This window comes from Achromobacter deleyi, assembly GCF_016127315.1.
Classification (GTDB): domain Bacteria; phylum Pseudomonadota; class Gammaproteobacteria; order Burkholderiales; family Burkholderiaceae_B; genus Achromobacter; species Achromobacter insuavis_A.
In genome coordinates, this window is the sequence record NZ_CP065997.1 from 6769847 (window position 1) to 6826788 (window position 56942).

General features: G+C 67.1%; 49 protein-coding genes and 1 other RNA gene (2 of these 50 running past the window's edge). 14 read left to right on the top strand and 36 right to left on the bottom strand.

Annotated elements, in window-relative coordinates; all coding sequences use genetic code 11:
* From cysW to I6I07_RS30700, 11 genes are all read right to left on the bottom strand, one after another.
* A protein-coding gene (cysW, locus tag I6I07_RS30650) for a sulfate ABC transporter permease subunit CysW (protein ID WP_198484906.1) crosses the window boundary here: on the bottom strand, positions 1 to 64 show its start. 836 nt of this gene lie to the left of the window's left edge; only the first 64 of its 900 coding nucleotides appear in the window; the start codon lies at positions 62 to 64; the stop codon falls past the left edge of the window.
* Positions 61 to 951, bottom strand: a complete 891-nt coding sequence (gene cysT, locus I6I07_RS30655; RefSeq protein WP_198484907.1) for a sulfate ABC transporter permease subunit CysT — start codon at positions 949 to 951, stop codon at positions 61 to 63. The genes cysW and cysT overlap by 4 nt, the downstream gene beginning before the upstream one ends.
* A gap of 24 nt (positions 952 to 975) precedes the next feature.
* Entirely contained in the window at positions 976 to 2004 is a 1029-nt protein-coding gene (locus tag I6I07_RS30660; RefSeq protein ID WP_035360099.1) for a sulfate ABC transporter substrate-binding protein, read from the bottom strand.
* Between the two features lie 225 nt (positions 2005 to 2229).
* On the bottom strand, positions 2230 to 2871 hold the full coding sequence (locus I6I07_RS30665; RefSeq protein ID WP_054423700.1) for a peroxiredoxin: 642 nt from the start codon (positions 2869 to 2871) through the stop codon (positions 2230 to 2232).
* 153 nt (positions 2872 to 3024) lie between these two features.
* Positions 3025 to 4851: an acyl-CoA dehydrogenase gene (locus tag I6I07_RS30670; protein WP_198484909.1), complete on the bottom strand. Its 1827-nt coding sequence runs from the start codon at positions 4849 to 4851 to the stop codon at positions 3025 to 3027.
* Positions 4852 to 5012: 161 nt separating this feature from the next.
* Complete coding sequence (gene aspT, locus I6I07_RS30675; RefSeq protein WP_198484911.1) at positions 5013 to 6716, bottom strand: aspartate-alanine antiporter; 1704 nt, start codon at positions 6714 to 6716, stop codon at positions 5013 to 5015.
* 34 nt (positions 6717 to 6750) lie between these two features.
* On the bottom strand, positions 6751 to 8568 hold the full coding sequence (locus I6I07_RS30680; protein WP_198484912.1) for a bifunctional aspartate transaminase/aspartate 4-decarboxylase: 1818 nt from the start codon (positions 8566 to 8568) through the stop codon (positions 6751 to 6753).
* Positions 8569 to 8616: 48 nt separating this feature from the next.
* Positions 8617 to 10308: an aspartate-alanine antiporter gene (gene aspT / locus I6I07_RS30685; protein ID WP_198484914.1), complete on the bottom strand. Its 1692-nt coding sequence runs from the start codon at positions 10306 to 10308 to the stop codon at positions 8617 to 8619.
* A 222-nt stretch (positions 10309 to 10530) separates the two neighbouring features.
* Positions 10531 to 11460 carry an electron transfer flavoprotein subunit alpha/FixB family protein gene (locus I6I07_RS30690; protein WP_006393633.1) on the bottom strand — a complete coding sequence of 310 codons (930 nt, stop codon included), beginning with the start codon at positions 11458 to 11460 and terminating at the stop codon, positions 10531 to 10533.
* A 1-nt stretch (position 11461) separates the two neighbouring features.
* Positions 11462 to 12211, bottom strand: a complete 750-nt coding sequence (locus I6I07_RS30695) for an electron transfer flavoprotein subunit beta/FixA family protein (protein ID WP_006393632.1) — start codon at positions 12209 to 12211, stop codon at positions 11462 to 11464.
* A 70-nt stretch (positions 12212 to 12281) separates the two neighbouring features.
* Positions 12282 to 13205 (bottom strand): histone deacetylase family protein, encoded by a 924-nt coding sequence (locus tag I6I07_RS30700; RefSeq protein WP_198484915.1) that lies wholly within the window; start codon positions 13203 to 13205, stop codon positions 12282 to 12284.
* A 10-nt stretch (positions 13206 to 13215) separates the two neighbouring features.
* On the opposite strand from I6I07_RS30700, the gene mltB reads away from it, so the two are divergent.
* Positions 13216 to 14376, top strand: a complete 1161-nt coding sequence (gene mltB / locus I6I07_RS30705) for a lytic murein transglycosylase B (RefSeq protein ID WP_198484916.1) — start codon at positions 13216 to 13218, stop codon at positions 14374 to 14376.
* Positions 14377 to 14416: 40 nt separating this feature from the next.
* On the opposite strand, the gene I6I07_RS30710 is transcribed toward mltB, so the two are convergent.
* Positions 14417 to 15466 carry a cyclase family protein gene (locus tag I6I07_RS30710; RefSeq protein ID WP_035361307.1) on the bottom strand — a complete coding sequence of 350 codons (1050 nt, stop codon included), beginning with the start codon at positions 15464 to 15466 and terminating at the stop codon, positions 14417 to 14419.
* Positions 15467 to 15534: 68 nt separating this feature from the next.
* On the opposite strand from I6I07_RS30710, the gene I6I07_RS30715 reads away from it, so the two are divergent.
* Together I6I07_RS30715 and I6I07_RS30720 are read left to right on the top strand one after the other, a co-directional pair.
* Positions 15535 to 16311 (top strand): IclR family transcriptional regulator, encoded by a 777-nt coding sequence (locus tag I6I07_RS30715; protein WP_061072098.1) that lies wholly within the window; start codon positions 15535 to 15537, stop codon positions 16309 to 16311.
* The gene (locus I6I07_RS30720) at positions 16308 to 17288 is read left to right on the top strand and encodes a Bug family tripartite tricarboxylate transporter substrate binding protein (protein ID WP_198484918.1); all 981 of its coding nucleotides are present in this window, start codon (positions 16308 to 16310) and stop codon (positions 17286 to 17288) included. Before I6I07_RS30715 ends, I6I07_RS30720 begins: the two co-directional genes overlap by 4 nt.
* 122 nt (positions 17289 to 17410) lie before the next feature.
* On the opposite strand, the gene cysM is transcribed toward I6I07_RS30720, so the two are convergent.
* From cysM to gyrA, 15 genes are all read right to left on the bottom strand, one after another.
* Positions 17411 to 18322, bottom strand: a complete 912-nt coding sequence (cysM, locus tag I6I07_RS30725; protein WP_198484920.1) for a cysteine synthase CysM — start codon at positions 18320 to 18322, stop codon at positions 17411 to 17413.
* Between the two features lie 166 nt (positions 18323 to 18488).
* Positions 18489 to 19043 (bottom strand): ComEA family DNA-binding protein, encoded by a 555-nt coding sequence (locus tag I6I07_RS30730; protein ID WP_198484922.1) that lies wholly within the window; start codon positions 19041 to 19043, stop codon positions 18489 to 18491.
* Positions 19044 to 19241: 198 nt separating this feature from the next.
* Positions 19242 to 20231, bottom strand: coding sequence for an ADP-glyceromanno-heptose 6-epimerase (rfaD, locus tag I6I07_RS30735; RefSeq protein ID WP_198484924.1), 990 nt, complete (start codon positions 20229 to 20231; stop codon positions 19242 to 19244).
* A complete protein-coding gene (gene rfaE1 / locus I6I07_RS30740; RefSeq protein ID WP_198484925.1) occupies positions 20228 to 21169 on the bottom strand; it encodes a D-glycero-beta-D-manno-heptose-7-phosphate kinase in 942 nt (313 codons plus the stop codon). Before rfaE1 ends, rfaD begins: the two co-directional genes overlap by 4 nt.
* Positions 21166 to 22383: a lipopolysaccharide assembly protein LapB gene (gene lapB / locus I6I07_RS30745; RefSeq protein ID WP_198484927.1), complete on the bottom strand. Its 1218-nt coding sequence runs from the start codon at positions 22381 to 22383 to the stop codon at positions 21166 to 21168. The genes rfaE1 and lapB overlap by 4 nt, the downstream gene beginning before the upstream one ends.
* A gap of 60 nt (positions 22384 to 22443) precedes the next feature.
* The gene (locus I6I07_RS30750) at positions 22444 to 22758 is read right to left on the bottom strand and encodes a lipopolysaccharide assembly protein LapA domain-containing protein (protein WP_006388264.1); all 315 of its coding nucleotides are present in this window, start codon (positions 22756 to 22758) and stop codon (positions 22444 to 22446) included.
* 127 nt (positions 22759 to 22885) lie between these two features.
* The gene (locus I6I07_RS30755; RefSeq protein WP_006393620.1) at positions 22886 to 23245 is read right to left on the bottom strand and encodes an integration host factor subunit beta; all 360 of its coding nucleotides are present in this window, start codon (positions 23243 to 23245) and stop codon (positions 22886 to 22888) included.
* A 3-nt stretch (positions 23246 to 23248) separates the two neighbouring features.
* The gene (gene rpsA, locus I6I07_RS30760) at positions 23249 to 24961 is read right to left on the bottom strand and encodes a 30S ribosomal protein S1 (protein WP_006393619.1); all 1713 of its coding nucleotides are present in this window, start codon (positions 24959 to 24961) and stop codon (positions 23249 to 23251) included.
* Positions 24962 to 25193: 232 nt separating this feature from the next.
* Positions 25194 to 25883 carry a (d)CMP kinase gene (gene cmk / locus I6I07_RS30765; protein WP_198484929.1) on the bottom strand — a complete coding sequence of 230 codons (690 nt, stop codon included), beginning with the start codon at positions 25881 to 25883 and terminating at the stop codon, positions 25194 to 25196.
* Positions 25884 to 25913: 30 nt separating this feature from the next.
* Complete coding sequence (aroA, locus tag I6I07_RS30770) at positions 25914 to 27236, bottom strand: 3-phosphoshikimate 1-carboxyvinyltransferase (RefSeq protein ID WP_198484931.1); 1323 nt, start codon at positions 27234 to 27236, stop codon at positions 25914 to 25916.
* 5 nt (positions 27237 to 27241) lie between these two features.
* Positions 27242 to 28144, bottom strand: a complete 903-nt coding sequence (locus I6I07_RS30775) for a prephenate dehydrogenase (protein ID WP_198484932.1) — start codon at positions 28142 to 28144, stop codon at positions 27242 to 27244.
* A complete protein-coding gene (gene hisC, locus I6I07_RS30780; RefSeq protein ID WP_198484933.1) occupies positions 28141 to 29262 on the bottom strand; it encodes a histidinol-phosphate transaminase in 1122 nt (373 codons plus the stop codon). The genes I6I07_RS30775 and hisC overlap by 4 nt, the downstream gene beginning before the upstream one ends.
* 7 nt (positions 29263 to 29269) lie before the next feature.
* Entirely contained in the window at positions 29270 to 30355 is a 1086-nt protein-coding gene (pheA, locus tag I6I07_RS30785; RefSeq protein ID WP_006393614.1) for a prephenate dehydratase, read from the bottom strand.
* Positions 30348 to 31478, bottom strand: a complete 1131-nt coding sequence (gene serC / locus I6I07_RS30790) for a 3-phosphoserine/phosphohydroxythreonine transaminase (RefSeq protein ID WP_061072106.1) — start codon at positions 31476 to 31478, stop codon at positions 30348 to 30350. Before serC ends, pheA begins: the two co-directional genes overlap by 8 nt.
* Positions 31478 to 34135 (bottom strand): DNA gyrase subunit A, encoded by a 2658-nt coding sequence (gene gyrA, locus I6I07_RS30795; protein WP_198484935.1) that lies wholly within the window; start codon positions 34133 to 34135, stop codon positions 31478 to 31480. Before gyrA ends, serC begins: the two co-directional genes overlap by 1 nt.
* A gap of 413 nt (positions 34136 to 34548) precedes the next feature.
* Between gyrA and ompA the strand changes: the two genes are divergently transcribed.
* The 5 genes from ompA (at position 34549) to ssrA (ending at position 38636) form a co-directional block, all read left to right on the top strand.
* A complete protein-coding gene (ompA, locus tag I6I07_RS30800) occupies positions 34549 to 35142 on the top strand; it encodes an outer membrane protein OmpA (protein ID WP_006393611.1) in 594 nt (197 codons plus the stop codon).
* A gap of 142 nt (positions 35143 to 35284) precedes the next feature.
* Positions 35285 to 36013, top strand: coding sequence for a bifunctional 2-polyprenyl-6-hydroxyphenol methylase/3-demethylubiquinol 3-O-methyltransferase UbiG (ubiG, locus tag I6I07_RS30805; RefSeq protein ID WP_198484937.1), 729 nt, complete (start codon positions 35285 to 35287; stop codon positions 36011 to 36013).
* Complete coding sequence (locus I6I07_RS30810) at positions 36010 to 36684, top strand: HAD-IA family hydrolase (protein ID WP_198484939.1); 675 nt, start codon at positions 36010 to 36012, stop codon at positions 36682 to 36684. Before ubiG ends, I6I07_RS30810 begins: the two co-directional genes overlap by 4 nt.
* 298 nt (positions 36685 to 36982) lie before the next feature.
* A complete protein-coding gene (locus tag I6I07_RS30815) occupies positions 36983 to 38158 on the top strand; it encodes an MFS transporter (protein ID WP_198484940.1) in 1176 nt (391 codons plus the stop codon).
* Between the two features lie 89 nt (positions 38159 to 38247).
* Positions 38248 to 38636: a transfer-messenger RNA gene (ssrA, locus tag I6I07_RS30820) on the top strand.
* A gap of 181 nt (positions 38637 to 38817) precedes the next feature.
* Here the strand turns inward: ssrA and I6I07_RS30825 are convergent.
* The 4 genes from I6I07_RS30825 to I6I07_RS30840 all read right to left on the bottom strand — a co-directional run bounded on the left by I6I07_RS30825 (position 38818) and on the right by I6I07_RS30840 (position 42639).
* A complete protein-coding gene (locus tag I6I07_RS30825) occupies positions 38818 to 39711 on the bottom strand; it encodes a cation diffusion facilitator family transporter (protein ID WP_198484942.1) in 894 nt (297 codons plus the stop codon).
* Between the two features lie 258 nt (positions 39712 to 39969).
* Positions 39970 to 40383, bottom strand: a complete 414-nt coding sequence (locus I6I07_RS30830) for a YidB family protein (RefSeq protein ID WP_035360096.1) — start codon at positions 40381 to 40383, stop codon at positions 39970 to 39972.
* A gap of 109 nt (positions 40384 to 40492) precedes the next feature.
* On the bottom strand, positions 40493 to 41722 hold the full coding sequence (locus I6I07_RS30835; RefSeq protein WP_198484944.1) for a lytic murein transglycosylase: 1230 nt from the start codon (positions 41720 to 41722) through the stop codon (positions 40493 to 40495).
* Positions 41719 to 42639, bottom strand: coding sequence for a ferritin-like domain-containing protein (locus I6I07_RS30840; RefSeq protein WP_232625833.1), 921 nt, complete (start codon positions 42637 to 42639; stop codon positions 41719 to 41721). Before I6I07_RS30840 ends, I6I07_RS30835 begins: the two co-directional genes overlap by 4 nt.
* Before the next feature lie 106 nt (positions 42640 to 42745).
* Here I6I07_RS30840 and I6I07_RS30845 point away from each other — a divergent pair, with 106 nt between their 5' ends.
* Entirely contained in the window at positions 42746 to 43885 is a 1140-nt protein-coding gene (locus I6I07_RS30845) for a GNAT family N-acetyltransferase (RefSeq protein WP_198484946.1), read from the top strand.
* A gap of 4 nt (positions 43886 to 43889) precedes the next feature.
* Here I6I07_RS30845 and I6I07_RS30850 read toward each other — a convergent pair whose 3' ends face one another.
* Complete coding sequence (locus tag I6I07_RS30850; RefSeq protein WP_198484948.1) at positions 43890 to 44360, bottom strand: DUF1854 domain-containing protein; 471 nt, start codon at positions 44358 to 44360, stop codon at positions 43890 to 43892.
* Between the two features lie 14 nt (positions 44361 to 44374).
* The gene (locus tag I6I07_RS30855; protein WP_198484950.1) at positions 44375 to 46660 is read right to left on the bottom strand and encodes an ABC transporter ATP-binding protein; all 2286 of its coding nucleotides are present in this window, start codon (positions 46658 to 46660) and stop codon (positions 44375 to 44377) included.
* A gap of 260 nt (positions 46661 to 46920) precedes the next feature.
* Here I6I07_RS30855 and cphA (I6I07_RS30860) point away from each other — a divergent pair, with 260 nt between their 5' ends.
* The 5 genes from cphA (I6I07_RS30860) to I6I07_RS30880 all read left to right on the top strand — a co-directional run bounded on the left by cphA (I6I07_RS30860) (position 46921) and on the right by I6I07_RS30880 (position 53649).
* Positions 46921 to 49536, top strand: coding sequence for a cyanophycin synthetase (gene cphA / locus I6I07_RS30860; protein WP_198484951.1), 2616 nt, complete (start codon positions 46921 to 46923; stop codon positions 49534 to 49536).
* 63 nt (positions 49537 to 49599) lie between these two features.
* The gene (gene cphA / locus I6I07_RS30865) at positions 49600 to 52170 is read left to right on the top strand and encodes a cyanophycin synthetase (RefSeq protein ID WP_198484953.1); all 2571 of its coding nucleotides are present in this window, start codon (positions 49600 to 49602) and stop codon (positions 52168 to 52170) included.
* 669 nt (positions 52171 to 52839) lie between these two features.
* A complete protein-coding gene (locus I6I07_RS30870) occupies positions 52840 to 53040 on the top strand; it encodes a CsbD family protein (protein ID WP_006393596.1) in 201 nt (66 codons plus the stop codon).
* Between the two features lie 26 nt (positions 53041 to 53066).
* Positions 53067 to 53231 (top strand): DUF1328 domain-containing protein, encoded by a 165-nt coding sequence (locus tag I6I07_RS30875; RefSeq protein WP_006389411.1) that lies wholly within the window; start codon positions 53067 to 53069, stop codon positions 53229 to 53231.
* A 79-nt stretch (positions 53232 to 53310) separates the two neighbouring features.
* Positions 53311 to 53649 carry a BON domain-containing protein gene (locus tag I6I07_RS30880; RefSeq protein ID WP_198484955.1) on the top strand — a complete coding sequence of 113 codons (339 nt, stop codon included), beginning with the start codon at positions 53311 to 53313 and terminating at the stop codon, positions 53647 to 53649.
* Between the two features lie 189 nt (positions 53650 to 53838).
* Here I6I07_RS30880 and I6I07_RS30885 read toward each other — a convergent pair whose 3' ends face one another.
* The 3 genes in view from I6I07_RS30885 to I6I07_RS30895 are tightly spaced (at most 60 nt apart) and all read right to left on the bottom strand, a layout consistent with a single transcriptional unit that may run on beyond the window.
* Positions 53839 to 54711 (bottom strand): PhzF family phenazine biosynthesis protein, encoded by an 873-nt coding sequence (locus I6I07_RS30885; RefSeq protein ID WP_198484957.1) that lies wholly within the window; start codon positions 54709 to 54711, stop codon positions 53839 to 53841.
* A gap of 60 nt (positions 54712 to 54771) precedes the next feature.
* Entirely contained in the window at positions 54772 to 56169 is a 1398-nt protein-coding gene (locus tag I6I07_RS30890; protein WP_198484959.1) for a 4Fe-4S binding protein, read from the bottom strand.
* Between the two features lie 48 nt (positions 56170 to 56217).
* Positions 56218 to 56942, bottom strand: the 3' portion of a protein-coding gene (locus I6I07_RS30895) for an FTR1 family iron permease (protein ID WP_198484961.1). Its footprint extends 124 nt past the window's final position; 725 of the gene's 849 nt are visible here — the last part of the coding sequence; its start codon lies beyond the right edge, outside the window; it ends in the stop codon at positions 56218 to 56220.

Sequence of the window (56942 nt, forward strand, 5' to 3'; positions counted from 1 at the left end):
ACAACAGGATGCCGCGCACCCAGCGCGGCTCGGTCAGGTGGGCCGGACGGTCAGCAAAGCTCATGCCTGTCTCCCGAGGCCGCGACGGGCCTGCCAGCCCTGCAGCAGATTGATGATGAGGAGCAGCACGAACGACAGCACCAGCATCACGGTGGCGATGGCGGCGGCGCCGGCATAGTCGAACTGCTCCAGCTTGGCGATGATGAGCAGCGGCGTGATCTCGGACACCATCGGCATGTTGCCGGCGATGAACACCACCGAACCGTATTCACCCACGGCGCGGGCGAAGGCCAGCGCGAAGCCGGTCATCAGCGCCGGCAGGATGGTCGGCAGCAGCACGCGGCGGATGGTCTGCCAGCGGTCGGCGCCGAGACTGGCCGCGGCTTCCTCGATCTCGCGCTCGACGTCCTCCAGCACCGGCTGCACCGTGCGCACCACGAACGGCACGCCGATGAAGATCAGCGCGATCACGATGCCCAGCGGCGTGAACGCCACCTTCAGGCCGAACCAGTTGGCCAGCGGCGCGCCCAGCCAGCCCTTTTCCGCGTACAGCGCGGTCAGCGCGATGCCGGCCACGGCGGTGGGCAGCGCGAACGGCAGGTCCACCAGCGCGTCCAGGATTTTCTTGCCGGGAAAGCGGTAGCGCACCAGCACCCAGGCCACGATGGTGCCGAACACCAGGTTCACCAGCGCCGCCAGCAGCGAGGCGCCAAAGGTGAGTTGATACGACGCCAGCACCCGTGGCGCCGTCACCGCATCCCAGAAGCCCTGCCAGCCCAGCGACGCGCTCTTGATCGGCAGCGCCGCCAGGGGAATCAACACGAGCACGCTCAGGTACAGCACCGCGTAGCCCATGGAAATGCCGAAACCGGGCAGCACGCCCGGGCTGTTGCGCCGAACGGCAAAAGGCGCCTGCGCGCCCTTTGCCGTCGGAATCGAGGCTGAAGTCATGGCCGTCGTCCGCTGGTTGTCCGCTTACTTCTTCTGCGGCTGGTAGATCTGGTCGAAGGTGCCGCCGTCGCTGAAGTGGTCCTTCTGCGCCTTGCGCCAGCCGCCGAAGATCTTGTCGTCGATGGTCACGAGCTTGACCTTGGGGAATTTGCTTTCGTACTTGGCGGCCACTGTCTTGTCGATCGGCCGGTAGTAGTTCTTGGCGATGATTTCCTGGGCCGTCGGGGTGTAGAGGAATTCCAGGTAGGCCTGGGCCGCGGCGCGGGTGCCCTTCTTGTCGACGATCTTGTCGACGATGGCCACGGGCGGCTCGGCCAGGATCGACAGCGACGGCACCACGATGTCGAACTTGTCCGGACCCAGTTCCTCGAGCGCCAGGAAGGCTTCGTTTTCCCAGGCCAGCAGCACATCGCCCACGCCGCGCTCGACGAAGGTGGTGGTGGCGCCGCGGGCGCCGGTATCCAGCACCGGCACGTGCTTGAGCAGCTCGCCGACGTAGGCGCGCGCCTTGTCTTCGCTGCCGCCGTTCTTCTCCAGCGCATAGGCCCACGCCGCCAGGTAGTTCCAGCGCGCGCCGCCCGAGGTCTTCGGGTTGGGCGTGATCACCTGCACGCCATCCTTGACCAGGTCATCCCAGTCCTTGATGTGCTTGGGATTGCCCTTGCGCACCAGGAACACGATGGTCGAGGTGTAGGGCGAGCTGTTCTGCGGCAGACGCGCCTGCCAGTTCTCGGGCAAGAGGCCGCGGTCGGCGATGGCGTCGATGTCATAGGCCAGCGCCAGCGTCACCACGTCGGCTTCCAGGCCGTCGATGACCGAGCGCGCCTGGCGGCCGGAACCGCCGTGCGACTGGCGGATGGTGAGGTCCACCCCGGCCTTTTCCTTGTACTGCTTGATGAAGGCGTCATCGATGGCGCGGTACAGCTCGCGCGTCGGGTCGTAGGACACGTTCAACAGCGTCTGCTTCTGCTGCGCCTGCGCCGGCGCGATCGCGGCGAGAGACATCGTTACCGCGGCCAAGGCGGCCAACCATCCGGCTTTCCTGAAAGACATTCCTTGCTCCCTTCCCGTGTTTGGCAATGTGGAAGCAAGTGTGCCGGCGGCCTGTTCTGAACGGAACGAATCATTCTTTGATTGCTCATCGCTCCCAGGCATATAGCGCGGTGACCGCGCGATGTGAAAAAGCCGCGCATTCCCAGGGAATGCGCGGCTTTGCGGGCGGTTTCGCGGCACCATCCGGCAAGGCGGCGCGGGCCGCCTTGTGCACGGATTTCTTATTTACTTATTCGGCTGGGGCGTAATGCGCAGGTACGGGCGCACCGCCTTGTAACCCTTGGGGAACTTCTGCTTGATCACGGCTTCGTCCTGCAGCGACGGCACGATGATGACATCGTCGCCGTCTTCCCAGTTGACCGGCGTGGCCACGCTGTGGCTGTCGGTCAGCTGCAGCGAATCGATGACGCGCAGGATCTCGTTGAAGTTACGGCCGGTGCTGGCCGGATACGTGATGATCAGGCGCACCTTCTTGTTCGGGTCGATGATGAAGACCGAGCGCACCGTCAGCGTGGCGTTGGCGTTCGGATGGATCATGTCGTACAGCTCGGACACCTTGCGGTCCTTGTCGGCCAGGATCGGGAAGTTGACCTTGGTCGACTGGGTGTCGTTGATGTCCTCGATCCACTTGCTGTGCGAATCGGTGCCATCCACCGACAGCGCCAGCACCTTCACATTGCGCTTGGCGAACTCGTCGGCCAGCTTGGCGGTGTAGCCCAGCTCGGTGGTGCAGACAGGGGTGAAATCGGCAGGATGCGAGAACAGCACTCCCCAGCTATTGCCCAGATACTCGTGGAAACGAATCGGGCCGGCCGAGGATTCCTGTTCGAAATCGGGCGCGGTGTCGCCCAGGCGTAGATGACTCATGGTGTCTCCTGCTTGCGGATTCAGGTTACGGAATCGACCGGCCGCCACGTCCGGCGGCCGGCTGGAAAAACGTCTCGGTGGCGGCCTGTGCCGCCCCTCGAAACGATTCTTCCATCAAACCTGTTGCAGGGGAAATACGCAAGACATATAACCTTATGCAATATTCGCGGCGGCGCCGCAGGCGTCGGCCACCACCCCGGCGCGCACCGCCACCGACAGCGCCAGGGCGCGCGGCAGGATATGGGCGGCGTAGAACAATCCGGTCGCCAGCTTCTCGCGGTGGAACGGATCGGTCGACCCCGCGGCCAGTCGCCGGCGGCACACCAGCACCGCGCGCGCCATCTGCCAGCCGCCATGCACCACGCCGGCCAGCATCAGGTACGGCACGCTGCTGGAATAGACCGCGCGGATGTTCGCCGCCGATTGCTCCAGGATGAACTCCACCCCGGCCTCATAGGCCTGGATCGCGCTGTCGAGGTTGTCGCGCAGCAGGCGCAGGCCGTCGCGCTCGGACGCGGCGGCGCGCGAGGACTCGGCCTCGACTGCGCGCAGCGTCTCGCGCATGGCGGCGATGGCGGCGTAGGCGGTGGCGCCGGCGTCTCGCTGGGTCTTGCGGCTGACCAGGTCGTTGGCCTGGATCGCGGTGGTGCCCTCGTAGATCGGCAGGATGCGGGCGTCGCGGTAGTACTGCGCCGCCCCGGTTTCCTCGATGTAGCCCATGCCGCCGTGCACCTGCACGCCGAGCGAGGCCACTTCCACGGCGGATTCGGTCGAGAAGCCCTTCACGACCGGCACCATGTATTCATAGAAGGCGCGGTTGCGGGCGCGCTGTTCGGGGTCGGGATGATGCGTGCCCTTGTCGTGCGCGGCGGCCGTCACATAGGACACGGCGCGCGCGGCCTCGGTCAGCGCCTTCATGGTCAGCAGCATGCGCTGCACGTCCGGATGGCGTGCGATCGCGACCGCCGCGGCGGAACCTTCCACCGCCCGTCCCTGCACCCGTTCGCGCGCATACGCCAGCGCGTGCTGGTAGGCGCGCTCGGACACGCCGATGCCCTGCTGCCCGACCGAATAGCGGGCCGCGTTCATCATGATGAACATGTACTCCAGGCCGCGATTGAGCTCGCCGACCAGGTGGCCGACCGCGCCCTCGCCCGCCTCGCCCTTGCCCGAACCGTACAGCAGCACCGCGGTCGGGCTGCCATGGATGCCCAGCTTGTGTTCCAGCGAGGCGCACCAGACGTCGTTGCGCGGCCCCAGCGTGCCGTCGGCGCCGACCAGGAACTTGGGCACGATGAACAGCGAGATGCCCTTGACCCCGGGCGGCGCGTCCGGCGTGCGCGCCAGCACCAGGTGGATGATGTTCTCGGCCAGGTCGTGCTCGCCGTAGGTAATGAAGATCTTCTGGCCCGACAGGCGATAGCTGCCGTCTTCCTGGCGCACCGCGCGCGTGGCCACCTGCGCCAGGTCCGAGCCGGCCTGCGGCTCGGTCAGGTTCATCGTGCCGGTCCATTTGCCGCCGATGAGGTTGGGCACGAATTTCTTGCGCTGTTCCTCCGAACCCACCGTGAGGATGGCTTCGATCACGCCGTCGGTCAGCATCGGGCACAGCGAGAACGCCAGGCTGGCGGCCTGGATGTTCTCGCCGGGCGCGGCCGCCACCAACTTGGGCAGGCCCTGCCCGCCCCAGGCCTGCGGATGCTGCAAGCCCTGCCAGCCGCCGGCCGCGTAGTCCTTGAAGCCCTGCGCGTAACCCGGCGTGGCGGTCACCTGGCCATCGTTCCAGACCGGCGGCCGCGTATCGCCGGGCACGTTCAGCGGCGCGATCGCCTGCTCGACGAAACGGCCGTTTTCTTCCAGGATGGCGTCCACCAGATCGGGCGTCACCTCTTCGAAGCCGGGCAGTTTGAGCACGTCGTCCAGGCCGGCCAGTTCGTTCAGCGCGAAGCGGAAATCCTTCAGCGGGGTAAGGTAGGGCATCTTGTCTCCATGAGCCTGCTCCCGTGACGGCGGGGGCGGCGGGGTGCGATGGGATGCCGCCTTGGGCGACGCGCGTGGCGCGGTCGATGGCGGTCTCGGTAGTTTCCCTAGCCTATGTTAAACCCTGGCTCCACGTCATGGGGCGAAGCACCCTGCCGGCGTCATCCGCCCAGGTGATGGGCCAGCGACACGATGATCGGCCCCAGCACCGGCAACAGGACGTTGGCGATGGCGTAGGTCACCGTGTAGCCCAGCAGTGGCACGGCGCTGCCGCTGGCGCCCAGGATGGCGCTGATGGCCGGCGTGCTGACGTGCTGGCCGGCGATGGCGCCCACCAGCAGCGGCCCTTCGATCTTGAGCAGCTTGTGGCCGACCCACAGCGACAGGCAGGCCGGTCCCAGCGACACCAGCAGCCCGATCAGCGGCAGCACGGCGCCATGCTCGCGGATCAGCGACACCGCCTCCGGCCCGGCCGACAGGCCGACGCAGGCGACGAACACCGCCAGCCCCAGATCCTTGAGCAGCTGCACCGCATTGGCCGGCATATGGCCCAGCGATGGCCGCTTGGCGTTGACCCAGCCGCACACCAGCCCGCTGACCAGCGCGCCGCCGCCGCTGCCGAGCGACACCGGAATGCCCCAGAGACGCGCGCTCAGCGCGCCGATCAGCAGGCCGACCAGGATGCCGAACGCCAGGAACACCAGGTCGGTGACGCCACTGCGCCGCAACTCGTTGCCCAGCGCCGCGCCCGCCTCCGACAGCTCGGGCTCGGCCCCCACCAGGGTCACCAGGTCGCCGTACTGCACCACCGTGGCCGGCGTGACCGGCAGCATGTGGCCGGAACGCTGGATCGATTGCAGGAACACGCCACGCGCGCGCTGGGCGCCGGGTCGCTTGGCCAGCTCGCCCACGGTATGGCCGTTGACCGCCTTCTTGCTGACGATGACCGACAGCTCGACCAGTTGCAGGTCGTCGGCGTGCGCCTCGGGCAGCTGGATCTCCGGCCCGATCACCGAGCCGGCCCGCAGCGCGAAGCGGCGCAGGCCCAGCACCACCACCACGTCGCCGGTGGCCAGCACGTCGTCGGGCGTCGGCTCGACCGCCTCGCCATTGCGCAGGATGCGGCTGATCGCGGTGCGGCCGCCCAGTTCCGCCTCGACCGCCGCCACCGTCTTGCCAGCGGCATCCTTGACCACGTGCGAGCGGCCCACCAGCCGCGGCAGGGTCGGCATGTTGATGTCGTCGGCTTCGCCCGAGGTCGCGCCGAGTTTTTCCTCCAGCGCCTTGGAGGCCTCGCGCAGGTTGATGCGCAGTAGCGCCGGCGCCACCTGGCTGGTGAAGAACACGATGCTGATCAGCCCCACCAGGTAGGTCAGCGTATAGGCCGTGGCGATATTGGCCTCCATCCGCTGCACGTCGGCATCGGCCAGGCCCAGGTGCTTGAGCGCCTCGGCGGCGGTGCCCACCACCGCGGACTCGGTCGCCGCACCCGCCGCCAGCCCGGCCGCGGTGCCCGCGTCCAGGCCGAACAGCGGCACGGCCGCCAGCACCACGGTCAGCACCAGCACCGCCTCGATCAGCGGCAGCAGGATGTAGCGCAGGCTGGACCGGTTCAGGTTGGCGAAGAACTGCGGCCCACCCGAATAGCCCATGGCGAAGATGAACAGGGCGAACGCGACCTCCTTCAGGTCGCCGCGCATCTGGCAACCCGTCTGGCCGATCAGCAGGGCGACGATGAGCGTGCCGCACACGCCCCCCAGCTGGATCGGCCCGACCTTGAGCTTGCCGATCAGGTATCCCAACCCCACCGTCAGGAACAGCACCGCGATGGGAACGTTATTGAAAAACCCGATGGAGCACGTCATGAGGTCATGTCACCCTGGATGTGGTGGCGGCAGGCTACGACTTGATCCCTTTCTTGGCGGAACGCTCGGCCTTGGCGGCCTGTTTGACGGCCTGTTTCACCGCCTTCTTGGCCGCCTGCTTGCCTCCCGCCTTGCGCTTGGCGGCCGCGGCCTTGACCTTCTGGCCCTTGCCCGCGGTGGGGCCCGAACGCACCAGCTGGCCGGCCTTCCAGGCTTCGACGTATTCGGTGGCGGCGTCGACCATGTGCTTGCCGATCTTGGAATAGTCGCCGTCATCCAGGTTGGCCAGCGAAATGCGGATCGACCACGGCGGGCCGCCGAAGCCGCCGCCGTCCATCAGCACCACGCCTGACTTCTCGGCCAGGCGGAACAGGAAGTCGACCGGCTCGTAGTTCGACGTCATGTACTTGCAGAAGGCGTCGCCGTAGGTGTTCCTGGCCCACACCATGAAGTCCAGTTCGACGTAGTACCAGCCGCGCATCGGGTCTTCCGGCGGCAGCGGCGCCCCCAGCCCGCGCCACAGCGCGTCGCGCCGGGCGCGCACGATCTGCATGGTCAGGTGCTTGTAGGCGTCCTTCAGGTCCAGCAGGTGCGACAGCGCGAAGAAGCCCATCTGCACCTGCTGCGGCAGCGACAGGCCGGCCGTGTGGTTCAGCGCCACGTTGCGGCTGTCGGCCACCAGCCGGTCGATGAACTTGAGCTTCTCCGGCTCCATGGTCATGGCGCCGTAGCGCTTGTTCAGGCGGTTCTTCCACGACGCCGGCAGCTCGGCGATGCGGCGGTCCATGGTGTTCTTCTCGTGGGTCGCGATCACGCCCAGGCGCCAGCCGGTGCAACCGAAGTTCTTCGAGAACGAATACACGCAGATGGTGTTGTGCGGCACCTCGGCCATCAGCGAACGGAAGTTGGGCACGAAGGTGCCGTACACATCGTCCGTCACCAGCACCAGGTCCGGATTCTTGCGGATCAGGCCCACGATCTGCTTCATCTCGACCGGGCTGAACGCGACCGACGGCGGATTGCTGGGATTGACCGTCACCGCCAGCTTGATCTTCGGGTTCTCGAGCTTGGCGATCTCCGAGGCCGGATAGTGCCAGTCATGGGTGCCGTCGGCGCGCACGCTGCTGGCGTTGATGGCCACGATCTTGAACTGGAAGCGCTCCAGGTGCGCGATCTCGATGTAGGGCGTGAAGGTCGGCAGGAACAGCGCGATGGTGTCGCCCTGCTTGAGCAGGCCGTTCTGCATCAGCGAATCGAAGATGTAGCACATGGCCGCGGTGCCGCCCTCGACCGGGAACAGGTCGAACTTGCCCTTGGGCGGACGGCCGTCGCACATTTCCTTGATCAGGTAGTCGTGCACCACCTGCTCCAGGTGCACCAGCGCGCGCGGCGGCACCGGATAGTTGTCGCCGATGACGCTGTCGGTCAGCTCATGGATCCACTCGTCGGGCACGAAGTTCTTGATCTTCACGCCGTACTCCAGCACCCCCGCCAGGAAGTCCGCGCCCGCCGCCCCCTTGTTCTTGGACAGGAACTTGCGCAGGCGGTCGGCGCAGCCCTTCTTGGGCGGCATGCCCGCCAGGATCACGTCGTCGCGCACCCGGCGCGCTTCCTTCATGGCGAACTGGCCCAGCAGGAAAAAGGCGTCGCGCGGCTCGGTGGCGATCCAGTTGGGATTGCCGCGGCCGGCGTTCAACATGGTCAAGACGGCGGTCTGCTGGCTGTCCTTGGCCAGCGTGATCAGGTAGTCCTTCAGTTCGAAGGGCGACAGTTGCTCCAGGTCGCGCTGGCGCGAACGGGTGGTTTTCAGGGCCGAGGCCAGGCTGACGGTGAGAGGCGCGGTGGAAGCCATTGTTCAGTACTCCTGGTTTGCGATTGACAGGCGCGGCGGAAGATCCCGCTAGGTCATGAGCATGACGATGACAATGCCCCAGATGATGAGCAGGGTATTGCCGATGGCGTACGGCACCGTGTAGCCCAGAGCGGGCACCTGGCTCTTGGCGGTCTCGGTGATCTGGCCGATGGCGGCCGTGGTGGTGCGGGCCCCGGCGCAGACGCCCAGCACGATGGCCGGATGGAACTTGAACACGTAGCGGGCGATGTACACCCCCAGGATCATCGGGATGCTGGTGGCGATGATGCCGGCGATGAAGAGCTTGGCCCCCAGCTGCTGGAAGCCCTGCACGAAGCCCGGCCCGGAACTGATGCCAACCACCGCCACGAACGCGGTCAGGCCGACCGATGTCAGGAACCAGTGCACCGGTTCCGGCACGCGGCCGAAGGTCGGATGCACCGACCGCAGGTAGCCGAAGATCAGGCCGGCGATGAGCGAGCCGCCCGAGGTCGACAGCGTGATCGGGATGCCCCCTACGGTCAGCACCAGCGTGCCGAACAGGCCGCCCAGCAGGATGCCGAAGCCCACGAACACCATGTCGGTCTGCTCGGTGGCGCGGTCCACGTAGCCGACCTTGCCGACCACCCGTTCGACGTCGCGCTTGGCGCCCAGGATGAAGAGGCGGTCGCCGCGGTCGAGCTTCAGGCCCCAGTTGACCGGCATCTCGTGGCCGCCGCGCACCACTTTGCGCAGGAACACGCCGCGCCCCAACTGGCGCACCGACTCCATTTCGGAGATTTCCTTGACCGTCTTGCCGGCCAGGTTCTTGTTGGTCAGCACCACCTCGATGATCTCGGCCGGCAGGTTGAGCAGGTCGCGATCCTCGACCTCGACGCCGATGATGCCGGCCGCCTGCAGCACCAGCGCGTCATGCCGTCCGGTCACGCCCAGCACGTCGCCGGCCTGCAGCACCGTGGTGGAGTCGTTGTCGATGATCTGGTCGCCGCGGCGGATCCGCTCGACGAACACGCGTGCCTCGACGAACCGCGACTCCAGATCACCCACGGTCTTGCCGACGAATTCCGGGTGGTCGAGCTTGTAGGCGCGGGCCGTGAACTTGCGGTAACCCGACAGTTCCATCGAGTCGGCGCCGCCGGACATCTTGGCCTCGTACTCCTTGCACTCCTTGACGATGTCCACGCGCATCAGCTTCGGCCCCAGCGAGGCCAGCAGCCAGGCGCTGCCGACCGTGCCGAAGATGTAGCAGACCGCGTACGCCACCGGGATGCTGTCGATCCATTTCTTCTTGGTGGCCGCGTCGATGCCCAGGCCGTTGATGGTATCGGTCGCCACCCCCATCACCGCGGAAATGGTCTGCGCGCCGGACAGCAGGCCCGCGCCCGTGCCGGCATCGAAGCCGAAGCCGACGGCGGTGCCCCAGGTGACCAGCAGGCAGATGACGCAGATGACGACGGCGAAGATGACCTGCGGCAGGCCATCGCTTTTCATGCCGCGGAAGAATTGCGGCCCGACGCCATAGCCCAGGCCGAACAGGAACAACAGGAAGAAGACTTGCTTGACGATGGGCGCGATCGTGATGTCGAGCTGGCCGACCAGCACGCCGACCAGCAAGGTGCCGGTCACCGCCCCCAGGTTGAATCCGAATATCTTTTTGGCCCCGATCCAATATCCCAGACCCAGGGTCAGGAATATCGCCAGTTCCGGATATTTCCGCAGAGTGTCAAAGAACCATTCCATCCCGAATCTCCTTCGTTATGTACAGGCCAAGCACTTGCGCGAATCCTAGCTGCGCGCCGGCTACATTATCAGAATCTTTCCAAAGATCAAAAGATTCGCACCGTAAATATCAAATGGTTGCGATTGTCAGCCGGAAATGAAGATCGTCGACGATGAATGAAAAAAGCCCGCGGACAAAATAATGTCCGCGGGCTTTTGGGCGTGCGCCCGAAACGCGTTGGCTTACAGCGCGCTGGTCAGTTCGGGAACGACCTGGAACAGATCACCCACCAGGCCATAATCGGCCACGCCGAAAATCGGCGCTTCGGCATCCTTGTTGATGGCGACGATGACCTTGGAGTCCTTCATGCCGGCCAGATGCTGGATGGCGCCGGAAATACCGACGGCCACGTACAGCTGCGGCGCAACAATCTTGCCGGTCTGGCCGACCTGCCAATCGTTCGGCGCGTAGCCGGCGTCGACCGCGGCGCGCGAGGCGCCCAGGGCGGCGCCGAGCTTATCGGCCAGCGGATCCAGGATCTTGAAGTTCTCGGCGCTGCCCAGGCCACGGCCGCCGGAAACGACGACGCGGGCGCCGGCCAGTTCCGGACGGTCGCTCTTGGCGACTTCGCGGCCGACGAAGCTCGACAGGCCGGAATCGGCCACGGCGGCAACGTCTTCCACGGCGGCCGAGCCGCCCTGCGCGGCCACGGCGTCAAAGCCGGTGGTGCGCACGGTGATGACCTTGACCGGGTCGGCCGATTGCACGGTGGCGATGGCATTGCCGGCGTAGATCGGGCGCTGGAAGGTGTCGGCGGATTCGACACCGATGATGTCGGAGATCTGGGCCACGTCGAGCTTGGCGGCGACGCGCGGGGCGACGTTCTTGCCCGAGGCGGTGGCCGGGAACAGGATGTGGCTGTAGCCGGAGGCCACGGCCAGCACCTGGGCGGCGACGTTCTCGGCCAGGCCGTCGGCCAGTTGCGGCGCGTCGGCCAGCAGCACCTTGGACACGCCGGCCGCCTGCGCGGCCTGGTCGGCCACGGCGCGGGCATTGGCGCCGGCGACCAGCACATGGACGTCGCCTCCGATCTTGGCGGCGGCGGCGACGGCGTTCAGGGTTGCGCCCTTGAGCTGGGCGTTATCGTGTTCGGCAATAACCAGCGTCGTCATTTCAAACCACCTTCGCTTCGTTCTTGAGTTTGTCCACCAGGGCCGCGACATCGGCCACCTTGATGCCGGCCTTGCGGGCGGGCGGCTCGCTGACCTTGAGCGTCTTCAGGCGGGGCGCCGGATCCACGCCCAGGTCTTGCGGGCTGACGGTGTCCAGCTGCTTCTTCTTGGCCTTCATGATGTTGGGCAGCGTGACGTAGCGCGGCTCGTTCAGGCGCAGGTCGGTGGTGATGATGGCCGGCAGCTTGAGCGACAGCGTTTCCAGGCCGCCGTCCACTTCGCGCGTGACGGTGACCTTGCCATCGGCCAGCTCGACCTTGCTGGCGAACGTGGCTTGCGGCCAGTCCAGCAGCGCGGCCAGCATCTGGCCGGTCTGGTTGGCGTCGTCATCGATGGCCTGCTTGCCCAGGATCACCAGTTGCGGTTGTTCCTTGTCGACCAAAGCCTTGAGCAGCTTGGCCACGGCCAGCGGCTGCAGTTCGGCATCGGTCTGGACCAGCACGCCGCGGTCGGCGCCGATGGCCATGGCGGTGCGCAGCGTTTCCTGGCATTGCGCAACGCCGCAAGAAACCGCCACGACTTCGGCCACGGAGCCCTTTTCCTTCAGGCGGGTGGCTTCCTCGACGGCGATTTCGTCAAAGGGGTTCATGGACATCTTCACATTGGCGATATCCACGCCGGTCTGATCAGACTTGACGCGCACCTTGACGTTGTAGTCAACGACGCGCTTGACAGGTACCAACACCTTCATCCCGCTGCCTCCAAATGGAAATAATTACCCGGCATGCGCCGGGATCGCATTGCACAATTTTTTCCTGATTCTACAGCTTCGCCAGCGCCCGTATATGGGCCACGACGCTGCGTCCCAGGGCGGACAGGTTGTAACCGCCCTCGAGCGTGCTGACGATCCGGCCCTGGCAATGGCGTTCGGCCACGTCCACGAGCTGCTCGGTGATCCATGCATAGTCGGCCTCCACCAGCCCCATTTGACCCATGTCGTCCTCGCGATGGGCATCGAAGCCGGCTGAAATCAGAATGAGTTCCGGGCGGTGCGCCTCGAGCCGCGGCAGCCAGGTGTCGGTGACGATGGTGCGCACGGCGGCGCCCGCCGTATAGGCCGCCACCGGCACGTTGACCATGTTGGCCGCCGGGTGCTCGGTGCCGCTGTTGGGAAAGAACGGGTGCTGGAAAATGCTGCACATCAGCACCCGCTCGTCGCCGGCGAAGACGTCCTCGGTGCCATTGCCGTGGTGCACGTCGAAGTCGACGATGGCCACCCGCGACAGGCCGTGGAACTCCATGGCGTGGCGGGCCGCGATGGCCACGTTGTTCAGGAAGCAGAAGCCCATCGCCTGCGAGCGGCAGGCGTGGTGCCCGGGCGGACGCACCGCGCAAAATGCGGTGCGGGCCTCGCCGCCGATCACCGCGTCGACCGCCGCCACCCCCGCGCCGGCGGCGTACAGCGCGGCCTCGTAGGTGTGCGGATTCATGAGGGTGTCGGGATCTATCGGGTAATACCCTTGCTCGGGCGTATGTTCGCGCAAACTGTCCAGGTACTGGACAGTGTGCACCCGCAGCACGTCATGGCGGGACGCCTGGGGCGCCTGCCGGTCATCCAGATAGGGCATCAGGCCGCTGGCGAGCAATTGGTCGGAAATGGCGTCCAGCCTCTGCGGGCTTTCCGGATGCCAACTGCCCATTTCATGCAAGCGGCATGCCGGGTGGGTAAGATACATGGTCTCCATAAGGAAGATTATGTTCATCTGTCGGCGATTACTGCAACTCGGCACTTTGTCGGCCCTCCTGGCCGGCTGCTCCACCACCGCTCCCACCGCCTCGAATCCGTCCGCCGTCCAGCCCCCCGCGGTCACCGCCGGCAACCCTGCTTCCATCCGCATCGGGCCCGCGGCGCCGACCCCCGGTCCCGAATTGGCGGACGACGGCCCGGCCGCCCTCACCCCCAGCGGCGTCCTGCGCCCCGAGGTGCGCAGCTTCGTCGAAAGCCTGGCCGCCGAACGCAATCTGCCGCTCAAGCCGATGGTCTCCGCGCTCGAAAGCACGCGCTACAACGCCACGGTGGCGCGCCTGATCGCGCCGTCGCCGCCGGGCAAGAAGGTCTGGCGCAGCTGGCTGACCTACCGCTCGCGCTTCGTCGAGCCCAAGCGCATCGGCTGGGGCGTAGAGTTCTACAACGAGCATCGCGACCAGCTCAACCAGGCCGCGCAGCGCTTCGGCGTGCCGGCGCCGATCATCGCCTCGATCATCGGCGTTGAAACGCTGTATGGCCGCAACATGGGCAATTTCCGCGTGCTGGACGCGCTGACGACGCTGGCCTTCGATTATCCGGACCCGGCCAAGCCCGAGCGCGCCACCATGTTCCGCGGCCAGTTGGCCGACTTCCTGACGCTGGCCATGAGCGGCAAGCTGGACCTCGAAACCCGCGGCTCCTACGCCGGCGCCATCGGCATGCCGCAGTTCATGCCCACCAGCATCAAGCACTACGCGGTGGACGGCGACGGCAGCGGCCATATCGACCTGACCAACAACACCCGCGACGCCATCATGTCGGTCGGCAGCTTCCTGTCGCAGCACGGCTGGCAACGCGGCCTGCCGGTGTTCGCGCCGGTGGCGCTGCCGGCCGATCCCACGGCGCTGGTGGACGGCGGCCTGGAGCCCAAGCAGACCTGGGGCACGCTGACCGCCGCCGGCGCGCGGCTGCAGCCTGGCGCCTCGGCCAATGGCTGGGGCGCGCAGCCCATGGGCATCGTCGATCTGGTGGAAGAAGCCCGCGGCACCGCGCAATACCGCGTCGGCACGCCCAACTTCTTCGCGCTGACGAAGTACAACCGCAGCTATTTCTACGCCACCGCGGTGGCCGACCTGGCCAGCGAAATCGAGGCGCGCGTCGGCCGCTGAGGCGCCGGTGCCCGCTGCGCCCGCGCCGCGCCGTTACGCCTCAGACCGTGGCCACCGGCGTGGCGGGCGAGCCCACCGCGCCCGGCAGGTTCAGCGGCGGCGCGGTCAGGAGAAAGCGGCTGCGGCCGTTGGCGGTCAGCCAGCGGGCCAGCGCGCCCAGGTACCACATCTCGCCGATCGGCAGGCCGAGCTTGAAGATGCAATGGTGGTGCAGCGGCAGCGCCGCGCAGCAGGCGTTGGGCTTCTGCGTCGGGTAGATTTCCAGCGCATGGTTGTCCGACGCCATCGCCGCCACCTTGGAATCGGTGATCCACTGCAGCAGCTTCTCATCGCTGCCGTCCAGCCCGGCGCAGATCTCGTGCAGGGTGTGGTGATCCGGCTGACGCGCCTTTTCCAGCAACGCGTCGCCGAACTCGGTGTGGAACAGCACGATGTCGCCCTGCTCGATCTCGATGCGGTCGGCCTCGATGATGCGCATCAGGTCGTCATAGCCCACCGACTTCTGCTCGCGGCCGAAATGCCGGGCCAGATCGACCATCACGCCGCGGCTCTGCAGGCAGGATTCGGCCAGCTGGGTGATGTCCAGCTTCTTGGCATGGGAGGCGCCGCCCTGGCCCAGGTCGGTCTTGGCGAAGCCGTTGTCGACGTCGTAATCGACCGGGCCGACCACGTGTTCGTTGGGACGGTAGCCGTTGTAGTAGACGCGTTCGGGCAGGCCGTCGCCATTGGCGTCGAACAAGGCGCCCACGTGCGCCAGCGAGTCCCACTGGGTCGAGTACTGCAGGCTCATCTCGACGATGTCGTCGCTCAGCACGTCGACGCATCCCGGACGCAGGCGGCCCAGCGGGAAGTTCAGGTACTGGTCGCCGTCGCGCTCGGTCGGGCGCAGCTTGGGCGGATGGCGGCGCACGTTGACGCCATTACCACCCGGATAATCCAGCGGCAGCGACAGACAGAAGCTCAAGCCCTCGCGGACTTCCTGGATTCCCTTCATCACGTTTGCGGGAGTGATGTAATTCAGGCAACCCCGTTGGTCATCAGGGCCGAAGTCTCCCCAGTTGGATCCCTCGGGACGGTTCTTCCATCTCATGTGGCGCGGCTCCTTAGCCATGAATTAAGAATTTGACACAAATTTATCACATATAGGATAATAACATCATGGATGTGAAAACAGCCGCGCGAGTCCTGGATGTTCTGAACCTCTTCGCCGAGGCGCAGAAGCCGTTGCTGTACAGCGAGATCGCCGCGCAAATGGAGATCCCGCTGTCCAGCTGCCATGGTTTGCTCAAGACCATGGTGGCGCGCGGCTATCTGTACGAGATCGGCAAGAAGCACGGCTATTACCCGACGCAGAAGCTGATCCACGTCGCCACCCTGATCTGCCGCAGCGACCCGCTGAACGCCGTGATCGAACCGGTGCTGGCGCGAGTGCGCGACATCACCGGCGAGACCGCCCTGCTGGCCAAGCTGGCCGACGACAAGGTCGTGTACCTGATCGTCGCCGAGTCCAAGCAGACCATCCGCTTCTCGCACCAGCCTGGCGGATTCAAGGCGGTGCACGCCACCAGCTCGGGCAAGGCCCTGCTCTCGGTGCTGTCCGAGGACGAGCGCCAGAAATGGTTCAAGACCTACCCCGGGTTCGCCTCGTACACCGAGACCACCCTCACCAGCCAGGCCGCGTTCGACCGCGACCTGCAGGCCGGCATCCAGCGCGGCTGGCAACGCTCCCTCGGCGAAAACGTCGAGGACGTGATGTCCATCTCGCTCGGTTTCCGCGCCTATGAACAACCCTTCGCCATCGTGGTGGCCGGCCCCCTGGGGCGCATGCAGAAGAACGAAGCCACCACTGGCCAGCAACTGAAAGAGGTCAAGGCGCTGCTGTACGCGGCCCTGCCCTCGGCCAACCTTACCTTTGTAGGAGAAGACAGCAGATGAACAAGCGCACTTTGCTCGCCGCGGCATGCTCGGCGATCACCATCGGGGCCCTGCCGCTGGCTGGCGCGCAGGCGCAGGACGCCTATCCGGACAAGCCGATCCGCGTGATCATGCCGTGGGCCGCGGGTGGCCCGACCGACGTGGTGGGCCGCGTGATCGCCGTGCGCATGGGTGAGATCCTCGGCCACCCGCTGGTGATCGAAAGCCGTCCCGGCGCCAGCGGCACCATCGGCGCCGCCCAGGTCGCGCGCGCGCCGGCCGATGGCTACACCGTGCTGATGAACCCGTCGGTGCAGGGCATCTATCCGGCCCAGTTCAAGAGCCTGACGTTCGATCCGATCAAGGACTTCCGCATGGTCGGCGTGCTGGGCACGGTGCCGATGGTGGCGGTGGTGCCGCCCGATTCCAAGTTCAAGACCTTCGGCGAACTGATCGCGCAGGCCAAGGCCCAGCCGGGTTCGCTCAGCTTCGCCTCGCCCGGCGTGGCCACGCTGCCGCACCTGGCCGGCGAGCTGATCAACACCACCACCAAGGCGTCCATCTCGCACGTCGGCTACCGCGGCAGCAGCCCGGCCCTGACCGACGTCGCTGGCGGTCACGTCGACCTGATGTACGCGCCGCTGGCGCCCGCCCTGCCCCTGATCCAGAGCGGCAAGGTGCGCCCGATCGCCGTCACCACCAAGACCCGCCTGGCCGAGCTGCCCGACGTGCCGACCATCGCCGAGAGCGGCCTGCCCGGTTTCGACATCGTCACCTGGTACGGCATGTGGGTGCCCAAGGACACGCCCGAACCCATCATCGCCAAGCTCAACAAGGCCATGATCGAGGCGTCGCAATCGCCCAAGGTGGTCGAGGCGCTGAAGTCGCAAGGCACCCTGCCCAGCACCATGAGCTACCAGGAAGCCGAAGCCTTCAACCTGGCCGAAAGCGCGCGCTGGATCAAGGTCATGAAGGACGCCAACATCCAGCCCGAATAAGGACTGGACTCGCCCGGCTGATCGCGGCCGGGCGCGCAATGCAAACGCCCCACGTCCCGGACGGTCTCCGGAACGTGGGGCGTTTTTTTCCTGGACGCGCGGACAAACCCGCGCGCGGCGCGTCAGGTATTGAAGACGCCTGTGGACAGGTAGCGGTCGCCGCGGTCGCAGACGATGAAGACGATGGTCGCGTCATTGACGCGCTCGGCCACGCGCAGGGCGGCGACCAGCGCGCCGGCCGACGAGATGCCGCCGAAGATGCCTTCTTCGGCCGCCAGGCGGCGCGCCATGACTTCGGCCTCGGCCTGCTGGATGGACTCGTAGGCGTCCACGCGGCTGCGGTCGAAGATCTTGGGCAGATAGGCTTCCGGCCATTTGCGGATGCCGGGAATCGACGAGCCCTCGGCCGGCTGCGCGCCGACCACCTGCACCGCCGGATTGCGCGACTTCAGGTAGGTGGACACGCCCATGATGGTGCCGGTGGTGCCCATGGCGCTGACGAAGTGCGTGACGCGGCCTTCGGTCTGGGTCCAGATTTCCGGGCCGGTGGTCTCGATGTGGGCGCGCGGGTTGTCCGGATTGGCGAACTGGTCCAGCACCACGCCGCGGCCATCGGCCTGCATTTCCGTGGCCAGGTCGCGGGCGTATTCCATGCCGCCCTTGTCGGCCGGCGTCAGGATCAGCTCGGCGCCATAGGCCGTCATGGCGGCGCGGCGTTCCACCGACAGGTTGTCGGGCATGATCAGGATCATGCGATAGCCGCGCATGGCGGCGGCCATGGCCAGCGCGATGCCGGTATTGCCGCTGGTCGCCTCGATCAGCGTGTCGCCCGGCTTGATGTCGCCGCGCTCTTCGGCATGCTTGATCATGGAGAGCGCCGGGCGGTCCTTCACCGAGCCGGCCGGATTATTGCCTTCCAGCTTGGCCAGGATGACGTTGCCGCGCGCCGCGCCGGCGGCGCCGGGAATGCGCTGCAGGCGCACCAGCGGCGTGTTGCCGACGGTCTGCTCGATAGTGGGATAGGTAGTAGTCATGGAGCCGATGATAACCCCGCCCGGCGCGGCGCGTCGCCAAAAGCCGCGCTCGCGCCAGGGGTTCCGCGCGGCGGCGGGCGTCGCGGCCCGCCGCCGGCCGGATGGGCGCGGCGCCCGTCCCGGCCACGGTGGCCGTGGCGGCGCACCAGCCCCATGCTGGCGCCGATCAGGGTCGGGAGACGGCCGCCGCCTTGCCCGCCTTGCCCGCCTTGCCCGCCTGGACCGTGTCCGCCTGGACCTTGCCCGGCTTGGCGGCCGCGCCGCCCGCCGCCGCGGCCTTGGCGGCGCCCGCCCCTGCCGCGGATCTGGCCCCGGCCGGCGCCGCGACCGCCGGCTTCACGCCCGCGGCCTTCGGCCCGTCGCCGGCCGCGCCCACCGTCAGGCCGGCGGCCCCCAGCGCCTCGGCCTTTTTCGGGCTGATGCCGCGCACCCGATCGGCCAGGTCCTGCAGCGACTCGAACTTGCCGGCGCGGTCGCGTTCACTGACGATGGTCTGCGCCGTGCGCGGCCCGATGCCACGGATGGCCTCGAGCTGCTGCGCGGTGGCGTCGTTCAGGTCCAGCGCCTGCGCGGGCGCGTGCGCCACGCCGGCGGCCAGCAAGGCCACGCCCAGCGCCTGGCGCAATACCGGCGCGCCACGGCGCGCGGCGGCGCGCTGCGGGCGACGCCAAGGCAATGCCGGCAGGCGGCGGGCGACGGCGGAATGGAGGAAGGGATTCATTGGACAGGTCTCCGGAAAAGACGCGGCGCGACGGTTGCCGTGCCACCTCCGGATCATGGCCCGCCCGCCGTGCCGGGCGGGTGCGCGGTGAATGGATTGATCCACCTCGGCAACTGCGTAGGCGAAAAAAAGCCGCCCGGGTGGGCGGCTCTTTTTTCCTGTCGGCACGGCCACCAGCGGGCGGCGGCCGTTGGCGGCCTACGTGCGCGCGCGCCAGTAGCGCACATACTCGGCCACGCCGGTCTGCACGTCGCGCATGGGGGCGACAAAGCCCGCCGCGCGCAGGCGGCTGACGTCGGCCTGGGTGTAGCTCTGGTAACGGCCCTTCAGGTCGTCCGGGAACGGGATGTAGCGGATCAGGTCCAGCTCGACCAGCTGGGCCAGCGTCAGCTGCGCCTCGCCGCGTTCGGCGCGCAGCGTGTTCACCACCGCCGCGGCGACGTCGTTGAACGGCTGGGCCCGGCCTGTGCCGCAATTGAACACGCCCGACTGCTCCGGGTGGTCCAGGAAGTGCAGATTGACCGCCACCACGTCCTCGACCGAGATGAAGTCGCGGCTCTGGCCGCCGTCCACATAGCCGTCCCAGCCGGCGAACAGGCGCACGTGGCCGTGCTCCAGGAACTGGTTCATGTTGTGGAAGGCCACCGACGCCATGCGGCCCTTGTGCTGCTCGTGCGGACCGTAGACGTTGAAGTAGCGCAGGCCGACGACCTGGGCGGTCAGGGAGTCCATGCGCTTGCGCAGCACCTGGTCGAACAGCAGCTTGGAATAGCCGTAGACGTTCAGCGGGCCTTCGTTGGCCGGGTCTTCCACGTAGATCGACGAGCCGCCGTAGACCGCGGCCGACGAGGCATACAGGAACGGAATGCGACGCGCCTGGCAGAACTCGAACAGCTCCAGCGTGACGCGGTAGTTGTTGTCCAGCATGTAGCGGCCGTTGCGCTCGGTGGTGTCCGAGCAGGCGCCCTGGTGCAGCACGGCGCGGATCTCCGGCAGGCTGCCGTCGGCGACGCGGCGACGGAAGTCGTCCTTGTCCATGTAGTCGGCGATCTTGCAGTCGACCAGGTTGACGAACTTGTCGCCCTCGGTCAGGTCATCGACCGCGATGATGTCCTCGATCCCGCGGCGGTTCAGGCCACGCACCAGGTTGCTGCCAATGAAGCCCGCGGCTCCGGTAACGACGATCATGAGAGTTCTCCTGCCAGTTCGGCGGCGGTGACGACGGACGTGCCCAGCTTGCCCACGGCGATGCCCCCGGCCCGGTTGGCCCAGCCCATGGCATCCGCCCACGGCAGGCCGATGGCGCGCGAGACGGCCAGCGTCGCCAGCACGGTATCGCCCGCGCCGGACACGTCGAACACCTCGTGCGCCTGCGCGTCGACGTGCTCGCGGCCCATGTCGGTAAACAAAGTCATGCCCTGCTCGGAACGCGTCACGAGCAAGGCTTCCAGGTCCAGATCGGCGCGCAGGCGCTGCGCGCGATCGGTCAGTTCGGATTCGGAATTCCAGCGGCCCACGGCCTGCTGCATTTCGGAACGGTTGGGCGTGACCAGCGTAGCGCCGCGATAGCGCGAATAGTCGTCGCCCTTGGGATCGACCAGCACCGGAATGCCGGCGCTGCGCGCCAGCGCGATCAGCGACTCGACCCGGGTCAGCACGCCCTTGGCGTAATCGGACAGCACCACGATGTCGTGGTTGGCCAGGTGGCGCGCCAGCGCGGCGTCGATGCTGTCGAGCGCCTCCTGGGCAGGATGCTGCTCGAAGTCGACGCGCAGCAGCTGCTGCTGGCGGCCCAGCACGCGCATCTTCAGCGTGGTGTGCAGGCTCTGGTCGGCGATCAGGTCGGCCTGGATGCCGGCCTCGGTGGCCAGGCGCCGCACGCTGTCGCCGGCCTCGTCCTCGCCCAGCACGCCCACCAGCGTGACATGGCCGCCGAGCGCGGCGACGTTGCGCGCCACGTTGGCCGCGCCACCCAGGCGGTCCTCGCGGCGCGCGACACGCACCACCGGCACTGGCGCCTCGGGGGAAATACGCTCCACCTCGCCGAACCAGTAGCGGTCCAGCATGACATCGCCCACCACGAGCACGCGGCTATGCGAAATGGATTCGGCGGGAAATTGGCTCATTCAAGTTCTTCCAGACGACGCGGCGCGTAGGTTTCCCAGGCGTTGCAGCCAGGACATTGCCAATAGAAGCGGCGCGCTTGAAAACCGCAGCTCCGGCACGCGTAGCGGTCCAGTCGTTGCGTATGCTTGTGGATCAGGCTGCGCAGCAGCGTCAGGTCGGCCCCGGGCACGGGGCCCTGTTCGGTGGCGCCTTCCGAATTGGCCAGTTCGGCTTCCAGCAGGCGATCCAGGCCGAGCAGCGACGGATGACTGCGCAGGGCGCCGCGGGCGAACGCCCAGGCCGGCGCCGAGCCCTGCTGCACTCGCAGCTCGCGGAACACGACGTTGAACAGGTCGAGCGAAGCGTGGCGGGCATACTGCCGCTGCAGCAGTTCCAGCCCGGCTTCGGCCTGGCCGGCGGCGCGGTAGTTGGCCAGCAACTGCTCGGCCACCAGCCCGGCGTACTCGGCCGCGTCGGTCATGACCGACTCCAGGTACAGGCGCTCGCGCTTGGGGTCCTGCTCGATCAGCGCCAGGCGCGCGCGCAGCATGGCGGTGCGCACCACGGCGCCCTTGCTCGACATGCCGGCGTCGGCGGTCGACAAGGCGTGGTCGGCGGCGTCCAGGGCGGCGTGCGCGGCATCGACGTTGGGCGGCTTGGCCGCCAGCGCCGTCGAGGCCTGCTCGCAGTAGTAATGCACGATCTGCGGCACCGGCTCGTCCACCAGGCCGTGCAGCGTCTTGACGGCCTCGATGGCGCGCGGCCAGTCGTGTTCGGATTCGTAGATGCGGATCAGCGACCGCAGCGCGGGCAAGGCGTAGCGGGTGTCCTTGAGCTGCTCGAAGCCGCTTTCGGCACGGTCGAGCATGCCGGCCTTGAGGAAGTCCTGCGCCAGTTCGTGCTGCGCGTGCTCGCGCTCGGCCGCTGGCAGGTCGGAACGGTTCAGCAGGCTCTGGTGCACCCGGATGGCGCGTTCCATTTCGCCGCGGCGACGGAACAGGCTGCCCAGCGCGAAGTGCAGTTCGGTGGTCTCTGGATCGAGCTTGGCCACCTCGACGAACGCGTCGATGGCGCGGTCGGGCTGCTCATTGAGCAGGAAGTTCAGGCCCCGAAAATACGAATCGGGCAGGCTGCGGGTCTCCCGCAGCATCTGCCGGATGTCGAAGCGCGCGGCCAGCCAGCCGAGCGCGAACAACACCGGCACGAATATCAACCACCAAGGTTCAAAATCCACTATGCGGGCTCTTGCGTAGATTCATGCGGAAAAGAAAGGCTTGCGGACGGCGCGGCGCCGTCACAGCGGCGACATCGGCGCGACGGCTTCCGGCGGCACGGCCGGGGTCGTGCCATTCACGGCGGCCTGCACACGGTCGAGCTCGCGGCGCAGGCGGATGGCCTCGCGGCGGCGGCGCATGGCGGCCGGCACGGTCAGCAGCAGGCCGAACAGGGCGCCGACCACGAACACCACCAGCATGACGACGATCAGCGGCACATCCTGCACCACGTAATCGGCGTAGAACTTCACGGCGACGGGGTCGGTGTTCTTCAACGCGAACATCAATACCGCCACGAACACGAGCAATCGCAGGGCCCAGACAAGGTAGCGCATGACGCATGCTCCTAAGAATTCGAGAGGGTCAATTGTAAGCGACCTCTGCAAAAACAAAGCCCCTTGATTGCTCAAGGGGCGTTGCTCGCGGTCCGATCTGCCCGAAGGCAGCTTGCTGGCCGTGCCGTCAATGCATGGCGTGCATGCTCGCCATGGACGGCATCGGTTCACTCGATCCAGAGGATTGAGCGTCCTCGTCATTGCCGCCGACCAAATCCACCCGCTCGCGCAATTCCTTGCCCGCCTTGAAGTGCGGCACCTGTTTGCCAGGCACCAGCACTTGTTCGCCGGATTTCGGATTGCGGCCGATACGGGGAGACCGCTGCGACAGCGAGAAGCTGCCAAAACCGCGGATCTCGATGCGCTGGCCCGAGGCCAGGGCCTGGGTCATTGCATCGAGCACGGTCTTGACCGCGTAATCGGTGTCGCGGGCGGCCAGCTGAGGATAGCGGGCCGCCAAGGCGGCGATCAGCTCCGACTTGGTCACGAATTAACCGTCGTTGCGCTGTTGGTCCAGCTTGGCCTTCAGCAGCGCGCCGAGGTTGGTGGTGCCGGACGAAGCGCTGGCGTCGGACATGCGCTGGATCGTTTCGGCGGTTTCGGCGTTGTCACGGGCCTTGATCGACAGCTGGATCGAACGCGTCTTGCGGTCGATGTTGACGATCATGGCTTCGATGTTCTCGCCGGCGTTCAGCACGGTGGTGGCATCTTCGACGCGGCCCGAGGAAATCTCGGAAGCGCGCAGGTAGCCTTCGACGTCCACGGACAGCGTCACGACGGCGCCCTTGGCTTCGACCGACTTGATGGTGCCCGGAACCACGGCGCCCTTGTCGAACGTGGCAACGAAGTTGTTGAAGGGGTCGCCTTCCAGCTGCTTGATGCCCAGCGAGATGCGTTCCTTGTCGGTATCGATGCCCAGAACCACGGCTTCGATCTCGTCGCCCTTCTTGAAGTTGCGCACGGCTTCTTCGCCGGTTTCCGTCCACGACAGGTCGGACAGGTGAACCAGGCCATCGATGCCGCCGGGCAGGCCGACGAACACGCCGAAGTCGGTGATCGACTTGATGGCGCCGCGGACCTTGTCACCACGCTTGAAGTTGGTGGCGAACTCTTCCCACGGGTTCTGGCGGCACTGCTTCATGCCCAGCGAGATGCGACGACGGTCTTCGTCGATTTCCAGGACCATGACTTCGACTTCTTCGCCCAGGGTCACGACCTTGCGCGGATCGACGTTCTTGTTGGTCCAGTCCATTTCGGAGACGTGCACCAGGCCTTCGATGCCGGCTTCGACTTCAACGAACGCGCCGTAGTCGGTCAGGTTGGTGACCTTGCCGAACAGGCGGGTGCCTTGCGGGTAGCGGCGAGCCAGGCCCACCCACGGATCTTCGCCCAGCTGCTTGACGCCCAGCGAGACGCGGCTCTTTTCCTGGTCGAACTTGAGGACCTTGGCTTCGACTTCCTGACCCACTTGCAGGACTTCGGAGGGGTGACGCACACGGCGCCAGGCCATGTCGGTGATGTGCAGCAGGCCGTCGATGCCGCCCAGGTCCACGAACGCGCCGTAGTCGGTGATGTTCTTGACCACGCCCTTGACCACGGCACCTTCGTGCAGGGTTTCGAGCAGCTTCTGACGCTCTTCGCCCATGCTGGCTTCCAGCACCTGGCGACGCGACAGCACGACGTTGTTGCGCTTGCGGTCGAGCTTGATGACCTTGAATTCGAGGGTCTTGCCTTCGTACGGGGTCGTGTCCTTGACCGGACGCAGATCCACCAGCGAACCCGGCAGGAACGCGCGGATGCCGTTGGTCATGACGGTCAGGCCGCCCTTCACCTTGCCGGTGATGGTGCCGGTGACCAGCTCGCCGTTTTCCAGGGCCTTTTCCAGTTGCAGCCAGGCCGACAGGCGCTTGGCGCGGTCACGCGACAGGATGGTGTCGCCGTAGCCGTTTTCCAGGGAATCGATGGCCACCGAGACGAAATCGCCGGGTTGCACTTCGAGCTCGCCCTGGTCGTTCAGGAACTCTTCCAGGGGGATCAGCGCTTCGGACTTCAGGCCGGCGTTGACGACGACGAAGTTGTGGTCGACGCGCACGACTTCAGCGCTGATGACCTCGCCGGACTTCATGTCCTGGCTCTTGAGGCTCTGGGCGAAAAGGTCGGCGAAACTTTCGCCGCCGGTGGCGGTAGTGGAAACGGAAGACATGGGGTTGAAATCCATTGGGCCAAAATGGCCGTTAAAAACACACCGCAGCGGATTGCCCGCCACAGTGGAGTCAAAATGCCTGCCTGCCGGTTTGCCCTTGCGGGGTGTCCCGTGGGGGGTTCGCCTGGCGAAGACAGGGCCGATAAAAAAAACGACTGGCGGATACCCGCCATTCAAACGATTGGCGGGGATACCCGCCATTCATACATTCAGCGAATGCCTGCCCTGCTGCTTACTTAGCGGGGCTGGCCTGCCAGAGATCCAGTATTGCCTGCACGGTCTCCGCAATCGTCAGGTTCGACGAATCCAGCACGTGTGCATCCGCTGCGGGAGCAAGCGGCGCCGTGGCGCGCTGCGTGTCGCGGGCATCCCGCTCGCGCATATCCCGCAAAAGGTCGTCTAGATTAGCAGAAATTCCCTTTTCGATCAACTGCTTACGCCGCCGCTCGGCTCGTGCGACCACATCGGCCACCAGGAACACCTTCAGGGACGCATCAGGGAACACCACCGTGCCCATGTCGCGGCCATCGGCCACCAGACCGGGAAGCAGGCGGAACGCGCGCTGGCGCTCGAGCAGAGCCTGCCGCACGCCGGGGAACGCAGCCACGCGCGACGCGAAATTGCCGACGGCCTCGCGGCGGATTTCATGGCCGACGTCGGCGCCTTCCAGATAGACGTGGGGGCCGTCGAAACGCACATCCAGCGTCTCGGCCACCCGCGCCACGGCGGGCTCGTCGGCCGCGTCGACGCCGCGGTTGATCGCCGCCAGGGCGGTCAGCCGGTATAGCGCGCCGCTGTCCAGCACCGCCCAGCCCAGCGCCTTGGCGACGCGGTGGGCGACGGTGCCCTTGCCCGAGGCGGTGGGGCCGTCGATGGTGATGACGGGAGCGGCGGAAGTCACGGTCGGATCAGTCGAAGTCATGTAAGGGAAATGGGCCGAAGCCCGTGGTCGCTACGCCGACACCAGGCCGGCGTAGACATCAAAGTAACCCGGGAACGTCTTGCTGACGCAACCCGGATCCAGAATCCGCACCGCCGCCGGGCCGAACGCGGCCAGCGAAAAGCACATCGCCATGCGGTGGTCGTCCCAGGTGCCGATGTGGGCATCGCGCCAGGCGCCGTCGGCCGGCGGGGTCACGCGCAGCCAATCCGGCCCCGATTCCACCTGCGCGCCCAGCTTTTCCAGTTCGGTCTGCATGGCGTGGATGCGGTCGGTTTCCTTGACGCGCCAGCTGCCGATGTTGCGCAGATGGCAGGGGCCGTCGGCGTACAGCGCCAGCGCGGCGGCCGTCATGGCGGCATCGGGGATCAAGTTGAAATCGGTGTCGAAGGCCTTCAGGCGTCCGCCCTCGGCCACGCGCACGCCGCTGATCTCGATCCAGCCGTCGCCATACGTCACGGTCGCGCCCATGGCGGCCAGGGTGTCGGCGAACTTGACGTCGCCCTGGATGCTGTCGGCGCCCACGCCGGTCACCCGCAGCGGACCGCCGCCAATGGCGCCGAGCGCCAGGAAGTACGAGGCGGTCGAGGCATCGCCTTCGACCGCGATCTGCCCCGGGCTGCGATAGCGCGCGCCGCCGGCGATGGTGAAACGGCTCCAGCCGTCGCGCTGCACGGTCACGCCGAAACGCGCCATCAGGTTCAACGTGATCTCGATGTACGGCTTGGAAATCAGCTCGCCCGCCACCTCGATCACCACCGGCAGGCCGCTCTGCGCGGCTTGCAACGGCGCCGCCAGCAGCAAGGCGGTCAGGAACTGGCTGGAGACCGAGCCCTGCACCTGCGTCACGGCCGGCGTGGCGATCTCGCCGCGGCCGATATGCAGCGGCGGATAGCCGGGCTGCCCCAGGTAGTCGATGCGGGCGCCAAGCGCCTTGAGCGCATCGACCAGGTCGCCGATGGGACGCTCGTGCATGCGCGGCACGCCCGACAGGCGGTAATCGCCGCCCATCAGCGCCAGCGCCGCCGTCAGCGGCCGGATGGCGGTGCCGGCGTTGCCCATGAACAGGTCGGCGCTGTCGGCCGGGAAGCGGCTCACGCCGCGCACGGTGACACGGCCCTCGGCCAGATCGGACACCGCCACGCCCAGCTGGCGCAAGGCGGCCAGCATGACGCGGGTGTCATCGGAATCCAGCAGTCCGGTGATGGCGGTCTCGCCGTCGGCGATGGCCGCAAGCAACAGCACGCGGTTGGAAATGCTCTTGGAACCGGGCAAGGCCATCACGCCCTGCGCGCGCCGCGCGCGCGGCAGATCCAGGAAAGGCAAAGCGCCCATGTCGATTACTCCTTGCGCCAGTTGCGGCGCGCCTGCGCCGCCGTGTCCAGCAGCGCCAGCAAGGCCGCGCCGTCGCCGCCGTCGATCGCGCGCTCGGCCCGATCCAGCACGGCGCGCACGGCCGCCAGCTCGGCCAGCATGGCGTCGCGGTTGGATAGAAAGATATCGCGCCACATCTCGGGCGAACCCGCCGCGATGCGGGTGAAGTCACGGAAGCCGCTGCCGGCCAGCGCCAGCCGCGTGGCGGCGTCGTCGGCGGTGGCGACCTGCTCCATGTAGACCGACGACAGCAGGTGCGGCAGGTGGCTGACCGAGGCCAGCACCCGGTCGTGCGCGCCGGCGTCCATGTCGATGACCTGGGCGCCACAGGCCCGCCACGCATCGCGCACCACGGCAATGGCGGCGGCGCTGTTCTCGGCCAGCGGCGTCAGGATGACGCAACGGCCCTGGTACAGGCCGGCTTCGGCGGCCTCGGGGCCGGTCCGCTCGGCGCCGGCGATGGGATGGCCCGGCACGAACTGGCCGATGCGCGCGCCCAGCGCCAGGCGGGCGGCATCGACCACCTCGGCCTTGGTGCTGCCGCCGTCCGTCAGCAGCGTGGCATCGCGCAGATGCGGCAGCATGCGCGCCAGCATGTCCTTCAGCCCGCCCACCGGCGTGGCCAGGAACACCAGGTCGGCGCGGGCGGCGGCGTCTTCGGCGCTGACGGCTTCGTCGATCAGGCCGAGTTCCACCGCGCGCGCCAGCGAGGCGGCATTGCGCCCCACGCCCAGCACCCGTCCCACCTGCCCCGCCTGGCGCAGCGCCGCGGCGAAGGAACCGCCGATCAGGCCCACGCCAACGACGGCCAGCACAGGAATCAGGGGGCCAGCGGCCCCCTGATTCGGCTTGGAGGAAGCGCCGTTCATTCGGACAGGATGGCGGTCAGCGCGTCGATGAAGCGGGCGTTTTCCTGCGGCAGGCCGATGGACACGCGCAGCCACTCGGGCAGGCCGTCGCCGGCCACGGGGCGCACGATCACGCCGCGCTTGAGCAACGCCAGGTTGATGCGCGGCGCATCGCCCACGTGCACCAGCACGAAGTTGCCGTAGCTCGGCACGTAGCGCAGCTTGAGGCGGTCGAAGGCTTCGCACAGCTGCGCCTTGCCGGTCTTGTTGGAGGCATAGGCCTGTTCCAGGTAGGCGGCATCGCCCAGCGCGGCCACGGCGGCGGCCTGCGCCAGCGTGTTGACGTTGAACGGCTGGCGCACGCGGTTGAGCAGGTCGGTCAGGGCCGGCTGCGCCACCGCGAAACCCACGCGCAGGCCCGCCAGGCCATAGGCCTTGGAGAAGGTGCGCGAGACGATCAGGTTGGGATAGCGGCGCACCAGCGCGGTGCTGTCGAAGCGGAATTGCGGTTCGAGGTATTCGTTGTAGGCCTCGTCCAGCACCACCGTGACACGGTCGCCGTGCGCGGCATGAACGCGCTCCAGGAACGCGGCCACCTGGTCGCCCGGCACGAAGGTGCCGGTGGGATTATTGGGATTGGCGATGAACAAGAGACGCGTGTCGTCGGCGATGGCGTCGAACATGGCGTCCAGGTCATGGCCGTAGTCCTTGGCCGGCACCACGATGTGGCGCGCGCCGCGGGCCTGCGTGGCCAGGCGGTAGACCGCGAACGAGTGCTGCGCGTAGACCGCCGACGCACCCGGCTCCAGCAGCGCCAGCGCGGCGATTTCCAGGATGTCGTTGGAGCCGTTGCCCAGCGTGATCCAGTTCATCGGCACTTCGTAGCGCGCGGCCAGCGCGGCCTTCAGGTCGAAGCCATTGGGATCCGGATAGCGCGCCAGCGATTCGGCGGCGGCCAGCATGGCGGCGCGCGCCGACTGCGGCATGCCCAGCGGGTTCTCGTTGGAGGCCAGCTTGACGATCCCGGCCGGATCCAGCCCGAATTCGCGGGCCAGTTCCTCGATGGGCTTGCCTGCCTGGTAAGGGGCGATGGCGCTGACGTGCGCGGGAGCGGCGAGAGGCTTGGAAGTGTTGGTCATGGAGGACTCACGGCGCCGGGTAGGAACCCAGCACTTTCAGGTAGGCAACCTGCGCCCGCAGGGTATCCAGGGCGAGCGCGACATTCGGATCGTTGCGATGCCCGAGGACATCGACGTAGAAATAGTATTCCCACTCGCCGGTGCGGGCCGGCCGCGACTCGAAGCGCGTCATCGACACGCCATTGGCCGCCAGCGGCGCCAGCATTTCATAGACCGCGCCGGCGCGGTTCGGCACCGCCAGGATCAGGCTGGTCTTGTCCTTGCCGCTGACCAGCGGCTCGATGTTGCCGATGGCCAGGAAACGCGTGCGGTTGTGCGGATCGTCCTGGATGCCGGCGCTGACGACCTGCAGGTTCCAGGCCGGCGCGGCCACTTCGCCGGCGATCGCGGCGATGGCCGGATCGGACGCGGCCAGGCGCGCGGCCTCGGAGTTGCTGGCCGCGGCCACGCGCTCCAGGTCGGGGTAGTTGCGCGTCAGCCAGCCCTGGCACTGGGCCAGCGCCTGCGGATGCGCGGAAATGGTCTTGATGCCGTCCATCTTGCCGGACTGCGACATCAGACAATGGCGGATCACCAGCGAACGCTCGCCCAGGATGCGCAGCGGCGTGTTCAGCAGCAGGTCCAGGCTGCGGTTGACCGCGCCTTCGGTGGAGTTCTCGACCGGCACCATGCCGACGTCGGCCTGCCCCGCCTCGACGGCGCGGAAGACTTCGTCGAACGACACGCACGGCAGCTTCTGCACCGCGTGGCCGAAATGCTCCAGCGCGGCCTGCTCGGAAAAGGAGCCCTGCGGGCCCAGGTAGGCGACGGTCATGCCGCGCTCCAGGCCACGGCAGGCCGAGATGATCTCGGTCCAGACCGAGGCCACGCCGGCCGCCGGAAACGGACCGGGATTGAGCTGCTGCAGGCGGCGGATGACCTCGGCTTCGCGCTCGGGGCGTAGCACCGGGCCGTCGGCGTGGGCCGCGTGCTTGGCCTCGCCCACTTCCTGCGCGGCGCGGGCGCGCTGCGACAGCAGATCGAGGATTTGGGCATCGAGCGCGTCGATGCGGTCGCGCAAGGGGCGCAGCTTGCGCTGCAGATCGTCATCCATAGCGGCGCTCGAATTCCTTCAGGTACTCGACCAGCGCGGCCACGCCGGCCAGCGGCACCGCGTTGTAGATCGAGGCGCGCATGCCGCCCACGCTCTTGTGGCCCTTGAGCTGCGTCAGGCCGGCGGCATCGGCGCCTTGCAGGAAGGCGTCGTTGAGCGACTCGTCGCGCAGCACGAACGGCACGTTCATGCGCGAACGCACGGGCGCGTGGATCGGATTGCGGTAGAAACTGGTGCTGTCGAGGTAGCCGTACAGCAGGTCGGCCTTGGCCTTGTTGGCCGCTTCCATGCCAGCCACGCCGCCATTGGCCTTGACCCACTTGAACACCAGGCCGGCGATGTAGATCGCGAAGGTCGGCGGCGTGTTGTAGCGCGAATGCTCGGCGGCCACGTTGGCGTAGTCGAACGCCGACGGGCAGATCGGCAGCGCGTGGCCGATCAGGTCGCGGCGGGTGATGGCCATGGTCACGCCGGCCGGGCCGGCGTTCTTCTGGGCCCCGGCGTACATCATGCCGCAGCGGCTCACGTCCATCGGACGCGACAGGAAATGCGACGAGGCGTCGATCACCAGCGGCACGTCGGGCGCGCCGAGCGCGGCCGTGTCGGGCCAGTCCATGAACTCGACGCCGCCGATGGTCTCGTTGCTGCACAGGTGCAGGTAGGCCGATTCCTTGCGCACCTTCCAGGTGTCGACCGGCGGCACCCAGGTGAACGGCGCCTGTTCGCGGCCGTCCAGCTGCGTCGCCTGGCCGCTGGTGGCCGCGACCTGCGCGTCACCGTAGCGGCCGGCTTCCTTGTAGGAACGCGAAGACCAGTGGCCGGTCACGACGAAATCGGCCGCCGGCGTGCCGCGACGCCCCATGAGATTCATGGGAACGATGGCGTTCTCCCCGGAACCTCCGCCTTGCATGAACATCACCGCGTAGTCAGGAGACAGGCCGAGCAGATCGCGCAGGTCGCTTTCCGCTTCGTCGCAGATCTGCACGAAGTGCTTGCCGCGATGGCTCATTTCCATCACGGACATGCCACTGCCGTGCCAGTCCAGCATTTCCGCAGCGGCTTGCTGCAGCACCACCTCGGGCAGGGCCGAGGGGCCAGCCGAGAAGTTCCAGGGGCGGGCCATTATTGCTCCGTAGGTTCCGTCGAATCCGTTGCACCGGCGTCGCCGTTGCCCTCTTCCTGGCCGTCGTCCAGGTCTTCGCTGTCATCGTCGGCATCGCTTTCGACCACGCGGCGCACGCCGGACAGCGAGCTGCCGTCATCGACGTTGATGAGGGTGACGCCTTGCGTGGCGCGGCCCATTTCGCGGATTTCCGCGACCCGGGTGCGCACCAGCACGCCGCCGGTGGTGATCAGCATGATTTCATCCGAAGGCATCACCAGCACGGCGCCGACCACCTTGCCGTTGCGCGAGCTGGTCTGGATGGCGATCATGCCCTTGGTGCCGCGGCCATGGCGCGTGTACTCGGTGATCGGGGTGCGCTTGCCGTAGCCATTTTCGGTGGCCGTCAGCACGCTCTGCGTTTCATCCCCGGCCACCAGCAGCGCGATCACGTTCTGGGTGTCCTCGAGCATCATGCCGCGCACGCCGCGGGCATTGCGGCCCATCGGACGCACGTCGTTCTCGTCGAAGCGCACGGCCTTGCCGGCGTCCGAGAACAGCATGACGTCGTGCTTGCCGTCGGTGAGGTCGGCGCCGATCAGGTAGTCGCCATCGTCCAGGTCGACCGCGATGATGCCGGCCTTGCGCGGGTTGGAGAAGTCGGACAGCGGGGTCTTCTTGACCGTGCCGCGCGAGGTCGCCATGAAGACGTAGTGGTCTTCGCTGAATTCCTTGACCGGCAGCACCACCGTGATCTTCTCGCCTTCGGCCAGCGGGAACATGTTGACGATGGGCTTGCCGCGCGAGTTGCGCGTGCCTTGCGGCACTTCCCAGACCTTGAGCCAGTAGACCCGGCCGCGGTTCGAGAAGCACAGCAGGAAGTCATGCGTGTTGGCGATGAACAGCTGATCGATCCAGTCGTTTTCCTTCATCGCCGTGGCCTGCTTGCCGCGGCCGCCGCGCTTCTGCGAACGGTACTCGGACAGCGGCTGGCTCTTGATGTAGCCGCCGTGCGACAGGGTCACGACCATGTCGGTGGGCGTGATCAGGTCTTCGGTGTCGAGTTCGGTCGCGTTCAGCTCGATGTCCGAGCGGCGCGTGTCCTTGGCGCCGGTCGAGAACTCGGCCTTGATGGCCTGCAGCTCTTCGCCGATGATGGTCGTGATGCGCTCGGGACGGGCCAGGATGTCCAGCAGGTCGGCGATGGCGGACATGACGTCCTTGTATTCGCCGACGATCTTGTCCTGCTCCAGGCCGGTCAGGCGCTGCAGGCGCATGTTCAGGATTTCCTGGGCCTGGGTATCGCTCAGGCGGTACATGCCGTCGCCCTGCAGGCCGAATTCGGCGCCCAGGTCGTCGGGACGGAAGGCCGCGCGGCCTCCCGGCGTGTCGCCGTCGGCGCGCGACAGCATCTCGCGCACCAGCGAGGAATCCCACGACTTGGCCATCAGTTCCTGGCGCGCGACGGGAGGCGTCGGCGCGGCCTTGATGATGGCGATGAAGTCGTCGATGTTGGCCAGCGCCACGGCCAGGCCTTCCAGCACGTGGCCGCGTTCGCGGGCCTTGCGCAGCTGGAACACCGTGCGGCGCGTCACCACTTCGCGGCGATGCTGCAGGAAGTAGTCGATCATCTGCTTCAGGTTGAGCAGGCGGGGCTGGCCGTCGACCAGCGCCACCAGGTTCATCCCGAAGGTGTCCTGCAGCTGCGTGTTCTTGTAGAGGTTGTTCAGCACCACCTCGGGCACTTCGCCGCGCTTGAGCTCGATCACCAGGCGCATGCCGTCCTTGTCGGACTCGTCGCGGATGTCGGAGATGCCTTCGATCTTCTTGTCGTTGACCAGCTCGGCGATGCGTTCCTGCAGCGTCTTCTTGTTGACCTGGTAGGGGATCGCGTCGACCACGATGGCCTGGCGGTTGCCCTTTTCCATGTCCTCGAAGTGGGTCTTGGCGCGCATGATGACGCGGCCGCGACCGGTGCGATAGCCTTCGCGCACGCCGGACATGCCGTAGATGATGCCGCCCGTGGGGAAGTCCGGCGCCGGGATGATCTCCATGAGTTCATCGACCGTGCACGCGGGATTGCGCAGGCAGTACAGGCAGCCGTCGACCACTTCCTGGAGGTTGTGGGGCGGAATGTTGGTGGCCATGCCGACCGCGATGCCCGAGCTGCCGTTGACCAGCAGGTTCGGCAGGCGCGAGGGCAGCAGCAGCGGTTCTTGCTCGCTGCCGTCGTAGTTGGGGCCGAAGTCGACCGTTTCCTGGTCGATGTCCGCGAGCAGCTCGTGGGCGATCTTGGCCAGGCGGATTTCGGTGTAACGCATCGCCGCGGCGTTGTCGCCGTCGATCGAGCCGAAGTTGCCCTGGCCGTCGACCAGCATGTAGCGCATGGAGAAATCCTGCGCCATGCGGACGATGGTGTCGTAGACGGACTGGTCGCCGTGGGGGTGGTACTTACCGATGACGTCCCCGACGATACGCGCGGACTTCTTATAGGCGCGGTTCCAGTCGTTGTTGAGCTCGTGCATCGCGTAGAGCACGCGCCGGTGGACGGGCTTGAGCCCGTCCCGCACATCCGGTAGCGCCCGCCCGACGATCACGCTCATCGCGTAATCGAGGTAACTGCGGCGCATCTCTTCTTCCAGCGATACCGGAAGCGTCTCCTTGGCAAAGGAATCCATATATATAACGACAGAATCGTGTAAGGAGGAACCCGGGCCGGGTAAACAGGAAATTCTATCATTCGATTGGGATCACGGCCCCAAGGGCCCCGCCCCGCCATTGGCGCGGGCCTTCAAGCGGATGTCGGCGGCAAGCGGCACCGGCGCGTCCACCATCGTCCGGGGAGCCTGTTGCCAAAAACCAACATGGCAAACGGATGGAGCGCGGAAAACGTCATATCCAGCACCAATGCGCCTCTCCAGGGAAGCCAAAGCCCCCCAAATGCCTTAAGATTGTTTCCAGCACGCAGGAAACCCAGTAGCTATTCCTTTGAACCAGCTCTTGGCGTTGCTATACTGGCCCCGTTTTCCTGATATGCGGCGGGGGTTCGCTGCGAGTCACTTATCCAGCTTCAAGCTCAACGAGGAGAAACATGAACAAACCCTCCAAATTCGCTCTGGCGCTCGCCTTCGCCGCCGTCACGGCCTCGGGTGTAGCCTCGGCCCAGACCTATCCCCAGACGGTGGACAACTGGCGCAATCCGTTCGGTAACGTTTGGAAGAACGGTACGAACGAACTGTGCTGGCGCGATGCGTTCTGGACCCCGGCCACCGGCATCCCCGGTTGCGACGGCGTTCCGGTCGCTCAACAGAAGGCGAAGCCGGCCCCGATGGCGGCCAAGGTCGTGTTCAACGCTGACACGTTCTTCGACTTCGACAAGTCGACCCTGAAGCCCGAAGGTCGTCAGCTGCTGGACCAAGTCGCCCAGCAAGCTCGCGGTATCGACCTGGAAACCATCATCGCCGTCGGCCACACCGACTCGATCGGTACGGACGCCTACAACCAGAAGCTGTCCGAGCGCCGCGCCGCTTCGGTCAAGGCCTACCTGGTCAGCAAGGGCATCGATCCGAACCGTATCTACACGGAAGGCAAGGGTAAGAAGAACCCGATCGCTTCCAACAAGACGAAGGAAGGCCGCGCCCAAAACCGTCGCGTTGAAATCGAAATCGTGGGTAGCCGCAAGTAATTGCCGGACTAGCTACAATAAAGGGCCTCGCATAGCGAGGCCCTTTTTTTCGCCCGGCTTGCACCAATCCGGTGCAAACGCTCCGGCGCCCGCGGGCGCCGCCGACCCTCTATATATAGAGCCGTCTTATGCTGGACCGCCCATGAGCACCCAAACCCGAGATTCCGCCCAAGCCACCGTCAACGCCGACCAGGCCGAACTGGACAAGTTCGGCGCGCTGGCCAGCCGCTGGTGGGACCCCGAAAGCGAATTCAAGCCCCTGCACGCCATCAACCCCCTGCGCCTGGAATGGATCCAGGAAAGCGTGGGCAGCCTGGCCGGCAAGAAGGTGCTGGACGTCGGCTGCGGCGGCGGCATCCTGTCGGAAGCCATGGCCCGCGCCGGCGCCGACGTCACCGGCATCGACCTGGCCGACAAGTCGCTCAAGATCGCCAAGCTGCACGGGCTGGAATCGGGCGTGAAGGTCGAATACCGCAAGGTGCCGGTGGAAGAACTGGCGGCCGAGCAACCCGGCGAGTACGACGTGGTGACCTGCATGGAAATGCTGGAACACGTGCCGGATCCCGCCTCCATCGTGCGCGCCTGCGCGGCGCTGACCAAGCCGGGCGGCTGGGTGTTCTTTTCGACCCTGAACCGCAATCCCAAGGCGTTCCTGTTCGCCATCATCGGCGCCGAATACGTGCTGCGCCTGTTGCCGCGCGGCACCCACACCTACGACATGTTCATCAAGCCGAGCGAACTGGCGTCGTCCGCCCGCGGCGCCGGGCTGGAACCGGTCGGCATGCGCGGCATGGAATACAACCCGATCACCCAGATCTATTCGCTGACGTCCGACACCTCGGTCAACTACCTGATGGCTACCCGCAAATGAGCGCCCTGATCCTGTTTGATTTCGACGGCACGCTGGCCGACACCGCCCCCGACCTGGCCGCCGCCGCCAACCAGCAGCGCACCCGTCGCGGGCTGGAACCCCTGCCCTACGAAACGCTGCGCCCGGTCGCCTCGCAGGGCGCGCGCGGCCTGCTGCGCGTGGCGCTCGGCCTGAAGCCGGGCGACGACGACTACGAGCCGACCCGCCTGCAGTTCCTGGAAGACTACGCCGCCAGCTCCACCGTCCACAGCAAGCTGTTCCCGGGCATCGAGGCGCTGCTGGCCGACATCCGCCAGCGCGGCCTGTCGTGGGGCATCGTGACCAACAAGGTCACCTACCTGACGCTGCCGATCGTCGAGCACCTGAACCTGACCCGCGACAGCGCGGTGCTGGTCTGCGGCGACACCACCGCCCACGCCAAGCCGCACCCCCTGCCCCTGCAGCACGCCGCGCGCGAGGCCGGCTTCGCCACCGACCGCTGCGTATACGTTGGCGACGACCTGCGCGACATCCAGGCCGCGCACGCGGCCGGCATGCCCGCGGTCGCGGCCGCCTACGGCTACGTCGGCGAAGAAGACAACATCAGCACCTGGGAAGCCGAGACCTGCGCCAACACGCCGGCCGAGCTGTGGGCGGCGATCGAGCCCCTGCTGCCGCGCGATCTGCGTTGATCGCATTAGTTGACCTGACCGAACAATTTATCCGGCGCGAAAGGGTTTATCCCTAGACGCCGGTGAATTAAAGTACGTTCCATGCAAGGCAATCCGGGCGCCTCCCGATTGCCTTTCCCGGCTCAGGCCGGATGCCGTGTGGCAACGCCCGCACGGCAACGCTCGTTACGCATCGACGGTTTGCCGCCCTCATGCGCCCGCGCGCCGACGTCTCCCCGGCGCGCAACCTTGACCTTTTAGACCACTCATCCGCCCACCGCGCGTTGCCTCCCGGCTTCGCGCGCACCTGGAATTGCCTATGCTTTTGCCCATCCTGCTACTTTCGGCCGCCGGTTTCACCATCCTGACCACCGAATTCCTGATCGTCGGCCTGTTGCCCAGCCTGGCCCGCGACCTCGACGTCACGGTTTCCCAGGCCGGCCTGCTGGTGTCGCTGTTCGCCTTCACCGTGGCCGCCACCGGTCCCCTGCTGACCGCGCTGATGGCCAACATCGAGCGCAAGCGCCTGTTCATCAGCGTGCTGGTGCTGTTCGGCCTGTCCAACGCCCTGGCGGCGGCGGCGCCGAACATCTGGGTCATGGCGGTCGCCCGCTTCGTGCCGGCGCTGGCATTGCCGGTGTTCTGGTCGCTGGCCAGCGCCACCGCGGTGGAACTGGTGGGCCCGGCCCGCGCCGGCCGCGCCATCTCGATGGTGGCGTTCGGCATCGTCGCCGCCACGGTGTTCGGCATCCCCATCGGCGTGCTGATCTCGGACGCCTTCGGCTGGCGCGCGGCCTTCGGCGTGCTGTCGGTGGTGGCGTTCGCCAAGGCCCTGTTGCTGCTGCTGGCCTTCCCCAGCACCCGCATCCGCGCCGAGAGCGTCAAACTGGTGACGCAGCTGCGCATCCTGCGCAACCCCATCGTGGTGGGCCACGTGCTGCTGTCGCTGCTGGTGTTCACCGGCATGTTCACCGCCTACACCTACCTGGCGGACATGCTGGAACGCCTGGCCGGTTTCAATGGCCAGATCGTTGGCTGGACCATGATGGCGTTCGGCGCCGTCGGCCTGATCGGCAACACCCTTGGCGGCCGCATGGTCGACCGCAGCCCGCTGGGCGCCACCGCGCTGTTCTCGTCGATGATGGCGGTCGGCCTGGCGTTCGTCGCGCCGGTGATGCAGTCGCACGGCCTGCTGGCCGTGGCGCTGACGATCTGGGGCGTCGCCCAGGCGGCGCTGTTCATCGTCTGCCACGTGCGCCTGATGAAATCGGCGCCGGAGGCCCCGGCCTTCGCCGCGTCGCTCAACATCTCGGGCGCCAACATCGGCATCGGCCTGGGCGCCGTGGTCGGCGGCCATGTGATCGACCAGTACGGCCTGGCCTCGCTGGGCTGGGCGGCGGCGGTCATCGTGGCGATCTCGGTGGCGCTGGCGTTCGTGCTGATGGCGGCCTCGCGCGCACGCCCCGCCGGCAAGGCGGCCTGCGCCAACGCCTAGGCCACATTGCGGCATCCGCGCCACGCCCGGGCGGGCGGACGCGGAAACGCAGCGGACTATCGCGTTTACCAGTACAATAGGAAGTTCTTGGGGCCGATCCGGATTCGACGTGGGTCGCGAAACAACTCAGGGCATGCCGAGCACCAGTACGCTCGTTAAACCACTGGAACACTACAAACGCCAACGACGAGCGTTTCGCTCTCGCCGCTTAAGCGGTGAGCCGCTGCACTGATCTGTCCTTGGGTCAGGCGGAGGAAGGCAACTTCCTAGGGGGGCAACCCTCGAACCGCAGCAGCGACATTCACAAGGAATCGGTTCGCGCTGGGGTCACACGGCTCGGATTTAAATTACGTGAATCGCTCTGGTCCGGCCTGTCGGTTGGCTAAGTCCAGGGTTAAAACCAAATAGATCGACTACGCATGTAGAACTGGTTGCGGAGGGCTTGCGGACGGGGGTTCAATTCCCCCCGGCTCCACCAAATTTCCGCTGTAGCGCCAAATGGCCGACCTTTACGGGTCGGCCATTTTTTTTTGCCTTGGCCGCTACCCGCTCTTTACGGTCATGGGTGCTTTGCATCCGTCACAGGGCGGGACGGGCACAGGTCTTTGAGCGAGCCGACACCGCGTGGTCCACGGCCCGCCGCTATCACCAACCCGCGCTCAGTGGATATGCTCCTGCTCGGAACGATCCGACCGCTCCACCTGCAGCGTCGTATGATGCAGGTCGAAGCCTTCCTGCAGGCGTCGTTCGATCTCCCGCCGGACGGTCTCGCCGTCGGCGCCCGCGGCCAGCACCACGTGGCCGGTCAGCAGCGGCTGCTTCTGCGTGATCGCCCACAGGTGGATGTCATGCACGCTGGCGACACCCTCGGTGCCGGTGATGGCGTCGCGCACCGCGCTCAGGCTCATGCCGGGCGGCACGCCTTCGAGCAGCAGGTTGATGCATTCGCGCAGCAGCACCCAGGTACGCGGGAACACCATGAAACCGATGGCCACGGCCAATGCCGAATCGACCCAGCGCCAGCCCGTCAGCCAGATGATCACGGCCCCCGCGATGACCGCGACCGAGCCCAACATGTCGGCCCAGACTTCGAGATAGGCGCCTTTCACGTTCAGGCTGTCGTCCTTGGAACCGGCCAGCAGCCGCATCGACACCAGGTTGATCCCCAGCCCGACGATGGCCACGGCCAGCATGCCGGCGGACTGGATATCCGGCGGCGCCTCGAGACGGCGCCAGGCTTCGTACAGGATGTAGAACGCCACGCCCAGCAGCACCAGCGCGTTGACCGCGGCCGCCAGGATCTCGAAGCGCGCGTAGCCGTAAGTGCGCATCAGGTCGGCGGCCTTGCGGCCCGCGCGGATCGCGATCAGCGCCAACAGCAGCGCGATCGCGTCGGTCATCATGTGCATGGCGTCGGAGATCAACGCCAGGCTGCCGGTCCACAGGCCCCCGACGATCTCCACCACCATGAAGGTACTGGTCAGCCCGAACGCAATCCACAGACGGGATTCGGGCAGCGCCCGCACGTCGGCGTGTTCATGGCCGCCGCTCATGCCCGCTCCCGCGAAACGACCGCGACGCGGGCGCGGATGGGGTGGCTTTCCAGCAGTCTCTTCGGCGAATCCATGGCGCGACGCTCCGGGTGATGTGGCGCGGCACCGTGGCGTCAGGTGCCATGGGCGTATGAGAAAGCCTGAAGTTACTACAAGGTCAAGCGATAGAAGACCCGCGGCGGCCCGGCCGCCGGCAGGCGGCGGCGGGCGAGGGATTGAAGCCGCGGGCGCGTCAGGGGGGAGACCCCTTGGCCGGATTCAGCCGCGGTTGCCGAACAGGCCCGACAGCGAGGCCAGCAGATCAGTGGGATTGAGCGACTGGCCGGGTTGCACCGCGCCTTCGGGGGTGGCCTTGTCGATCAGCTGCGGCAGCAGCGAAGACAGCGAGCCCAGCACCGAACCGGTGTCCTGGCCGGTCTTGGCGGCCAGCTCGTTGACCACGCCCGGGTCCAGCACCTGGCCGAGCTGGTCGGCGCTAACCGGCAGGTTCTGGCCCTTGCCGATCCACGACGCGACGATCTCGCCCAGGCCGCCCTGCTGGAAGCTGGCGATCAGGCCGGACAGGCCGCCGGGGTATTTGCTCAGTTGTTCAATCAGGGCGGGCAGCAGCGAGGCGGAGCCTCCTTGCTGGCCGCCGCCGGCCATCGAGGCCAAGGTATCCAATAGACTCATCGCCGTACTCCAGGAAAATCGGAAATCCAGTATAGGCCCGTGGCGGCGCCGATGTGGTCATCCAAAGGTTGGCAACCGGCGATCTTTGCAAAGCTTGTCTTTCCGGCCCTCAGCCCGCGCCGTGCAGGGCTGGCGAGGCCTGGGGAGCCTGGGAGGCCTTGAGGGCTTTCAGCGCCTTCTGGCCGGCGCGGCCATCGGCGGGCAGGCCGAGTTCACGCTGCGCCGCGCGCAGGGCTTCGCGGGTGCGCTCGCCGATCGTGCCATCGGGTTCGCCCAATTCATAGCCGCGGGCAATCAGCAGCCGCTGCAATTCGCGCCGCTCGGCGCGCGACAGCCCCGGATCGTCGGTCGGCCAGGCCTGCGCCAGCGGGCCGCCGCCGCGCAGGCGGTCGGCCAGGTGCGCAATCGCCAGCGCATAGCTTTCGGCGGCGTTGTAGGAATACAGCGCATCGAAATTACGCGTCACCAGGAACGCCGGCCCCTTGGGACCGGCCGGCAGCAGCAGGCCGACAGGCGTATCGCCCGCGGGCAACGGCTTGCCGTCGGCGCGGGTCAACCCCTGGCCGCGCCAGAAGGACAGCGGACGCTTGTTCTTGCGTCCCGCGCCGGCGGTGTTCGCGCCCGCCGGCAGGATCACCTCGTAGCCCCAGTCCAGGCCGCTGTTCCAGCCGGCGCGCTTGAGGAAGTTGGCGGTCGAGGCGAGCGCGTCGGGCACGCTGTCGATGAGGTCGCGGCGGCCGTCGCCGTCGAAATCGACCGCCAACCGCAGATAGGTCGACGGCATGAACTGGGTCTGGCCGAACGCCCCCGCCCAGGAACCCTTGAGCTTGTCGGGGTCGATGCGCTCGTCCTGCACGATCTTGAGCGCGGCGAAGAACTCGCCGCGGAAATACGCCTGGCGGCGCCCGAAGCAGGACAGCGTCGACAGCGAGGTCAGCAGCGGCCGCCCGCCCAGCGTGCGGCCATAATTGCTCTCCACGCCCCACACGGCCGCGATGGTGGCCGGGTCCACACCGTAGCGCGCGGCGGCGCGGTCCAGTTCGGCGCGCCAGCGCTCGATGCCGGCCTTGCCGTCGGCGACGCGCTCGTCGTCGACCAGCGCCGCCATGTAGTCCCAGATCGGCGTCTTGAATTCGGGCTGCGCATCCAGCAGGCCGATCACCGCCATGTCGGGCGACAGGCTGGCGGTATGCCGGTCGAACGTGGCGCCCGACACGCCCGCCTTGGCGGCGGGGGCGCGCAATCCGGCCAGGCAAGCGGCGAAGGCGTCGGCGGCGTGCGCGGCGGGCGCGGACAACGCCAGCATGGCGGCCAGGGGAACGGCGTGGCGAAAGGTCATCGAGAAAGCGCTCCTGCGGATGCGTTGGCCGCGCCGCCATCGGGGCGGCGCTGGCTGTCTTCGGCTTCGCCCGTGACGGCGCGTTTGTCGAGCAAGGCGGCCAGTTCGGCCTCGTCGAAACCCGCCGCGCGGCGCGCTTCCAGGTTGAAGGGGCCGCGCAGCCGCGGCGCGTTGTAGCGACTGGCCAGCTCGGCATAGCAGGCGACCGGCTCCCTGCCCTGCTCGGCGCACAGCCGCTTGTACCAATAGTTGCCGATGGCCACGTGGCCGATCTCGTCGCGCAGGATGATGTCGACGATGGCCGCGCTCTGCGCGTCGCCGGCGCCGGCCAGCTTGTTGCGGATCAGCGGTGACGCATCCAGGCCGCGCGCTTCCAGCGTGCGCGGCACCAGCGCCAGGCGCGCCAGCAGGTCGTCGCAAGTGCGTTCGGCCATGTCCCACAGGCCGTTGTGGCCGGGAAAATCGCCATACGCATGACCCAGGTCGGCAAGCCGCCGATTGAGCAGATCGAAATGCGCGGCCTCTTCGCGCGCCACGCGCAGCCAGTCGCGGTAGAACGCATCCGGCATGCCGGCGAAGCGCCACAGGATGTCCAGCGCCAGATTCACCGCGTTGAATTCGATGTGCGCCAGCGCGTGCAGCAGCGCCGCGCGGCCCTCCAGGGTCGCCATGGAACGCTGCGGCACCTCGGACGGCGCCACCAGCACCGGCGCGGCGGGCCGCCCCGGCAATCCCTCCGGCGTCGCGTAATGCCGCGCGCCCTCCAGCGGGGCGTCGTCGCCAATGGCGCGCACCCGCGCCAGCTTGTCGGCCCAGCCGGTGGCGGCCAGCGCCTGCAGGGCCTGGGCACGCAGACAGGGCGTGCCGGATTCGTCCGGATCGCTCCCGTCCGCGGGAAGGATCGAATTGCTGTCCATGAGGATTTCCGGTGCGGGGCGAAACGACGCCACCCGCAAGACAATAACCATGCGCGGTCATCCCGCGCCGCGCGCCATGCGCCAGCGAAGACTTTATCATTCGTCCATGGATTCACCGCTTCGCCTGACCATCGAGACCGACCTGTCGCGCATCGACGCCCGCCAATGGGATGCATTGGCCGGAAACCAGCCGTTCCTGCGGCATGCATTCCTGCATGCGCTGCACGACACCGGCTGTGCCGCGCCGCGCACCGGCTGGTCGCCGCACTACCTGATGCTGTGGCGCGGCGACGCGCTGGCGGGCGCGGTGCCGCTCTACCTGAAATCGCATTCGCGCGGCGAGTACGTGTTCGACTACGCCTGGGCCGATGCCTTCGAGCGCCACGGCCTGCGCTACTACCCCAAGCTGCTGGCGGCCGTGCCGTTCACCCCGGTGTCGGGGCCGCGCCTGCTGGCCGCCAGCGACGAAGACCGCGACACGCTGGTAAGCGGGCTGGTCGCCTTCGCCGAAGAGATCCAGGTGTCGTCGCTGCACCTGTTGTTTCCCGCCGCCGCCGACCTGCGCGCCTTGCGCGAGGCCGGCTTCATGGTGCGCGAAAGCGTGCAGTTCCACTGGACCAATCCGGGCCATGCCGACTTCGACGCTTTCCTGGCGACAATGAGCCACGACAAGCGCAAGAAGATCCGCCAGGACCGCAAGAAAGTGGCGCAGGCCGGGCTGGCGTTCCGCTGGCTGCGCGGCGCGCAGATCGACGCCGCCGCCCTCGATTTCTTCTATCAGTGCTATTGCCACACCTACTTCAACCACGGCAATCCGCCCTACCTGAGCCGCGCGTTCTTCCTGCGCGCCTACCGCGAGCAGCCCGACGCCTTCGTGCTGATCCTGGCCGAGCGCGATGGCCAGCCGGTGGCGGCGGCCCTGAACCTGGCGGGCGGCGACACGCTGTACGGAAGGTATTGGGGCGCGACGGAATATGTGCCGGGTCTGCATTTCGAGACCTGCTACCTGCAGGCCATCGCCTACTGCATCGCCAACGGCATGGCGCGCTTCGAGGGCGGTGCGCAGGGGGAACACAAGATGGCGCGCGGACTGCTGCCCACGCCCACCTGGTCGGCGCACTGGGTCGCCGACCCGCGCTTCGCGGCCGCGATCCAGCATTTTCTCGATGAGGAAACCGCCGCGGTGGATGACTACCTGGGCGAACTCGAGGCCCACACGCCGTTCAAGCGCGCGGCCCCGGACTGACCGCTCAGAGGAAGCGGTCGAGCAGCTTGCGGCTGTGCTTGTCGAGCGACAGGATGTCGCGCACCAGGTAGAAGATGCCGTGGCTGTCGGCGATCAACAGTGTCTGCGGGCTGAGGCGGCGGATGTCCTCTTCGCCGCGCAGCGTGAAGCGGGTGGCGCCGCGATCGGTCTCGACCTGCCAGACGCTGGGCGTGGCGAAGGTGGACACGCTGGCCAGCTTGCGGATCTCGGGCATGAATTCCCGGCCGGCCAGTTCCTCTTCGATCAGGGCGCGCTCGCCGGCGGGCACGTCGGCCAGCCGTTCGATCCACACCAGTTCCCGGCCGTCGCCGGTCACCAGCGACAGCCCGCGATCAGCCTCGCTGATCGGAAAGGCCCGCACCGGGATCACGCCTTCGTGCGCGACGCCGTCGGCACCCTGGAACACCAAACGCCCGAACGCATTGCGTCGCAGCTGAAAAACGGGAAGCGTCATGACGGTTATCTCGCTCAGGCCACGGCGGCCATGTCTTCGCTGCCGGAGGCCTGCGCGTCCGCTTCGTTCTGGCGCGCCTGCGCCTGGTACAGGCGGTAGTAGGCGCCTTCACGCGCCATCAGTTCCTCATGCGGGCCCTGCTCCACGATCTGGCCACGGTCCAGCACCACCAGCCGGTCGGCCTTGCGCAAGGTGCTCAGGCGGTGGGCGATGGCGATGGTGGTGCGGCCGCGCACCAGGTTGTCGAGCGCCTTCTGGATTTCCTTCTCGGTGGTGGTGTCCACCGACGAAGTCGCTTCGTCCAGGATCAGGATGCGCGGATCGATCAGCAGCGCGCGCGCGATCGAGATGCGCTGGCGTTCGCCGCCGGACAGCGCCTGGCCGCGCTCGCCGACCAGCGAGTCGTAGCCATGCGGCAGCCGCAGGATGAACTCATGCGCGTGGGCGGCGCGAGCCGCGGCCACGATCTCGTCGCGGGTCGCGTCCGGCTTGCCGTAGGCGATGTTCTCGGCGATGGTGCCGAAGAACAGGAAGGGTTCCTGCAGCACCAGCCCGATGTTGCGGCGGTAGTCGGCCACCCGCACCGAGCGGATGTCGGCGCCGTCCACCAGGATCGCGCCTTCCGACACGTCGTAGAAGCGGCAGATCAGGTTGATCAGGGTGCTCTTGCCCGAGCCGCTGTGCCCCACCAGGCCGATCATCTCGCCGGGGGCGATGCTCAGGTCCAGGCCGCGGATGACCTGGCGGTTGCCGTAGCGGAAACCGACGTCGCGCAATTCGATGCGGCCGTTGATCTGTGGCAGCCTGGCCGGGTTCTGCGGTTCCGGCACGCTGGAGACGTGATCCAGGATATCGAAGATGCGCTTGGCGCCGGCAGCCGCCTTCTGCGTCACGGACACGATACGGCTCATCGAATCCAGGCGGGTGTAGAAGCGCCCGATGTACGCCAGGAACGCCGCCAGCACGCCCACCGTGATCTGCTTCTGCGAGACCTGCCAGATGCCGAAGATCCACACCACCAGCAGCCCGACCTCGGTCAGCATCGTGACCGTGGGCGAGAACAGCGACCAGGTGGTGTTGACCCGGTCGTTCACTTCCAGGTTGCGGTTGTTGGCCTCGCGGAAACGCGCCACTTCGCGCTTTTCCTGGGCGAAGGCCTTGACCACGCGGATGCCCGGAATGGTGTCGGCCAGCACGTTGGTGATCTCCGACCAGATACGGTCGACCTTCTCGAAGCCATGGCGCAGGCGATCACGCACCGCATGGATCATCCAGATGATGAACGGCAGCGGCACCAGCGTGACCAGCGCCAGCCACGGATTGATCGACACCAGAATCGCCGCGGTCATGGCGATCATCAGGATGTCGTTGGCGAAATCGAGCAGGTGCAGCGACAGGAACACGCAGATGCGGTCGGTCTCGCTGCCGATGCGGGAAATCAGGTCGCCGGTGCGCTTGCCGCCGAAATACTCCAGCGACAGCTGCTGCAGGTGCTCATAGGTGGTGGTGCGCAGGTCGGCGCCGATGCGCTCGCTGACCCAGGCCAGGATGTAGGTCCGCGCCCAACCCAGCCCCCAGGCCAGGAAGGCCGAGCCGAGCAGCCCGCCCAGGTACAGGCGAACCTTGCTGTAGTCGATGGGCGCGCCGTTCTGGAACGGAATCAGCACGTCGTCCATCAGCGGCATGGTCAGGTACGGCGGCACCAGGGCCGCCGCAGTGCCCATCAGGGTCAGCAGGAAGCCGGCCAGCAACGGCAGGCGGTACGGCCGCGCGAAACGCCACAGGCGCAGCAGCGCCCAGGTGGTGGACGGCGCCGCCTGCTCCTGGTTGCAGGTGGGACATTCGTCCTGGCCCGCGGGGATGGCGTTATTGTAGATGGTGCACTGGCGTTCGCCCGCCTCGGCTTCCGGCTGGCCAGACAGGCGGATCGCCTGCTGCGCCTCGAACTGGCCCAGCAGCCGCAGCGCGGCCGGGTTGCAGGCCAGCGTGAAACGCCAGATGCCCAGGCGCGCGGTGTCGTCGTGCAGTTCCAGCACGGCGGCGCCGGCGTGGTCGGAAAGATTCAGGGACAGTTGGGGACCGTACGCCCAGGATTCCCAGCCGGTATCGGCCGGATTGCGGGCGATCACGCGGCGGTCGGTGACCGCGACCAGGCCGGGCTGGAACTTCAGCCGCTGATCCAGGTCAATTTCAACCCAGGCCAGCAGGGTTTCATCCTGCGCGAGTTCGGCGCGGATTTCATCCCGCCAGCGGGCAGGAAAGGCTTCGGCTAGGCCGGAAAGCAGGTGTGGTTTTTTCATTAGAACGCATACCGGGCCAGGACTCTGCCCTACAAGGCGGCGACGGCATGCCAACCCCGGGCTGGCAACGTGTCCCTTCCTTACAACACAACGAGTTCACGCCTTTGAAGGCGTCGTATAGTATCAGCCGATTTTTCTAATTAGGAATATCTGGGATCCCCCACTCGTTGGCATTATTCTTAAGGCGCAACCCCAATAAATTCGCGGTCTTGCATAGGGGCGTCCGCGCGTGCCAACCTGCTTCTCAAGTAAATTAAAACATGAAAAAGAAAGACATTGAATTTCTCGATGTCGTGGCTTTGCGCGGCCCGAACATTTGGACGTACCGTCCGGTACTTGAGGCGTGGGTGGATATCGGCGAACTGGAGGACTACCCCTCCAACACGATCCCCGGTTTTTACGAGCGCCTGACCGCGTGGCTGCCGACCCTGATCGAGCACCGCTGCAGCCCGGGCGTGCGGGGCGGCTTCCTGTCCCGCGTCAAGGAAGGCACCTGGCCCGGCCACATTCTCGAACATGTCACATTGGAATTGCAGAATCTGGCCGGTTTGCGCGGCGGCTTCGGCAAGGCCCGTGAAACCTCCACCCGCGGCGTCTACAAGGTCGTCGTGCGCGCCTGGCAGGAACAGGTCACCCGCACCGCCCTGAACGAAGGCCGCGACCTGGTCATGGCCGCCATCGAAGACCGTCCGTTCGACGTCGACGCCGCCGTGGCGCGCCTGCGCCGGCTGGTCGACAAGCACTGCCTGGGTCCCAGCACCGCCTGCATCGTCGATGCCGCCGACGACCGCGACATCCCCTACATCCGCCTGTTCGAAGGCAACCTGGTGCAGTTCGGCTACGGCTCGCGCCAGCGCCGCATCTGGACGGCCGAGACCGACCGCACCAGCGCCATCGCCGAAGGCATTTCGCGCGACAAGGACCTGACCAAGGAACTGCTCTCGACCTGCGGCGTGCCGGTGCCCGAAGGCCGCCTGGTCGACAGCGAGGACGACGCCTGGTCGGCCGCCGAGGACATCGGCCTGCCGGTGGTGGTCAAGCCGTATGACGGCAACCACGGCCGCGGCGTGTTCACCAACCTGACCACCCGCGAAGAAGTCATTTCCGCCTACCGCGTCGCCGTCGACGAAGGCAGCGGCGTCATCGTCGAGCGCTTCGTGCTGGGCAACGAGCACCGCCTGCTGGTGGTGGGCAACCGCATGGTGGCAGCCGCCGCCGGCGAGCCGGCCTGGGTCACGGGCGACGGCAAGTCCACCCTCACCGAACTGATCGACCACCAGATCAACACCGACCCGCGCCGCGGCCGCACCGAAAACCATCCGCTCAATCCGGTGCGACTGGATTCGGCCGCGCGCCTCGAGATCGCTCGCCAGGGCCTGACGGAAGAAAGCGTGCCGGCCGACGGCCAGCGGGTGCTGGTGCAACGCAGCGGCAACGTCGCCTTCGACGTCACCGATCGCGTGCACCCCAGCGTCGCCGCCACCGTGACCCTGGCCGCCCGCGTGGTCGGCCTGGATATCGCCGGCGTCGACCTGGTGGCCGAAGACATCTCGCGCCCGCTGGACGAACAGCGCGGCGCCATCGTCGAAGTCAACGCCGGCCCCGGCCTGCTGATGCACCTGAAGCCGGCCGACGGCACCCCGCGCCCGGTCGGCCACGCCATCGTCGATCACCTGTTCCCCGAAGGCGACGCCGGCCGCATTCCCATCGTCGGCGTCACCGGCACCAACGGCAAGACCGTGGTGGCGCGCCTGGTCGCGCGCCTCTTGCACCTGTCGGGCAAGCGCACCGGCCTGGCCTGCAGCGAGGGTCTGTACCTCGACCGCCGCCTGGTGCAGAAGGGCGACCGCGCCGACTTCGCGTCCGGCACCCGCGTGCTGATGAACCGCAACGTCGACGCCGCCGTCATCGAGAACGACAGCGGCGTGATCCTCGGCCAGGGCCTGGCATATGACCGCTGCCAGGTCGGCGTGGTCACCAACATCGACGACGCCGACCATCTCGGCGATTTCGACATCAACGAAACGGAGCGCATGTTCAATGTGTTCCGCACCCAGGTCGACGTGGTGCTGCCGACCGGCGCCGCGGTGCTCAACGCGCGCGATCCGCGCGTGGTGGAAATGGCCGAGCTGTCCGACGGCGCCGTGATCTTCTTCGGCATCGACCCGGCCCTGCCCGCCATCACCGCCCACCTGCAGGAGGATGGCCGCGCCGTGTTCGTGCGCGACGGCGCCATCGTGCTGGCGCAAGGCGCGCGTGAAGAACGCCTGGCCGACGTCGCCGCGATCCCGCTCACGCACGGCGGCCGCGTCGCCTTCCAGGTCGAGAACGTGCTGGCGGCCGTCGGCGCGGCCTGGGCGCTCGACATTCCGGTCGAACTGATCCGCGCCGGCATCGAGACCTTCGACATCGACCAGGCCGACGCGCCCTGGCAGTTCACGCTGTTCGAGCGCAACGGCAGCACTGTGGTGGTGGACGACGTCCACAACGCCTCCGCGCTGCGTCCGCTCATCACCGCCATCGACCAGTTCCCGTCGACCACCCGCGCCGCCGTGTATTCGGCCGGCGCCGACCGCCGCGATGCCGACCTGATCGAACAGGGCAAGCTGCTGGGCGATGCCTTCGACCGCGTGGTGCTGTACGACGACACCACCGTCACCAGCAAGCGCCCCGCCGGCCAGGCGCGCGCGCTGCTGCGCCAGGGCCTGGAGCAAGGCAGCCGCGTCAAGCAGATCCTGGACGAACCCGACCATGGCAAAGCCATCGAGAGCCAGCTCGCCGGCATCGCGGCGGGCGACTTCGTCCTGCTGCAGTCCGACGAGGCCTTCTCCGGCCCCACCATCGATCTCGTCCGCCGCTGGATCCAGCAACACTGACATCATCGTGCGCGCCGCGGCGACCCGCCGCGGCCGCGCGCAAGCTAGACAGGAATACCTGCCATGGAAGTTTCCCGTATCCGAGCACTGCGCGGCCCCAACCTGTGGAGCAAGAACACGGCAATCGAGGCCATCGTGTCATGCGCCGACGCCGAATGCTCGATCGACACCCTGCCCGACTTTGAAGCCCGCCTGCGCGCGCGCCTGCCGCAGACCGGCCTGCTGCGCCCCGAAGGCCACCAGGGCGCGGTCTCGATCGCGCACGTGCTGCAGATCGTCTCGCTGACGCTGCAGGCCTATGCCGGCTGCCCCGTCACGTTCGGCCGCGCCTCGTCCACCATCGAGCCCGGCGTGTTCCAGGTGGTGGTGGAATACAGCGAGGAAGAAGTCGGCCGTCTCGCCATGGACCTGGCCCAGCAGCTGGTGCAGGCCGCGCTGGACGACACCCCGTTCGACCTGGCCGACGCCCTCAAGCGCCTGCGCGAGCTGGACGAGGACGTGCGCCTGGGCCCCAGCACCGGCTCCATCGTCAACGCCGCCACTGTCCGCAACATTCCGTACCGCCGCCTGACGCAAGGCAGCATGGTGCAGTTCGGCTGGGGCAGCAAGCAGCGCCGCATCCAGGCCGCCGAAACCGACCTGACCAGCGCCATCTCCGAATCGATCGCGCAGGACAAGGACCTGACCAAGATGCTGCTGGACGCGGCCGGCGTGCCGGTGCCGCTGGGCCGCTCGGTCACCACCGCCGAAGACGCCTGGGCCGCGGCCCAGGAGCTGGGCGGCCCGGTGGTCGTCAAGCCGCGCGACGGCAGCCAGGGCCGCGGCGTGGCGGTCAACATCGAAACGCGCGAGCGCGTGATCCAGGCCTTCGAAGTGGCCGAGGAGATCAGCTCCGAAGTCATCGTCGAACGCTACATCCCGGGCCACGATTTCCGCCTGCTGGTGGTGGGCGGCACGCTGGTCGCCGCCTCGCGCCGCGATCCGCCGCAAGTCACCGGCGACGGCGTGCAGACCATCCGCCAACTGGTGGACCAGGTCAACGCCGACCCGCTGCGCGGCGACGGCCACGCCACCTCGCTGACCAAGATCCGCTTCGACGACATCGCGCTGGCCACGCTGAAAAAGCAGGGCTTCGACGCCGATTCGGTGCCGCCTCCCGGCACCCTGATCTTCCTGCGCAACAACGCCAACCTCAGCACCGGCGGCTCGGCCACCGACGTCACCGATGAAGTGCACCCCGAGATGGCGGCGCGCGCGGTGTCGGCGGCACGCATGATCGGCCTGGACATCTGCGGCGTCGACGTGGTGGCCGAAAGCGTGCACTACCCGCTCGAGGACCAGAACGGCGGCGTGGTCGAAGTGAACGCCGCGCCCGGCCTGCGCATGCACCTGAACCCCTCGTTCGGCAAAGGCCGCGCGGTGGGCGAAGCCATCATCGCCAACATGTACGCCGACGGCGACGACGGCCGCATCCCGGTCGTCGCGGTGGCCGGCACCAACGGCAAGACCACCACGGTGCGCCTGACCGCCCACATCCTGGGCACGGCCGGCAACCGCGTCGGCATGACCAACTCCGACGGCGTCTACGTCGACAACCTGCGCATCGACACCGGCGACTGCAGCGGCCCGCGCAGCGCCCGCAGCGTGCTGATGCACCCGGACGTCGACGCCGCCGTTTTCGAGACCGCGCGCGGCGGCATCCTGCGCGAAGGCCTGGCCTTCGACCGCTGCAACGTCGCCATCGTCACCAACATCGGCATGGGCGATCACCTCGGGCTGGGCTACATCAGCACCGTCGAGGACCTGGCCGTGGTCAAGCGCGTGATCGTGCAGCACGTGCATCCGAGCGGCACCGCCGTGCTCAATGCCGCCGATCCCATCGTGGCGGAGATGGCCCACAGCTGCCCCGGCTCGATCACCTACTTCGCCGAGGACCGCAACCATCCGGTCATGGCGACGCACCGCGCCCAGGGCCTGCGCGTGGTCTACCGCGACGGCGATGCCATCGTCGCGGCCCAGGGCACCGAGGAAACCCGTTTCCCGCTGGCCGAGATCCCGCTCACGCGCAACGGCACCATCGTGTTCCAGGTCGAAAACACCATGGCCTCGATCGCCGCGGCCTGGGCGCTGAACCTGCACTGGAGCATCGTGCGCCGCGGCCTGGCCACGTTCGTCAACGACGCCCAGACCGCGCCCGGCCGCTTCAACGTGTTCGACTATCGCGGCGCCACCGTGATCGCCGACTACGGTCACAATCCCGATGCGATCCTGGCGCTGGTGCGCGCGGTCGACGCCATGCCCGCCAAGCGCCGCTCGGTGGTCATCAGCGGCGCCGGCGACCGCCGCGACGAAGACATCCGCATGCAGACCGAGATCCTCGGCGGCGCCTTCGACGACGTGCTGCTGTACCAGGACCAATGCCAGCGCGGCCGCGAAGATGGCGAAGTGCTGGCGCTGCTGCAGCAAGGCCTGGTCAACGCCAGCCGCACCCGCCACATCGAGGAGATCCACGGCGAGTTCCTGGCGATCGACACGGCGCTGGCGCGCCTGGGCGCCGGCGACCTGTGCCTGATCCTGGTGGACCAGGTGGAAGAGGCGCTGGCGCACATCGCCCAACGCATCCGCGAAGCCTGATCCCGCGCACGGGATCCCATGCAGACGGGGCGCGCGAGCGCCCCGTTTTTATTCTGGATGACCGGCGGCGATCGCCCTGGCCATGGCTGGCGGCCACGCGCCTGAACGCGGCGCGGCGCCGCAGGCCTTAGCCTTGTGGCGCCACCACGGGCGCGGCGGCCTGATAGCGGTCCGTCACATGGGTGCACCCCAACGCCGCCATCGCGGCCAGCGCCAGCAGGATCGTACCGAGCAATCGTTGCGTCATGACATGCCTCCCTTGCGTGATGTAGCCAGACCGCGCGGGCCATGAACCCGGGCACGGAACCAGCCCCCGACTATACCGGCGCGTCGGCCATGCAACCAGCGCGGGAGGCGCTTGCCCATCGGCGCCACGCAGTGGCTGTTTTTCGCCCAAGCGCCGTGTAGGTCCCGTTACCAGCCCCGCTCAAAACGGCTCAATACGTTGCTCAGATGTAACTCCCGCTCTTGGTACGCCTGCGCTACCCCTCGTCGAAGGAAGCGCGATTTGCCCCGTCCCCGGCAGTTACATTTACCCACAGCGTCCTTTGACAGGGCTCGCGGCAGGCCTGTACCTTGAACTCAAGCTGATCAGTGCCCAACTCAACCGCGAATGCAGAGCTTATCGGCCATAAGCCGCTGCCCTCGCCCCTACGAAGAGAGGTCACCATGAACAACGACATCATCGCTGGCAAGTGGAAGCAACTGTCCGGCAAGGCCAAAGCGGCCTGGGGTGAACTCACCGACGACGAGTTGACCCGTACGGAAGGCAACGCCGAGCGCCTCGCTGGCCTGATCCAGGAGCGCTACGGCAAGACCAAGGAACAGGCTCAGAAGGAAGTGCGGGATTTCTTTGACCGCAATCCCTGATCCCAACGCCACCAGGAGAAGCTGACATGTTGCACTACGCCGTCGTATTTTTCGTCATTGCGATCATTGCGGCTGTCCTGGGCTTCGGCGGCATCGCCGCCGGCGCCGCGGGCATCGCCAAGATCCTGTTCTTCGTCTTCCTGGTTCTGGCGCTGCTGTCCATTCTGGGCGGCGCATTCCGCAAGAAATAGAAGAACATCGCACCCCGAGAATTTTCGCTTAGCCGTTGCGTCCTGAACGCGCTGAACCCCATACATAAGGAGCACAACTATGGAAATCCGCAAGCTGATCGCCGCCGCCGCACTGGGTACGGGCGCCGTCTTCACTTCCATGGCCTTTGCCGCCGATGACGGCAAGCCCAAGCAATCCGTGGGCGAATATGCGTCCGACGCGACCGTGACCACCAAGGTCAAGGCCGCCTTCGTGGCCGACAAGCAACTGAGCGCGCTGGAGATCGCGGTCGAGACCACCGATGGCGTGGCCAAGCTGACCGGTACCGTGGGCACCTCCGCCGAAGCCGATCACGCCGCCACCGTGGCGCGCGGCGTCGAGGGCGTGAAGCAGGTCATGAACAACATCAAGGTCGACCCGGCCAAGAACAAGAAGTAAAACGCGCTGGCCTCGCGGCCATGCAAAGCGGCGCCCGCATCGCGATGCGGGCGCCGCTTTTTTGTGTGCTTGCCGCGGCTCGTGCCACTGCGCCAACGGCGCACAGCGCCCGCTCGGGCAATGAAGACGGCAGCCAATCGCGAATGCGTCGAATGCTCGCCCAGCCCGCCCCATTCAATATCGCATCGGTTAGATGGTCACGGTGCCACGGCCGATCTCGAGCGCGCGGCCGCCCACCTGGATGCGGCCATCGGCATGGACGTCCAGCAACAGGCGGCACGGCCGGCCCATCTGGTCGCCCTGCTCCACCAGGATGCTGACGGGCAGCGCGCGTCCTTGATGGCGCAACCAGCCGCCCAGGTTGGCGCAGGCCGAACCGGTGCCGGCATCTTCCTCGACCCCGCCCCCCGACTTCGAGAAAAAGTAGCGCGCTACCGCCACGTCGCGGTCATCCTGGCGCCGCCCTTCGTCGAACGCGAACACATAGCAGGTCTTGCGGCCCAGGCTGCTGGCCTGCCAGCGGTCCAGCTTGGACGCGTCCGGGCGCGCGCGCCGCACCGCCTCCACATGCTTGACGGGAATCAGCAATTGGTCGGCGCCGGTATCGACCCAGATCGGTTCGCCCAACAGGTCTTCGGCCTGCAGACCCACCAGGTCGGCGATGTCGGCGGCCGGCAGTTCAGGCCGCGCCGTGCGCACGCCGTCGGGACACGGCGCGGTAAAGGTCCAGGCGTCGCCGCGGGCCGTCACCGGCACCACGCCGGCCTTGAATTCCAGCGTCAGCGCATCGCCGGACTTGAGCAGGTCACGCACCACTTGCGAGGTGCCGATGGTCGGGTGTCCGGCGAACTTCATTTCATAGCCGGGCGTGAAGATACGCACGCGCGCGTCGGCCGCCTCGGAAGGCAGGATGAAGGTGGTTTCGGAAAGATTGAACTGCGCCGCCAGGTTCAGCATGGTGGCGTCGTCCATGCCGCGCGCATCCTCGAATACGCAGAGCTGGTTGCCGCTGAAAGTGCTGGAAGCGAAGACGTTGAGAAGGCGATACGCGTAGGTGGCCATGGTCCGATGCAGTGAGGGTGCCGCCCGCGGCGGCCAAGCCCCCCACTGTATCGCACTGGCTTACCAGATGGCGAAGAACAGCACCCAGGCCCAGCAGAACGGCGCCAGGCCGGCAGCCAGCACCAGCCACGCCGCGCCCTTGCGCGCCAGGCTCACCGGGCGCTGGTTCAAGAGCCGGGCGAACAGGCGCAGGGTCCACAGCACGGCCAGCGTCAGCAGCGTGAAGCGCACCGGCGCCGCCCACGCGGCGCGCACGCCCTCGTGCTTGAGCAGGTTGATGGTGGTGGCGGACAACCCCAGGAACACGCCGATGCCGGCCGACGGAATCAGGCCCTGCGCCAGCTTGTGCAATCCCGGGCGGAACCAGCCGCCCGCGGGTTGCCCGTCCACCGGCGCCGCCGGCGCCAGCCGGTCGGCGATCCACAGCGACAGGAAGCTGGCGCCGCCGATGCAGATCGTGGCGCCCACCACGAACATCATGATGCCGGCGCCGTCGAGCCAGGAAAAGCTGTCGTTCACTTCCGGATAGTGCGTCAGGATGAACCACGGCGCGTTGTCCATCAGCGGCCACAGGATGTCATGCTCGACCAGCCAGGTCGCGGCCCATTGCTTGGCCGCCACGTACCAGGGGCTGGCGCTCCAGAGGAACGCGCCCATGGCGATGCCCATCAGGCCGAAGCACAGCAGCGCGGTCTGCCAGGGTTCGCCGTCGGTGACGCTGACGACTTCTTCCTCGGGCGAACGCGGCGTCAGTTCGATGGCGCCGCGATAGCCGCTGCAGCGGCCGCACACGTGACAGTCGCCGGCGCCCTTCATATGTCGCAAGGGCACCAGCGGCGCACAGTTGATGGGTTCGATCCGGATGACCGGATGACGCCACTTTTCTTCGTTGACCTTGAAGTGCCACGGCGCCAGCTTGGCCAGCAGGTTGAAGACGCCGTTGACCGGACAGAGGTACTTGCACCAGACCCGCTTGCTGCGGCCATAGCGCCAGCCGACGATCATCGCCGCGACGGTGGAGCCGCCCAGCACCGCCAGCACCGCCAGCGGGTATTGGTAGACGCTGACCAGCTGGCCGTAGATGGTGGTGAGCGCGAAGGCCACGAACGGCCAGCCGCCCCAGCGCATCCACTTGGGAATGGCATGCCCCTGGCCGCGTTCGCTGGCCCATTCGGTGAGCATGCCCTCCGGACAGAACCAGCCGCACCAGGCCCGCCCCAGGATCGGCATGGAGATCAGCACGAACGGCCACCACACACCCCAGAAGGCGAACTGGGCGACGATGGTCAGGTTGTTGAAAACCGATGCCGAATTGTCCGGCAGCGGCATGATGGCCGGCACGATCAGGAGGAACGCGTATATCGCAACAATGCCCCACTGCAGCTTGCGCAACAGAGGGGCATGGTCTCGGAGAAAGTCGGCGATACGGGAGGTCGCCCTCCCGAGTGCAGCTGCCATGGTCAAACCTTCATTAATTCAGTCCGATAGATACGTCGGAATCGGCGCTCAGGAAGCAGCGCGGGGGGCCGCGACCGGCGCGGGCTTGCCGCCCACCCAGCGCAGCAGCGCCCACACCACGATCCAGTACGCAACCCACAACAATACCGAAATCAGGGCGGGCAAGGCACGATAACCCGCGAAATCAGCCAGGATCTTGCCAACGCCGGTGCTGTCGCTCAACAGCCACGAGCTGTCCCAGACCGGATCGATGATGGTCGGCAGCACGTCCAGCGAAATCAGGTGATCCAGGCCGCCCACCAGCAACGAACCGGCCAGCAGCAGCAACAGGATTTCGGTCACGCGGAAAAAACGGCGCCAGGTGATCAGCTTGCCACCCAGCTGCAGCAGCCAGAAGGTCAGCAGCGCCACCACGAAACCGGCCACGCCGGCCAGCGCCAGCATCAGCATGTTGCTGCCGCCCTCGCCGGCCGCGACGGTGCCGTACAGGAACACCACGGTTTCGCTGCCTTCGCGGGCCACCGCGATCGCCACCAGGACGAACAGGCCCCACCAGTTGTCGTTGGCCACCGAGGAACGGGCGCCGCTTTCGAGCTCGCCCTTGAGGGTGCGGCCGTGCTTCTTCATCCACACGACCATCTGCACCACCAGCGCGCAGGCCGCCAGCGACATGATCGCCTGGAACCATTCCTGGCCTTCGTCGCTGAGCCACGACGACACGCCCAGCAGCACCAGCGCCAGCGCGACCGCCAACGCCAGGCCCGCGCCCACGC

Excerpts from the sequence above, each read along its gene's own strand:
- cysT (WP_198484907.1), bottom strand. The coding sequence starts at position 951 with ATGACTTCAGCCTCGATTCCGACGGCAAAGGGCGCGCAGGCGCCTTTT.
- I6I07_RS30660 (WP_035360099.1), bottom strand. The coding sequence starts at position 2,004 with ATGTCTTTCAGGAAAGCCGGATGGTTGGCCGCCTTGGCCGCGGTAACG.
- I6I07_RS30665 (WP_054423700.1), bottom strand. The coding sequence starts at position 2,871 with ATGAGTCATCTACGCCTGGGCGACACCGCGCCCGATTTCGAACAGGAA.
- I6I07_RS30670 (WP_198484909.1), bottom strand. The coding sequence starts at position 4,851 with ATGCCCTACCTTACCCCGCTGAAGGATTTCCGCTTCGCGCTGAACGAA.
- aspT (WP_198484911.1), bottom strand. The coding sequence starts at position 6,716 with ATGACGTGCTCCATCGGGTTTTTCAATAACGTTCCCATCGCGGTGCTG.
- I6I07_RS30680 (WP_198484912.1), bottom strand. The coding sequence starts at position 8,568 with ATGGCTTCCACCGCGCCTCTCACCGTCAGCCTGGCCTCGGCCCTGAAA.
- aspT (WP_198484914.1), bottom strand. The coding sequence starts at position 10,308 with ATGGAATGGTTCTTTGACACTCTGCGGAAATATCCGGAACTGGCGATA.
- I6I07_RS30690 (WP_006393633.1), bottom strand. The coding sequence starts at position 11,460 with ATGACGACGCTGGTTATTGCCGAACACGATAACGCCCAGCTCAAGGGC.
- I6I07_RS30695 (WP_006393632.1), bottom strand. The coding sequence starts at position 12,211 with ATGAAGGTGTTGGTACCTGTCAAGCGCGTCGTTGACTACAACGTCAAG.
- I6I07_RS30700 (WP_198484915.1), bottom strand. The coding sequence starts at position 13,205 with ATGGAGACCATGTATCTTACCCACCCGGCATGCCGCTTGCATGAAATG.
- mltB (WP_198484916.1), top strand. The coding sequence starts at position 13,216 with ATGTTCATCTGTCGGCGATTACTGCAACTCGGCACTTTGTCGGCCCTC.
- I6I07_RS30710 (WP_035361307.1), bottom strand. The coding sequence starts at position 15,466 with ATGAGATGGAAGAACCGTCCCGAGGGATCCAACTGGGGAGACTTCGGC.
- I6I07_RS30715 (WP_061072098.1), top strand. The coding sequence starts at position 15,535 with ATGGATGTGAAAACAGCCGCGCGAGTCCTGGATGTTCTGAACCTCTTC.
- I6I07_RS30720 (WP_198484918.1), top strand. The coding sequence starts at position 16,308 with ATGAACAAGCGCACTTTGCTCGCCGCGGCATGCTCGGCGATCACCATC.
- cysM (WP_198484920.1), bottom strand. The coding sequence starts at position 18,322 with ATGACTACTACCTATCCCACTATCGAGCAGACCGTCGGCAACACGCCG.
- I6I07_RS30730 (WP_198484922.1), bottom strand. The coding sequence starts at position 19,043 with ATGAATCCCTTCCTCCATTCCGCCGTCGCCCGCCGCCTGCCGGCATTG.
- rfaD (WP_198484924.1), bottom strand. The coding sequence starts at position 20,231 with ATGATCGTCGTTACCGGAGCCGCGGGCTTCATTGGCAGCAACCTGGTG.
- rfaE1 (WP_198484925.1), bottom strand. The coding sequence starts at position 21,169 with ATGAGCCAATTTCCCGCCGAATCCATTTCGCATAGCCGCGTGCTCGTG.
- I6I07_RS30750 (WP_006388264.1), bottom strand. The coding sequence starts at position 22,758 with ATGCGCTACCTTGTCTGGGCCCTGCGATTGCTCGTGTTCGTGGCGGTA.
- rpsA (WP_006393619.1), bottom strand. The coding sequence starts at position 24,961 with ATGTCTTCCGTTTCCACTACCGCCACCGGCGGCGAAAGTTTCGCCGAC.
- cmk (WP_198484929.1), bottom strand. The coding sequence starts at position 25,883 with ATGACTTCGACTGATCCGACCGTGACTTCCGCCGCTCCCGTCATCACC.
- aroA (WP_198484931.1), bottom strand. The coding sequence starts at position 27,236 with ATGGGCGCTTTGCCTTTCCTGGATCTGCCGCGCGCGCGGCGCGCGCAG.
- I6I07_RS30775 (WP_198484932.1), bottom strand. The coding sequence starts at position 28,144 with ATGAACGGCGCTTCCTCCAAGCCGAATCAGGGGGCCGCTGGCCCCCTG.
- hisC (WP_198484933.1), bottom strand. The coding sequence starts at position 29,262 with ATGACCAACACTTCCAAGCCTCTCGCCGCTCCCGCGCACGTCAGCGCC.
- pheA (WP_006393614.1), bottom strand. The coding sequence starts at position 30,355 with ATGGATGACGATCTGCAGCGCAAGCTGCGCCCCTTGCGCGACCGCATC.
- serC (WP_061072106.1), bottom strand. The coding sequence starts at position 31,478 with ATGGCCCGCCCCTGGAACTTCTCGGCTGGCCCCTCGGCCCTGCCCGAG.
- gyrA (WP_198484935.1), bottom strand. The coding sequence starts at position 34,135 with ATGGATTCCTTTGCCAAGGAGACGCTTCCGGTATCGCTGGAAGAAGAG.
- ompA (WP_006393611.1), top strand. The coding sequence starts at position 34,549 with ATGAACAAACCCTCCAAATTCGCTCTGGCGCTCGCCTTCGCCGCCGTC.
- ubiG (WP_198484937.1), top strand. The coding sequence starts at position 35,285 with ATGAGCACCCAAACCCGAGATTCCGCCCAAGCCACCGTCAACGCCGAC.
- I6I07_RS30810 (WP_198484939.1), top strand. The coding sequence starts at position 36,010 with ATGAGCGCCCTGATCCTGTTTGATTTCGACGGCACGCTGGCCGACACC.
- I6I07_RS30815 (WP_198484940.1), top strand. The coding sequence starts at position 36,983 with ATGCTTTTGCCCATCCTGCTACTTTCGGCCGCCGGTTTCACCATCCTG.
- I6I07_RS30825 (WP_198484942.1), bottom strand. The coding sequence starts at position 39,711 with ATGAGCGGCGGCCATGAACACGCCGACGTGCGGGCGCTGCCCGAATCC.
- I6I07_RS30830 (WP_035360096.1), bottom strand. The coding sequence starts at position 40,383 with ATGAGTCTATTGGATACCTTGGCCTCGATGGCCGGCGGCGGCCAGCAA.
- I6I07_RS30835 (WP_198484944.1), bottom strand. The coding sequence starts at position 41,722 with ATGACCTTTCGCCACGCCGTTCCCCTGGCCGCCATGCTGGCGTTGTCC.
- I6I07_RS30840 (WP_232625833.1), bottom strand. The coding sequence starts at position 42,639 with ATGGACAGCAATTCGATCCTTCCCGCGGACGGGAGCGATCCGGACGAA.
- I6I07_RS30845 (WP_198484946.1), top strand. The coding sequence starts at position 42,746 with ATGGATTCACCGCTTCGCCTGACCATCGAGACCGACCTGTCGCGCATC.
- I6I07_RS30850 (WP_198484948.1), bottom strand. The coding sequence starts at position 44,360 with ATGACGCTTCCCGTTTTTCAGCTGCGACGCAATGCGTTCGGGCGTTTG.
- I6I07_RS30855 (WP_198484950.1), bottom strand. The coding sequence starts at position 46,660 with ATGAAAAAACCACACCTGCTTTCCGGCCTAGCCGAAGCCTTTCCTGCC.
- cphA (WP_198484951.1), top strand. The coding sequence starts at position 46,921 with ATGAAAAAGAAAGACATTGAATTTCTCGATGTCGTGGCTTTGCGCGGC.
- cphA (WP_198484953.1), top strand. The coding sequence starts at position 49,600 with ATGGAAGTTTCCCGTATCCGAGCACTGCGCGGCCCCAACCTGTGGAGC.
- I6I07_RS30870 (WP_006393596.1), top strand. The coding sequence starts at position 52,840 with ATGAACAACGACATCATCGCTGGCAAGTGGAAGCAACTGTCCGGCAAG.
- I6I07_RS30875 (WP_006389411.1), top strand. The coding sequence starts at position 53,067 with ATGTTGCACTACGCCGTCGTATTTTTCGTCATTGCGATCATTGCGGCT.
- I6I07_RS30880 (WP_198484955.1), top strand. The coding sequence starts at position 53,311 with ATGGAAATCCGCAAGCTGATCGCCGCCGCCGCACTGGGTACGGGCGCC.
- I6I07_RS30885 (WP_198484957.1), bottom strand. The coding sequence starts at position 54,711 with ATGGCCACCTACGCGTATCGCCTTCTCAACGTCTTCGCTTCCAGCACT.
- I6I07_RS30890 (WP_198484959.1), bottom strand. The coding sequence starts at position 56,169 with ATGGCAGCTGCACTCGGGAGGGCGACCTCCCGTATCGCCGACTTTCTC.